The following is a 57,671-nucleotide window of genomic DNA, read 5'->3' on the forward strand; positions in this document are numbered from 1 at the left end:
TCTGCTTAGGCAGCATGACATGGGGAAAACAAAACAATCAAGAAGACGCCAATCAGCAAATTGACTACGCACTTAGCCAAGGTATTAATTTCATTGATACGGCTGAGATGTATGCCGTGCCTCCCTCGCCTGATACCTACGGAAAAACTGAAACCATTATTGGTAATTGGTTAGCTGCAAATCCTGAACGACGTAAAGAGATTATCTTAGCCTCTAAAATCGCAGGTCCGGGATTACCTTGGGTTCGTGAAGGTTCGCCAATTACAGGTGAAGCCGTTATTGCTGCAGTAGATGCATCACTTGCTCGTTTACAAACTGATTATATTGATCTTTACCAGTTGCATTGGCCGAACCGTACTTCTCCACATTTTGGTAAGCATTTTCCGAACCAATTCAAATTCAGTAATTTTGATGCAAAGAAAGAAGAAGCAGATATGCTTGAAATCTTACAAGCATTAGATACTTGCATTAAAGCAGGTAAGATCCGTCATATCGGGTTATCAGACGACACGCCTTGGGGTATTAACACTTACCTTAAACTAAGTGCTAAATACGATTTACCAAAAATGGTATCAATTCAAAATGAATTCAGCTTATTACACGCTAAAGATTGGCCATATTTAATTGAGAATTGTGTTCATGAAGATATTGCATACTTACCTTGGTCACCGCTAGCGGGCGGTATGTTAAGTGGTAAATATTTAGATGGGAAAATGCCAGAGGGCAGCCGTTGGACCTTCTCACAACGTAATGGTATTTTCCGAGATACACCTGCTGCAAATGAAGCCGTACGCGCCTACATGCAAGTGGCAGAAAAACACGGTTATACGCCTTGTCAGCTTGCATTAGCGTGGTGTGACCAAGTAGATGGCGTTACATCAACCATTATTGGTGCTACTTCTCTAGAGCAATTAAAAGAAGACATTGACGCTTTTTCAAAACCATTAAGTGACGAAGCTATTTCAGATATTAATCTAGTCTTTAAAAAGTACCCAATGCCGTTCTAAAAAATAGACTACATAACAAATAAAAATGGCGACCAGATTTATTTGGTCGCCATTTTTCTATCTCACTGAATCAATCCCAGTAGCTATTGAGGTTACTTAGCTTCAAGTGTTAGCAATACGCTACTCGTATCTTGCTCAATATCAAATCGGCTATCGAGTAAAAACACACGAGATGCATCGACTTTAACGATATCAACCAAATAGGCTTTTACTGCTTGAGCACGTTGTTGCGCCAGTTGACCTAATTCACCTTTTGCGATTTCTTGCTTATTGAGCACTAAATTATACAATGCAATATGCCAGCGCTGATCTAACTCTTCATCGGTTAGCTCTACACCCTTTTCATTTTCATCTTGATCATCTTCAATTTTATCTTCTACTTTACTCGCTTTTTCACCAAATTCGGCTTTATAAAGCTTTTGTAATCCATCAGATAATTTCCCAGAAGTTGGCATTGTACTCGCACTTAAATTCGCAGGTAATTCGGCAACGGTCATTTGCGCGCTCTCGGCAAGTTTCTCATTAAATTGCGCAAGGGCTAACGCTTTACTGTCTTCTGGTGCATTAACAGCCCCATCAACCGTTAATTTTAGTTTCGGACGAGTTTCTAAGGCTGCACCTAACGTTTTTAATTTCTCTTGCTCTTCACTTGTTAACGTATTCGCACCAAAATCAAACGCAATCACATTCAATTCTTCATCTGAGTCTGCAAGGCCTGCAATAAACGAGAATGGCGCAGTTACTGCTTTAGTTATAATGTTTGAAATAGTGCTCCAAATCACCGCACCAAGGCTAAACTCAGGATCATTTACATCTCCAGTTACTTCAACCCCTAAATCAATCACTCCATCGTTATCTTGCAATAAAGCGATCGCTAACTCTAACGGTAGTGACGTTGCTAAATCACTGTCACTGGCTTTACCTAGCTGTAGTTGGTCGATAATTACGTGATTCTCACCCTTTAATTGGTTGTTTTCTAATTTATAGTTAAGCGCTAACGTTAATTGGCCTTTATCAATGTAATGACCTGCATACGTGCCTGAATAAGGGTTAACCGTGGTTAGCTCTACACTTTGGAATATGACATCGAGATCCAAATAAGGCTGCTTAAGTAATGGATTTATTTCACCTTTTACTTTTACCGGTGCGTACTTTTCAATATTACCGCTAATATCAACCGTTGCTTTTGTGCCTGGAATACTCGATACATGGCCGATATTGCCTTTTAATTGCTCAATGCCTGAAGAGAAATTCGGCGTAAGGGAGTTATCTGCAAAGAATGCTGAACCATTATTGAACGCAATTTTTCTAACTCTTAAATCAAACGGTTTTGTATCCTTTTTCTTGGCTATTGTTTTCGATTTTTTAGCTTTCGGCTGTGCCACCATTAAGTCGCCAATATTGGTGGTACGATCTTCATTGATCACCACTCGCGCATAAGGCTGGCTTAAACTTAACGTATCGACTGCTAATTTATTTTTTTGTAAATCAAAATCAAACTGATTGACCGCTAATGAACGCCATTTTACGAACGGTTTTCTTAACTTATTATCACGAATTGAAAGATGATTTACTTGAACCCCACCGCTAACCTCAACATTACCTTTTGCATTGGCGTTTAACTTAGCTTGCGTACTCACTTCCCCTTTGGTTAAGGTTGCATTTACGGCCGTAGCTAAATAAGGTTGGAATTGCTCTAACTTCAATGACTTAACATCAACATCAGCCAATACGGCTTGTTGTTTGGCATTGGCTTGACCTTTAACGCTGATATCACCTTTACCATTAACCGACGTAAAGAAATCAAAATCTATTGGCTTAGATAGATCACTTACAATCTGACTTGTCGTTAAGTTAATTGGAGATATCTGCCATTGATTGGCTTTTTTGGTAATGACTTTCTCTTCGACGTTTAACTGGTAGTCTTTAATTTCTACGCCACCCAGTGTCACTAACCATGAAGGCGCATCAGCAGTAGGTTTAGTCTCTTTTTCTACAGGTTCTTCTTTCTTTTCTTTTGACTCTTCTGTAATAAATTTAGGGGTAAATAAGGTAACAAGATCGGCCCCTTTATCGTCTATTTTTGTCGACACATTTAAACCATGAGAAGTAACAGAAACAATCTTAACGGTTTGTTTCTCTACATTCGTCGCTATGCCATTCACAGAAAAATCAGGCAAAGAAATAATCGATTTATCTTCTGCATTAAAATTTAGATTATGGATGGAGAATAGGCCATTGTCGCTAGTGATGCTCATCGTATCGTCGCTTTCGATATCACCGATGGTTTGAGCCAGATGATAGTTCGATGAAAAATTCACATTACCCGAAGTTAATTTGGCAATAATGTCTTTTTCAATGAATCCCCATAAGCGTGGTAATTGAACCTGCTGAACATTAATATCACCAACCACTTCTAGTGGTTTTAATTGCACTTGGCCTTTCAGTTCTACCTTGCCAGAATCTGCATCGGTAATTTTCACATTGTAGTTATTCTTTTGCTCTGCATCCGTTAATAGGCTTTGAGTAGAAAACGCACCTAACGTGAAATTGATATCGGGATACGCTAATTCTGTTGCTGTAACACCATCAACGAAGCGTACATTACCTTGCGTTAAAGTAGTTTGTTTAATCAGTACAGGGAATAGTGCCTTATGGCGATCTCTAGGCTCTTGTATCTTGGGTTCAAGCTTTTCTTCTGAAGCCAAATTACGATTTACGGCATCTAAAATATCACTGAAATTAAATACCAGCTGCTCTGTATTATTTAAGCGCTTAATATCAATATAAGGTTTATCTAGTGCTATATATTCAATTGAGATTGCTGCATTGAAAATGGATTCCCAAAAATTAACCTGAACACGAGCATCTTCAAAGCTAATAAAAGGCGTCGATTCTTCTAAAATAGCAAATTGATGAACATCTAACTGAAGAGTAAAGGGGTTGATAGTGATATCTGTTAATGTCACCGGTCTTTCAATCAATTTAGACACTTGCTCAGGGATCTGCTGTTTAGCAATATAAGGGATTAACAAACCAAGCAGTGCCGCATAACAGAAATAACTGGTTATTGCATAAGTACTCCAGCGAATACGTCGAGGAAAAGCACGAAACGTTGCAATTGCTGTTTTAAATTTGTTCGACATTATGACTCTATACTCCTACGTCTATATCGACAAGGATCAGATACTCATCTGGATATTCTTTAACACTAAAACTTATCCAGATACGCATCTTTCCCTGATTAACTAAAAAGCCATCAATGGCATAATGACAAGAATAATTACTTATTCCTATGATACCTAAGTAAAGCACCAAAATTTTATCCCTAGTGTTTGTTGATGTCTACCAATCTCCTTGTATCGATCATTAAAATTCGACAAAAGTAACTTTGAAGGGAGATCACTATTTGTAAATGAGGCGATATTTACTCTAAATCCCTAAATAAATACTGCTATAGTCCTGTTATGCATTTATTATCAACACATAAAATAATTCACACAGTTCATGGTTAGGTACTCTAAAAAATGAAAGTCATCTCTATAATAAGTGCAGTTGCTATGACTGTTTTCTCCTCCCCACTTTGGGCTAACGTAACTCCACTTAGTTCATCTCAATGCCAAGCCATGATCGGCAAAGGCGTTATGTCGACTAAAGCACCCGTTCAATGTGACCGTTTACGTAACGTCACCTTTAAGCATTACACGTTTGATGGGAAAACAGCGACAGGTAAACTTGTTGTCTTAGATGCAGTGGCACCTCACGTTGAACGTATTTTTGATGAGTTGTATCAGCAAGGCTTTCCAATTGCTCAAGCAAAGCCTATTGAGTATTACGCGGGCAATGATGTTAAATCTATGGATGCTAATAACACCTCAGCATTTAACTATCGACCGATTGCAGGAAAATCATCCCTCTCTTTACACGCTTATGGCGTTGCTATTGATATTAACCCGTTACAAAATCCATTTGTTGAATTTACCTCCTGGGGAACCGCTACATTCAAACCATTAAAAGGCCATGAATATTCAAACCGAATGTTGCAGCGCTTAGGGAAGGAAGACAGAAAGGGATTTGCAGAAGAAGTGATTAATCTTTTTGCTAAAAACGGATTCATTTATTGGGGCGGATATTGGGATACACCCATTGATTTTCAGCACTTTCAAACCAGCCGAGATATGGCGTATTTAATGACGGCGATGCCAACCAAAGATGCCTCAATATTTTTTAACCATTATGTTGATTGGGTTCAGTCATGCCAACAAAGTTACGGTTCTAAGCAGATGAATACATTCAAAGATTACACGTCATATTTGCAAACAGAATTAAAAACAGCGACGTCTTTAAATCGTTTATATAAAGCCAATCCTAACGCGGTTATGCAAGCGATAAACAAGAAAGCACAAGTTTCACAATCTCGCTGTTTTAAATAAAAATCCTGAATCCTGAAAAGCATAAACCCGCTGAACTCTCATTCAGCGGGTTTATATATCTTACTTAGCTTTTATAATGCTTATTTGTTTAAACGATTCGCAGTCCAAACATACAACAACTCTAAAGCAATCGTCGCACCAGCCAATGCTGTAATATCACTTTGGTCATACGCAGGTGATACTTCTACCACATCCATACCAACCATGTTGATACCTTGCAAACCACGGATGATTTTTAAGATCTTATCTGAGTTTAAGCCACCACATACCGGTGTACCTGTACCCGGAGCAAAGGCAGGATCAAGACAATCAATATCAAACGTTAGGTAGACTGGTTTGTCGCCAACAATACCTTTTACTTGTTCGATAATGGCATCAACACTCATGTCATTGGCTTGCATTGCGTTAATCACATTAAAGCCGTGATCTTCTTTTTCATACTCAGTACGAATACCAATCTGAACAGAGTGCTCTGGTGAAATTAGCCCTTCATTTGGTGCATGATAGAACATAGTACCGTGATCATAACGACTACCATGGCTATAAGTATCCGTGTGAGCATCAAAATGAATTAATGCCATTTCACCGTATTTTTTACCATAAGCACGTAGCAAAGGCAGAGTAATAAAGTGATCACCACCTAAACCTAATAGCGTTTTACCACTATTTAGAATCGCATCAGCCGCAGCTTCAAGACGTACCGTTAAATCTTCTGCATCGCCTGTATCAAAAACAAGGTCGCCTGAATCAATAACTTTTGTATGATCAAATACATTGAAATCCCATGGGAATTTTTTACCTTCCCACGCTAGATTTACCGATGCACGACGAATCGCATCTGGACCTAAACGCGCACCAGGTCGACCTGAGGTTGCCATATCTAATGGCGCACCTAATACCACGATGTCAGCATCGTTATCAATTGGGTTTTGTACCAATGGACGACGCATAAATGTCATTGCATTTGAGTACAATGAATAGTCTTTTTTGGTGAATAAATCGTTCATTAAAAATCTTCCAAATAGGTGTAACCCATTAAGCCTTGCTCTAACTCTTCAAGCACGCTTTGTTGTTCTTCTTCTGCAACTTTCGCTGTTACCATGTCTTTGTAGTTTTGACGGATCAAATCCACATCGATATGCACATAACGCATCATATCTTCAACGGTATCGCCTTCATTGATGTAATCAATATTCGCTTCGCCGTTTTCATCAACATTCACAACAACGCTGTGAGTATCACCAAATAGGTTATGCATATCACCCAAGATCTCTTGGTATGCCCCTACTAAGAAGAAGCCCATCAAATAAGGCTCATCAGGGTTCCAAGCCGGTACTGGCAGTGTGGTTTCAATACCTTGACCATCAACATATTGGTCAATAGTACCGTCTGAGTCACACGTAATATCCAGTACAACTGCGCGATGTTCATCCGCATTATCAAGACCACTTAATGGCATTACAGGGAAAACCTGATCAATACCCCATGCATCTGGTAATGATTGGAACAGAGAGAAGTTCACAAAGAATTTATCCGCTAAACGCTCGCTCAATTCATCTAGAATTGGGCGGTGGTAACGGTTCTTAGTGCTCATTTTTACGCTTAATTCATAATTAATGCGTAATGATATTTGCTCTGCCCATGCACGGTGTTGCAGGTTAATCATGCCTGTCGCAAACTGATTATGCGCTTCTGCTACGTCACATTGAGTATCGTTATAAATCTCAATTAATGCGCGATCATCACCGCCATTTTCTAACTGCTCTAAGTTACGCCACATATTGTGTAGTAACAAAGGATCATCACCACAAGGCGCTTCTATTGCTTCTGGTGTGTAGCTTTCTGTACCAATAACGTTAGTAATTAACACTGCGTGATGCGCTGTTAACGAACGCCCAGATTCAGAAATGATCACTGGCATTGGTTGTGAGTAAAGCTGACAAATGTCACCGATTGTCATCACGATATTACGCGCGTATTCCGCCAAACCATAGTTCATCGAGTTAGATGATTGGCTACGAGTACCATCGTAATCCACCGCCAAACCACCGCCCACATCGAGGTATTTTAGTTTTGCGCCAATATCACGTAATTCACAGTAAAAACGAGCCGCTTCACTCACACCATTACGAACATCACGAATGTTTGCCATTTGTGAGCCAAGGTGGAAATGCACAAGTTCTAAAATATCTAGTTGGTCTTCTGCTTTCAGACGGTTAATTACCGTCAATACTTGAGAGGCAGACAAACCAAATTTCGATTTTTCACCACCACTGGCTTGCCATTTTCCTGCACCTTGAGAGGCAAGACGAATACGCAAACCAAGGCGTGGTTTAACACCTAATGCTTTTGCTTCAGATAGAACTAAATCTAATTCTGATAATTTTTCTAGAACGATAAAAACACTGTGACCAAGTTTCTCACCAATCAGCGCTAAGCGTACGTACTCGCGGTCTTTATAACCGTTACATACGATAACTGAACTCGCTTTTTGAGCTAGCGCTAGTACGGCCAATAGCTCAGGCTTACTGCCCGCCTCTAGACCTAATTGCTTTTGCTCTAATTGCGCCTGACTTGCAAGAATTTCATCAACCACTTCTTTTTGTTGGTTTACTTTAATTGGGTAAACAAGAAGATAATGGTTTTCATATTGGTATTCATCAATCGCTTGGTTAAATGCATTACAAATATTATGTACGCGCTGATGAACGATTTGAGGAAAACGAACCAAAGCAGGCAATCCGATATTTCGCTGCTCTAATTGATTCACAATATGACTTAATGGGATTTGATGATCAGATTCACTACGTGGTGAAACATACACTTCACCATTATCATCAATACCGTAAAAACCTTGGCTCCAGTGCTTTACATTATACTCAGCACGGATACGATCCAAATTAACCGAATGTTCCAAATCTCGACCTCACATAAATAGGGCCATCAAAAGAAAATACTTCGTTGGAATATCGAAGCATAACCTAGGGCGTGTTATCCCTAACAATCCTTGTAATCTAACAAGTTGTCGACGGCATTAACTAACATTATCTAAACGTAGTCCAATAATGAATATTTATCGTAAGAATCGAAAATATTTGTCGTTATCTTAGTTCAAAATTGAGAGGTAAAACTGTAACGCTTTTTGTCATTATCCTTGTTTATCTGATACGAAACAGTAGAATCTCCTTCAACATTTGCTGTAATTAATATGTTCTTATGCCAAAACTGAATCTGCATCGCCGCGACTACGTATCAATCTTAGGGGGCGATATCTCTGCAGATAAATTAGAGCAATCGCTCAACCCTCACTTTGAAAGACCAATAAATAAAATTACCCCTAGCCCTTATCTAACAGAAAAAAACCTAACTCGCCGTTGGGATAAGCTAGCCAAACCTGAGCTGCAATCAGAATTACTCGACCCGCACACCCAGGCCCAAAGCCATGTGTACGAGAAAAATATCGAGCATTTTATTGGTACGGTTAAACTGCCAGTTGGTCTTGCAGGCCCATTACGTGTGAATGGCTTATTTGCCAATGATGATTACTTAGTGCCTCTTGCAACCACAGAAGCGGCTTTAGTGGCCTCTTATAATCGCGGGGCACAACTGCTAACGGCAAGTGGTGGCGCAAGTGCCATGCTATTAAATGAAGGGGTAACTCGCACCCCTGCGTTTGCTTTTTTTGGTTTAGCTGAAGCTGGACAATTTGTGGCATGGGCGGTGACTCAATACGACACGTTCAAACAACTGGCAGAATCCACCACATCACATGGGAAACTCAGCGACATTAATATCAGTATCGAAGGCAATCATGTTTATCTGGTCTTTGAGTTTTTAACTGGTGATGCTTCTGGACAAAATATGGTAACCATTGCGACCAATGCCGTGTTTAGCTACATCATGGAAAACTCCCCTATCACGCCTGAAAATGCCTATTTAGATGGCAATTTATCAGGAGATAAAAAAGCAAGCAGCCAAACTTTGCGCAGTGTTCGCGGCAAAAAAGTCACTGCCGAAGCGCATATTCCTGCTGAGTTAGTGAAAAAATACCTACACACCACCCCTGAGAAAATGATGCAATTTACTCAAATGAGTACAGTTGGTGCGACACTCAGCGGAACTATAGGTATTAATGCTCATTATGCCAATGCCCTTGCTGCTCTTTATATTGCGTGTGGTCAAGATGCTGCGTGTGTAGCTGAATCTGCTATTGGTATGACACGTATTGAAGTGGATAAAAACGGAGATTTGTATGCGAGTGTCACCCTACCAAACTTAATGCTGGGTACGGTTGGTGGTGGAACTGGATTACCAAGCCAAAAAGCCTGTTTAGAATTAATGGGATTACATGGCGCAGGTAAATCTCAAGCTCTGGCTGAAGTATGTGCTGCATTATGTTTGGCGGGTGAATTATCTATTGTTGGGGCATTTTGTGCGGGACACTTTTCACGAGCGCATCATAAATTAGCGCGCTAGTTAATAGATTGGAATATCCAATATTCGTTAACTAACGCGACAATTAATTATTGCTCAACAAAGATAAGTTCATTTGTTTTAAAACCAAGTGATTGAGCCATTGATACAAAATGCTCAATCACTTCTTGGTCAACCTCTTTTGTTCGAGAGAGTAACCATAAGTAATCAAGATCAGGACCTGATACAAACGCATATTGGTAATTTTCTTTATCTAATTCAAACACCACGTATGAACCGTAGAAAGGGCCAAAGAACGAGACTTTCAAATACCCTTGGTCTTCTGCCCCAATGAATTTCGCTTTCCCTTCTGCTTGACTCCACTCTTTATCTTCTTTTGAATAGCCTCGGTTAATGACCTTAACGCTTCCATCTTCATTAATGCTGTATTCTGCACTGACTTTACTTAACCCTTCTTCAAAAGAATGATTTAATCGCGCCACTTCATACCATTTACCTAAATAGCGATTTAACTCAAAGCCTGATACGGGTTCAACGCCCTTTGGCATCCCTAAGCAGCCGCTTAGCATGAATAATAATGTTCCTATGAAACCCATTTTTGTTATACGTTTTATCATCATCGTTAGCTCCATTAACTTTATCTTTTTAATATTACGGCAGATTAGCGTAAAAAGATCACTTAGTTAATCAGTACATACATAAAAAAGCGAGCTAACTTCACTCAATGAAATTAACTCGCCTTCTTTAACATTGTGTTGCTCTACATTATATAACTACAAAGCTTGTAGATAAGATTTTGCAGCCGTTAGTCTTACCGTCGCTCCACCGATAATATCCATAAACCCTAAAATTGAATGTGGCTTCTCGGCACTTATCCATGCAGAGCCTGTCGCTCCAATTGGTAGCATATCCATCGTTTCTTGGTCTATTTCAAGAATCACCGTTCGCCCGACTGGTGCCGAACCACGTTGAATATGACGAGATACAAGCTGCTCTTGAGGTAATAAGCTACCTTGCGCTTCGCCAGTCGCATTGACTACACTGTGTACTTTTGCTCTAAAGATTTCCCCCGGATACGCCGTTACAAAAAACTCACTAAATTGCCCCGGCTGAATATTTTTATACGATTGATCTGGAATACGCATTTCAACAAACTTCTTACTGGTATCCCATAAGTGAAGTGAACCGATCCGAGAACCGTCAGCAATAAATACGTGTGTCACCATGCCATCAAAAGGCGCGGTGATCGTTAAACGATCCAATTCAAAATTTAAATTCGTAAGTTGTGCTTTTAAGCCTAAATCTTTGGCTTCTAACACATGAATTTCAGCGATTAACATTTCAACCAAGTCTTGTGATTCTTCCGTATCACGCACTGATACATGTTCTTTCATTCCTAGGTTTCGCTGATGATTACGTTCTGCTTGCTGTAAAGCGACCTTCTTTGCTTCAATGCTTTTTTCTACTTCTAATTGAGCAGACTCAACCTCGATTATCGCAGAAGTAATTTTGTCATCTTTAAGCAGATAAAGTACATCGTCTTTCTTAACATGCTGGTTATGATCAATGTAGATCTCATCAATATGCTGACCAACGGATGGAGACAGCACAGCATGAGGGGCTTTAACTGTCGTAGAGTTGGTTAAATCCGCTGGCGAATAGAATCGATGTCCAAAAAATAGTGCTAGTGCTAAAATTACACCCACAAAAGTGGTGACAAAGTAATTCCCCGCAGTTCGCTTTAATACATTAAATTTAAACAATAACCACACGATTAAAATATACGGCAACATTATCTCTTTCATGATTGTGCCCCTTTAAACCATGCTTGAACTTTATCCCAATCGGTGACAATAGCCAGAACTGCCAGCACCCATAGTGGTTTCCACACTAGACCTAAAATACACATCCAAAAAATCAATTTAGCCTGCGCTAAGCCTTTTTCTTTCGCCAAATGCTTTGGAATAGAATGAATATGCCAAATCTTAGCCGCTACCCATGAAATAATGGCAACCGTAACTAAAACAATAAACCACATAAATATAATGGAATCGAGAAGTGCATAAACACTAGGGAGGTTTTCAAACTCTAAACTGGTAGGATGTATCTGCATTGGAACACCTATTGTCGTTATTCTATTTATCCTTAAATTTAAAAGCCCTCTTATTCCTTAAAATGGCACATCTAAATTCGATGTAATGAAAGTAACGAATATGGAGGGCTCTACCAATGGCATACACGTATTGCTGATATAACAGATTTGATATTTCTAATGAATGACGTTAGTTTATAGTTAATCGATAGCTATCAATAAGGGCATAAAATGGATTTAGCCAAATTTGATCTTAATCTACTTAAAACTCTCTTAGTGCTACTGCAAGAAAAAAACACCAATAAAGCAGCTGAGCGACTTAATACTAGCCAACCCGCAGTAAGCCGTACTCTAGCCAAGATCCGAGAAGAATTTGATGACCCTTTATTTATCCGACAATCACGCGGATTAAAACTCACACCAAAAGCTGAAGAGTTGGCGATCAGTCTACCTAAGATCTTCGAAGCGCTTGAAGGTACTCTACAAAACGACAGCTTCTCGCCAAAACAACTAACAGGACAAATCAAGATCGCAATGAATGGGTTTGTGATTGAAACTCATGGGTATCAGATCTGCCAAGCAATTAAAAAAGATGCGCCTAATGTCAGTATTGAACTGCACAGTTTTACTCAAACCACTGCGGATGATTTAATTAACGGCGAGCTTGATTTTGCCCTTAACTATTATCCTATTGATGTCTCCAAAGAGTTACGACAAGTACCAGTCGGTTTATTTACTTATGCTGGGGTCTGTAATATTAACCACCCAATGGCAAATCAGACTATCGACCTTCAAGAAGTCTTTAACTACCCACTGGCAGGATTAATCGTCCCTGAATTTAACTTTAAAACCATGTTAGCGCCTCAATATTCAAATAAAGACATCAGCCATCAACCTGAATTTCGTTGTCAGCAAGTTAATCCTATTTTAAAGGCTCTTGAAGAATCAGATATGCTTTTCATCGCTCCACAGAGCTTAATGGAAGTGCTTGATCCAGCAAAATACGCTCTTGTGAAAGTTAAAGATAAATTAAAACGCCATGAGATGAAGATAGGCCTCATCTACAATACTAAGCACATGAATTCAGAGAAATTTAATTGGATAGAACGCTTAGTGGATAATATTTTACCACCGAAGATGACTAAGCATTAATACCATGTTTGTTGTCATTAGATTTTCATACTGAAACACCGTACAATCGGCGGAAAAATACAAACAACATAGGTAAATTAGTTTGCATACATTAGCGCAGTTACAATCCGGTGAATTACAAGGCATTACTCGATTACAATTAAGTGAAGGGTTAACAGAGTTTCCACTTGAGATTTTATCTCTTGCTGATTCATTAGAAATCTTAGATTTATCGAATAATCAACTAACTACGCTACCGATTGAGATTGCTCAATTACCTAAATTGAAGATTTTCTTTGCATCAAACAATCCATTTACTGTATTCCCTGATGTTCTGGCTCAGTGTCAACATCTTGAGATGATTGGATTCAAATCGTGTCAAATTCAGCATGTTCCTGAAGATGCCTTTCCACCAAAATTACGCTGGTTGATCTTAACCGATAACCAAGTTGAAGCATTACCTAACTCATTGGGTGATTGCCACTTAATGCAAAAACTGGCATTAGCAGGCAACAAACTGACTGAACTGCCAAACAACTTGTCTCAACTGCATAACTTGGAGTTACTGCGTATTTCAGCAAACCAATTGACCACGTGCCCAGATCAATTACTTAATTTGCCTAAACTGGCATGGTTTGCGTTTGCGGGTAATCCATTCTGTAAATCCGATGTGAAGGTGAAATCCGTTCCTAGTATCGCCTCATCAGACTACACTTTAGAAGAGGTATTAGGCCAAGGCGCATCAGGTGTTATTTCTAAAGCTCGTTGGAATAAAGCGCAAACGGATTTCCCACAAGAAATTGCCGTTAAAGTATTTAAAGGTGAAGTTACCAGTGATGGTTACCCTGAAGATGAGTTGCAAGCGTGTTTAAAAGTAGGCAATCACCCAAGTTTAGTGCAATCATTAGCACAGGTGAATGAAGACAATCATCTGGCATTGATCATGAACTTGATCCCTGCGGATTACAAAAATTTAGGCTTACCACCAAGCTTAGAAAGCTGCACCCGTGATACCTTCCCAGAAGGGTTTACCTTATCGTTAGAGCACATCAATAAAATGACCGCTGAAATGCGTAATGTGTTTGATCACCTACACGATAACCAAGTGTGTCATGGTGATTTGTATGCGCATAACACCTTATTTGATGCAGACGCGAATATTATCTTTGGTGACTTTGGTGCCGCGAGTATGTACCACATGCTAAGTGACTCTCAGCAGCTAAAAATTAGAACTATTGAAGAGCGTGCACTGAATCACTTTGTTGATGATTTAATGAGCGTGCTTCACTCAAAAGCGTAATTAAGCGAAAGCGCATTTTAAATTGAATTAAATAATTTGCGCTTCTCGTTAATTGAGTATAGTTTCTTTAAATACCTTATAAGCAATTGATATTACTTTAAGCTATGACGATCCCCTGATTAGGCGATAAGTAAACAATCAATGTCAGGAGATTTAAAGATGAAACAGCTATTCTTAGGATTCTTATGTATCGCACTATTACAAGGTTGTGGCTCAGACAAAGGAGATGAAGCATTAGGAACCTTAGAGCGAGACCGGGTCACTTTCTCCGCGACTTCAAATGAAATTATCCGAGCTTTACCTATCAAAGAAGGCAGTGAAGTCAAAGTCGGTGACGTATTGGTCCAATTGGACACAAAAAATCAAAACGCCATCCTTGCCCATGCCATTGCAAACGCCGCGAAAGCCCAAGCCTATTTATTACGCTTAACCAATGGTGAACGTCCAGAAGATATTGCATCAGCCAAAGCCAAAGTAGACCAAGCAAAAGCACAACTTATTGATGCTGAAAAAAATTACCGTCGAATGGTTGAGCTAGTAAAGAAAAAACTCACCAGCCAATCCAATAAAGATACTGCCCTCGCCTCCCGAGACTCTGCGCGCGCTACATTAAACTCAGCTAATGAAAAATTCTCAAAATTAACCGCAGGAGCAAGACCAGAAGATATAGACCAAGCAAAAGCTGAACTTGATGCGATGGATGCTGAAGTGGTATTGCAGCAACAGAAACTGGATGAATTAACCATCGTCGCCACTCGTGACGGCATTTTAGATAATCCTCCGTATAACCTTGGCGAGCGTGTTCCTGTAAATGGTTTTGTTGCTGTTATTCAAGCCAATCGTATCCCTTACGCTCGTGTTTACGTTCCTGCCTCTTATCGTGTTGGATTCCTCCCAGGGAAAACATTTTCAGTGACTGTGGATGGTGTTAGCTCTCCATTTAAAGGAACCGTTCGTTGGGTTTCCTCTGAACCGTCATTTACGCCATATTACGCCTTAACAGAAGAAGACCGATCTCATTTAATGTATTTAGCGGAAGTGGATTTACCTGAATCTGCGGCCTCTTTACCTTCTGGCGTACCTGCCCAAGTGCTCTTAGAAAAGGACAACGCAAATGACTGAGTTTGCTATTCAAGCTACTGATGTTGTGAAAAAATTTGGGGATTTTACCGCTATTGATGGCATTAACTTATCCGTACCTAAAGGCTGTATTTATGGCTTTTTAGGCCCTAACGGTTGTGGTAAATCTACTACCATTCGTACCTTAACCGGCCTATTAAGCCCTACCTCTGGTCAGGTGAATGTCCTTGGTTTAAGTATCCCTAAAGAATCAGAAGCTCTGCGTTTAAAAATTGGTTATATGACGCAAAAATTCTCTTTGTATGATGATTTGAGTGTAGAAGAAAACCTCGAATTCATTGGCCAAATTTTTGGTATGGAAAAACAAACGTTACTCCAACGTATAACGGAGCAACTCTCTACCTATGGGCTTGATCAATTACGAAAACAACGAGTATCAGGCATGAGTGGAGGTCAAAAACAGCGCCTTTCATTAGCAGCTGCAACCATGCATAAGCCTGAACTATTGTTTTTAGATGAACCGACCTCTGCGGTTGATCCTGAGAATCGTCGAGATTTCTGGGAGCAATTGTTTGATTTATCAGACAAAGGAACCACCATCCTTATCACAACCCATTACATGGATGAAGCTGAACGTTGTCATCGATTGGCGATAATGGAATCAGGCGTTATCCGTGCCGATGGAGAGCCAGAGACATTAATGGCCAACATGGGGGTTAATATCGTTGAAGTGAAAACAGATAATTTACGCGCATTAAAAAACACATTAATTCAACGTAATGAAATCAGATCTGCAGCCCAAATAGGTATTCGATTACGAGTACTTATTCATCAAGATATTAGTGACCCCATTTCATGGTTAAGATCTGAATTCCCTGAATTAAAAGATGCCGAAATGAATATTGCGCGTCCAAGTTTAGAAGATGTCTTTGTTACTGTAACTGGGAAGGGTCGTCAATGAAGTCACTCAATCGAATGAAAGCCATCATGGTCAAAGAAATTCGTCAATTATCACGAGATAAGTTGACCTTTGGTATGGTTATTATGATCCCTTTAATACAATTGTTATTATTTGGATACGCTATTAATACTGATATTAGAGATATACCCATTGCGGTTGTTGACCAAAGTGAGAGTACTTTTGGCCGACTCATTACTGAGTCAGTGAAAGTCACGCAAGTCGTCAGTGTTAAACAACATTATCCAACAGTAAAAGAAGCCGAAAAAGCAATTCAGCAAGGCGTTGTGCGTGCTGCTCTGATATTACCCAAAGACATTACACAACGTATGGTACAAGGCAGAGAGCTAGGACAATGGATTGTGGATGGCTCAGACACTATGATAAGTGCAGCCATTCTTGGATTGCAAAGCATGCCATTAAGCGATTTGGATTTTGATATTCGCAATAATGCCCATGCTAAAACATTTGAGGTGACGCTATTTTATAACCCTAGCCGACAATCCGCAGTGAATATTGTACCGGGACTATTAGGCGTTATCTTAACCATGACAATGATACTCTTCACCAGCTCAGCCATTGTACGAGAACGTGAAAGAGGAAACTTAGAATTACTTATTACTACCCCTATTCACTCTTTTGAACTAATGGTTGCTAAAATCATCCCTTATATCTTTGTCGGTTTAATTCAAGTATTCATTATTCTTGGGTTAGGGTATTTCATTTTTGACGTTCCGATTAATGGCTCATTAAGCCAAATTTTGCTCGGGACTTTACTATTTATCTCTGCCAGTCTTACTCTAGGGTTAGTTATTTCAACCATCGCTAAAACACAGCTTCAAGCGATGCAAATGACGATATTCATTCTATTGCCATCGATTTTATTATCAGGCTTTATGTTCCCCTATGAAGGAATGCCCGTCGTTGCTCAGTGGATAGCAGAAGTCCTACCTGCAACACACTTTATGAGATTAATTCGAGGCATTGTTTTGCGCGGAGCTGATTTAATTGATTTATGGCGAGATACTGTCTGGATGATCATTTTTACCATCATTGGTTTATTTGTTGCCTCAAAACGATTTAAAAAATCATTAGATTAAACAGAAATATTAGCTGTAAACCACCGTATAACGACGATTTACAATGTAAAAGATAAAAGCCAGAGCTCTCACTCTGGCTTCTTTTTAGCGGTTCAATTTATCTTTGGAATGGATAAACAGAGCCTAACTGCATGATTTGTGTTAACTCATCCAACGCTGCTCGTGATTCTAATAACAATTGAGGATCCGCAAGATCTTTGTCTTCAATACGATCTCGATAATGCTTATCAGCCCACAGATTTAACGTTGTAAACAGCTGCTCGTTCATCAAGGTATGTTGATTGACGGCTTTTTGCTCTGCTTCATTTAATACAACACGTAGACGTAAACACGCTGGCCCACCGCCATTTTGCATACTCTGTTTTAAATCAAAGGTATGCAACTCATCAATGCCGCGTTTTTGTTCTACTAGCTCATTTAGATACGCCCATACTCTTGGGTTCTCACGACAATGTTGTGGAAGAATGATCAAGGTAGTCCCATCCGGTTTAGTGATTAGCTGACTGTTAAACAGGTAAGTTTCAACTGCATCTTGCACCGACACTTTATCTGTTGGCACCTCAATAACATTAAAGCCAGAACCATAAGAAGCACTTAGATCTAACTTCACTTGTTCTTGATTCAAAAATGCTTGTTGATGGCAAAATAAGGTATTTTTATTACCAACAGCAATAACATCATTATGGAATACCCCTTGGTCAATAACATCAGGGTTCTGTTGTGCAAACACCGTAAATTGCTCGCGTAAACCATGCGTTCGTGCAATTGCTTCACTCGCTTCTAACGTCTGGCGTGCTGGGTATTTTTTCGGAGCAAGGTAGCTTTCATCAAACGCACTTTTACCAAAAACAAAGAACTCAACGCCTTGTTCGCCATATTCATTACAAAAACGAGTGTGATTTGCTGCACCTTCATCACCAAAGTAATCACTGTGTGGCAACGCTTCATGGTGAGCAAAGTGTTTTTCATCTGCAAATGTTGCTTTTAAAATATTGCCAGTGACTTCATCTTCAATTGAACGATGAAACTTATTAATTAAGTTAGCAGGAGTAAAATGGACTTTGCCATCAGAGGTATCGGCACTTGGAGAAACCGTACCTGCGTTTGCTGTCCACATACTTGACGCTGAGCTACATGCAGCAAGCAATTGAGGTGAATATTGATGAGATTTCTGTAGCACCTCAGCGTCTGAACCGGAAAAACCTAAACGGCGTAGAGTATGAATATCTGGACGCTCTTGTGGTGCTAATACTCCTTGAACAAAGCCCATATCATGTAGAGCTTTCATCTTTTCTAGGCCTTGCTTTACGGCTTGTTTTGGGTTCGATGCACCAGATTTATTATTTTTAGAGGCAATATTCCCTACCGATAAACCACTGTAGTTATGCGTTGGTCCAACAAGACCATCAAAATTCGCTTCAACTGCTTTCATATATTCCCTCATGACTGTATCACTTTTAACTGTATAAAAGTTATTGCTTAGTAAGCTCTCTGGCCCACTCTAGTAGCCGATACTATCAAATTTCTTGATTTCGTCAGCATTTGATCTCACCAAACAAGCGCACAATCACAACTTTTGCTTAACATTTGATAGCTTTTAATTAACTATTCTCTGTTATCAAATAAGTATGCAGACTTTTATGCTAATCAATCTGTTTCCATAAAATTAATTTATCCATCGGTAAAAACTATTGAAATGATAGTTGATAATAATTCTCATTTACATATACTGATAATCATTCGCATTTACTGATGGCTTTATTATTATGATGACTACTCATTCATTTTCACAATCACTCTCGCTTTCGCAGTTTTCACTGCAACACAAGCGTCTATTATTGCCTATTACTTTATTAGCTTTAGTAGGTGCAGAGACAACACGGGAAATCACCGTCACAACGTTATCTGATGCTTTTTGGGCGGTATCTACCTACGTAGCTTTCACATTGGTTATTTATCATTACCTATCGAATATAATGGGTAAAACCAACCGTATTACTGCGCTTTATAATAAATCTCGTACCAATCAAGTCATCTTCTCTTCATTACTTGGTGCCTTACCGGGTTGTGGCGGTGCGATAGTGGTGACCACTCAATACATCAGCGGTAAAGTAGGTTTTGGCTCAGTCGTCGCAGTATTAACCGCTACCATGGGTGATGCCGCTTTCTTATTAATTGCAGCACAACCTAAAGTAGGATTTGGCGTAATGGCTCTAGGTGTTGTGGTTGGCGCCATCTCAGGTATGGTTGTAAATGCATTACATAAAGACGATTTTTTACGTCCTGAGACCCAAGATAAACAACAAGATCAGAAAGCTGAAAATTCAGAGAAAAACACGTCATGCTTACAAGTAAAGGCGATCAACTTACAGGGTGTATTTTGGAAATGGGTATTAATTCCTGCAACAGTGATTGCCCTACTCGGTTCGTTCCAAGTAGATATCAATCAACTGTTTCATTTACCACAACACACGATTGAATGGATTGGCGCAATATTAGCGATTGGCAGCATGATGTTATGGTCGTTAACCAAAGAGATCAGTGATTATCAATCAACGGTTTCAGAAGATAATAAGTGTGTAAGTTCTCATCCAATGCAAAAGGCGGCACAAGACACCAATTTTGTCTCTGCTTGGGTAATTGTCGCTTTCTTAATTTTTGAACTATCAACCTACTTCTCTGGCATCGATTTACACACGGTATTTTTAGGTTATGGAATGTGGATGCCACTGATTGGCTTGGCAATTGGTTTACTTCCGGGCTGTGGTCCTCAGATTTTAGTGACGAGCCTATATTTATCCGGTGCGATGCCAATGTCAGCACAGCTTTCAAATGCAATTTCAAATGATGGTGACGCCCTATTTCCAGCAATTGCATTAGCACCAAAAGCGGCAATGGTTGCGACCTTCTACTCAGCAGTTCCTGCCTTTGTAGTTGGCTATGGTTATTACTTCTTGTTTGAGATGTAATACTTCCTAGATCCCAAGAATAACCGATACACTTTGGTATAGATAAGAGAATCAGTTGCCTATAAGCTTCAAGCTCTCACACAATAAGCCTGGTAACCACATGGGAAACCAATATAAGCAACTGACACTAGCCGAAAGATACCAGAGCGAAGCTTGGAATTCACTCAGTATTTCAGCTCGTGAAATAGGAAAAATGCTTCAGCGAGGTAATAAATCAATTTCAATTGAATTATTACGCTGCCCTATAGGCAGCTATGGTGCAGATCAAGCACATAGGCACACTTTTCAAAAACGGACATTTGCAAAAAATACACTAAATGCAGTCAAAAGCGCAAAGATATAATAAAGCCTCCTCTTGGAATAGATTGGTGTCCTAAGCAAATAGCTGGAAAGATGAAGCAAAGTATATAAAATACAATATCTTGCTGTACTATTTACAACCTAAAGAAATAAGAGTACTGGAAAACTCTTCTACCTCGAAAAGAAAAAACCTATAAGCAACGTAAAGACACGGAAGCAGGGGAAAAACTAATTCCTAATCGTATAAATATATCTCAACGTCCATCTATTTTTAATGAAAATGCTGAGTTTGGTCATTGGGAAGGTGATACCTTATATGGCCCAAATGGGTATTTAGTGACTATGGTTGAGCGTGTATCTAAGCTATTAGTTACGCAGTAAATCGGCGTTGTTGATTAAAAAACTTTCCACAACTACCATCTAGCCTTCACTAGCTAGATAAACTAAACCTGAAAATGCGAATAGATGAAACAACAAAGGCGACAGTGTTATCCATCGCCTTTTGTATTAAAACGTAAAAAAATCAGTTACTTTATAAAACCAAAAAAGTTCATCTTATAATACTAATAATGGAAAGCTGAACGCCTCCAAGTAGTAATATCTAAATTAACAAACTTAGTATTAATTAGAGCTTCTTTTAACTTTGTTAAGTCAATATATTTAGTAAACTCATCAATATCTCTATTTACTGATTCGTTTCTTGAAAATTTACGTTTAAATAACTCCTCGACACTAATGTCTGTAATTTCATCTAAAAAAAGGCAACCATTTATCATTTCCAACAAAGTAGAAAAAACAAAACGGTATGTATTATCATCTATTTCTCCATAATCCAGATTACTATCATCTATTTATAAATCATGAAGTTCACTACCCTTTAGAATAAAAATAATATTCTTAGATTTAATTACACCAATAGATGGCTCATCAGAGCATACGACTTCTTCCCCTGAATTTTGTATAAATAAATTACCTTCAGGTCTGTTATCCATTAGTAGTATTTTTTTCCATGAATTTTTTGATTCTTTATTCCACTTTAGATCTACTCGTCTTTGGGAGGCTATTATCTTTATTTCGCTAACTCCAAAATTTTCAAGAAGTTGATTAAATACATAATCTGAAGATATATCATAAGATGGAAAGCATACAAGTTGATTAATATGATCTGTTTGAGCTGATTTAGCATTTCCATATATACTATTCATAATGGATAAAGCTGAGCGATTATCTTTTAGATTTTCAGTATCTCTTATAAGAGAGTCTGCTGATCGATAAGTACTACTATCTATCGTCCAAAATTCATTTGAATTTATAAGTTTATCAATTGATGTTAACTCTCTCTCTTCAAGTGTTTCCTTAAGAACTAGGTCAAGTTCATACAATGAATTATTAAAGAGTTCATCATTTTCAACTAATTGTTTATCATTTCTATTTACATAGCGTCGATTATTAAGTAATCCTTGTAATAATAAACCGGCTTCGCGTGATGCCCACGATATTGAAAAATTATTTTTGCATAAGCTATTAATTTCACTAGATATATGATTCCGATAAGAATCGTATACTTTTTTTAACATTTGATCTTTTTGCTCAGTTGCTTCTATTCTATCTCTAGCAACATTAGTCTTGGGAGAATTATATCCATAGCAATTAGCAATAGCTAAAATAGTTTGCGTATTAAACCCTGGCGTTTCATAAGCAACACGAATCCCTTCAATGCAAGTTCCTGATATATTTTGAAGATCACGAGTGTCAACAATCATAAACTCCCACTCCTTAAAAATCTTATTATAAATAAGACCATAAGACACATCGACACCATCTATATTTTGAGTCTCGACTTTATATTTTTCTCCATCTTTACCAATACTTTCTAAGTGAGAGCGAAGATAATCATCTGTATTTTTATAGCCAATAACTTCTTCATCTCCGTTATGATTAAATATTATTTTATGTTTAGGAACAAGTATCCATCGTTTTAAATTCTCTTTAATTTTTTTACAAGTATCAACAGCCGAAGAACGAGGGTAAATTATTATTTTTGTGCCAGATTTTTTTATTTCATTAGGTAATTCATGAAACGAAAGTTCTTTGAGCAAGTATTTACCATGAACCTTCCTTATCTTAATCAAAATACCATTATCTGACTCTTCTGTTTTTGTTATAATATCTAAATCATCCGCAATCATAAAACAAGTTAGTAAGCCAATTCCAAATCGACTTATAGCGGTAAACCCCTGATGGTTTTTTATAAACTCTTTATCTTGATATCTAGAAGAACCAACCGTTAATAAATAATTCTTTATAACATCAAGAGTCATACCAATTCCATTATCTGTAATTGATATATTTTTAAAATCTGATTCAGCTTCTATCTTAATATTTGCTTTATAAGCATGGGAATTATTCTTTTTATTTACAAAGGATTTTAAGCTACAAGCATCTAATGAATTTTGAATTAATTCACGAACAACAACTGACGAGTCATTATATAAAGTATGACCAATCAAAAGATCTAATATCTTAGTTTGATCTAATGTAAATAATAATTGTTCTCGGCTAAATCCATTAGTTTCAATAGAGCTATCATCAATATCAACCCAAGGAAATTCAAAATCAACAGAATATACCGTATTAGTTTTTTTACATATATTATGGCTTTGTTTTAATTGAGACTTTGTATACTCTAAATATGACATTAAACTGAAGAAACCATCATCACTTTCAAATAAAGCACTGACTTCAAAAGTATCAGGTTGAATTGAGTTATCTATATTTCCATGTATATTTACTTTAGACTTCGCTCTTATAACATTTATTGAGTTATGCTTTAACCATTCTCGCTTACTAATCGCATTCTTTGGTGAGATTAATCTCATTTCTAAAGTCGGTGCTCTATCATTTGTTATATTAAGAAGATCACATGTTCTCAAAACTATAGCACAATATTGAACATTTACTTTTGAGCAGTCTACTTGAGAGTATTGGGCATCAGGTTTATATTTACTGACATCTTTAATATCGTCTAAATTATGACTTTCACATATTAATGCTAAATCTCTCTTAAATGCTTGTGGTATATTTCTCAGCATTTCTGCTATTATTTGAGAAGAAACATTACCATGCTCACCAAGTTTATTGCTTTCATAAATCCAATTTTTAACTCGTTTGGCGTGATTAGCACGAATAAACTCTTGAAAAATATAATCATCTTTTTTATCTGAGCTAATTGTATTTACAATATCTATATTGTCATTTTCAAAGCGACCTTTAAATTCTAAATATTCATGATTTGTATTCCTACTATTATATTCTTCTGACGTCACTAACATTCCTATATCATGGAAATATATAGAAAGAGTAATCATCAAACACTCAGCAGAAGTTAACCTATCAAAAGTGGATGAAGGAACAATAATATCAACTAAAGAAAGCATACTATTTACATGGGTTATGTCATGTTTTGTATATTCACTAAACACACCTTCTCGTCCGATGTGATTAAGCATAGTCTCAATATTACTTTTAATATCCTTCAATGATATACTTTGAAATGCTGGTAAATCTAAAGCTTTTAATGCCTTTTTTTCTACTTTTGAAGATAATGTCATATAAGTATTCTCTTTATCTAAATTTAACTATATCAAAATAAGTTAGTAATAATTTTCGGATACATAAATATAATTACTCCTAATAAACACAGCGTAATAAGTAAAGCTATGAATTGAATTTCGTTCCATCTCCAAGAAATGTCACTTGATGGTAACTTTCTTTCAACTTTCGTATCAATTGTACTTAAAAAATCAACCTCTTCTATACGATAATCTCGCCAAGAACTTAGAATTGCACAACTCATTGCAAAGAAAAATAAACAAGTGAAAATTAATATCATTCCAGCAGCTTGAACTGAAAATTCAACAGTAGCAGGTTTAATCTTTTCTTCAATTCCTGAAAAAATCACAATGATAATAAAAGATATTAATGCCGTTAGAACTTTATAGATGACTGCAAAATGAATTTGATGTAAGGAATCTAGATACTTGATTTTTTCTAAAATAAACTTATACCTTTCTACTGCAATCAGATCATCTTTACTTACTTTTTTCGTCATAAAATTACACCTAATAAATTTTTAATGCTTTGATTTTACATGTTTCTTCAAAAATCTAAAGTCTTACGTATAGCTTATTTATAACTACTAACAATAACGTTTTCTTGGCTGATTTCCTTAAATCAGATAACCAAATTATCAACCCACGATCTGAGCCACTAAGTTCATCCAAATACTTAGAGCAATGCCTCAGCCTCGCTATAAAATAACTAACTGGAAGCAAGGTAACCGAGGAAGGTCTCATTTGTTTAGTTACTTAACGATTACGACGGCTCTTATTGTCAAACGGACATTATCAATACCTTAAGAAGTATTCAAAAATTTATTAACTCTGTTTTCAAGCTTACTCAACTACCGTTGTTATGTCCCCATTATTCATGCATTAACAATGCGAGCCAAAACTAGAAGAGCTATTCAGCATTTAGCCAGATGCTAAAAGTCTATGGTGAGGGCAAGTGAAAAGTAAAAAAGTAAAAAAGTAAAAAAGTAAAAAAGTAAAAAAGTATGATACTGACGGGAAGCGCCGAGTCTGGCTACAAGTTACATTTCGCCTTCGATACCAATATTCATTAAATTATTGCCACAGAGTTGAGTTTATCTAAAAAAGCGATATTGAAATGCTTCCAAATTTGCTTACACAGATCCATCGAAGAATCATAGATATATCTAGCAGTAGTGCTTATGACGCAAGGTCGTGATTAACATCAAACAAGCGGTTCCGTTTCACCTCATTCTTCCGAGGAAGCACAGCTTTCAAATGCAATTTCAAATGATGGTGACGCACTATTTCCAGCAATTGCATTAGCGCCAAAAGCGGCAATGCTAGCAACCTTCTACTCAGCAGTTCCTGCCTTTGTGGTTGGTTATGGTTATTACTTCTTGTTTGAGATGTAACTTATTGCTAGATCGTAACAATAACCAAACCAAAATAAGTTAATGATCAGATAAATGCGAATAAAAAAGGCGACAGTATTATGCTGTCGCCTTTGTTTGATCTGCATTACGTAACAGTGATTATTTTGGTTTCTTGCTTAATACCATATCAATATCCGCGGCACTATGGCGCTCTGGTACTTGCTCCCACTCTTCGCCCCACCCACGATTGACAATTTTACCGCGCTGCACTGCTTCTCTGGCTTCAAGCATTTTTGCCCAGCGCACTACGTTGGTGTAAGAGTCTACTTGCAAAAACTCCGCAGCATCATACAAATTACCTAATACTAGGTTGCCATACCACGGCCAAATCGCCATATCAGCAATGCTGTACTCTTCGCCTGCAACATAAGTATTTTTAGCAAGTTGCTTATCAAGTACGTCTAGTTGGCGTTTTGCTTCCATTGAAAAGCGGTTAATTGGGTATTCTTGTTTTTCATCAGCATACGCATAGAAATGACCAAAACCACCACCTAAGAATGGTGCAGAGCCTTGAGCCCAAAATAGCCAATTAAACGTTTGTACTCTCGCACTGCCTTCTTTTGGTAAAAACTGACCAAATTTCTCAGCCAAATGAACCAAGATAGAAGCCGATTCAAAAACATGAACTTCAGGATCGACAGAGTGATCAACCAAAGCAGGGATTTTTGAATTTGGATTAACATCCACAAAGCCTGATGAGAATTGATCACTCTCACCAATATTGATTAAGTAGGCATCGTATTCAGCCTCTTTAATGCCTAGCGCCAATAACTCTTCTAACAGAATCGTTACCTTCTGACCATTGGGCGTCGCAAGTGAATACAGTTGCAAAGCGTGCTCGCCAATCGGAAGCTCTCTCTCATACCTTGCACCAGATTCAGGACTGTTAATGTTCGCCCATTTATTACCGCCATCAGTGTCATTAACCCAAATTTTTGGTGGTGTGTATTCAACTGTCATTGATAGATCCTTATCCATTCGGAGTAAAATGCATTAATTACTTATTAATATAGACGACTTTTTAACAGTGCAACGGTCCCTTCTGATTTTTCGTAATCAATAGGGAACTCAATCAACTCATCCTCTGTTTTAAAAAATAAAGAGGGGAAACCGCTTCGACCAATTGAGCGAGAAAATGCAATTTCATCTAACAATGCTTGGTGCGTCTCTGGAGATAATAAATCCAACTCAAATTTCACCATATCTAAACCAATGTCTCTCGCACAGCCGAGCAATACGTCATTGTCACTCGGGTTCATCGCTTTTAAATAATAAGCGGTTTGAATTGCCTCAAGCATTGCTAATTCAGCACCTTGAGCTCGCGCAGCAAGAATGGCACGACAAGACGGATACGTTGAGCGACGAGGGGTATTCTTCTCCCAAAAGTCATGATTAAAAGAAGTGCCTAAGTAGTTTTCTATTTTTTGCCAATATGACGCAATTTGAACCTGCATCTCTTGCGACATAGGCTCTTCGGAGTCAGGCGCTAACCCACCAAGAACATAAACAATATCGACGTCGCTAGAAACGGCTTGTTTAACCTTATTCCATACTGGTTTATAGCCCCAACACCATGAGCACATTGGGTCGTAAACGTAATAAAGTATCGCTTTTTCCTCTGACATAATTTAATTCCTTTTAAATAATTACTTTCATCATATGGGATGCATTACTTAATAGCAAAACATCAAAGAAGGGCATAGAATCGACACCATTCAGATAGCGCACTACTGTCGTGTTGATGTAGATTATTAAAAGGTTCGTTATGTATACATTTTTTGGGGCTTTGGCTTTTATTATATGGGGATTAGTTCCTGTTTACTTCCATCAACTGGAAGGCTTCAGCCCTGCATTAATTTTATCTAATCGTATCTTTTGGTCGGCGGTGATTCTAATTACTGTTTTTTGCTTTAAGCCCAACTTAATAAACAAAAAACAATGTACGGCTAGAAATATTTCTATTGCGTTTATGGCAGGGATCATGATGAATTTATCGTGGTTAGGATTTGTATACGCAACCATCACCAATAACATAATGGCAGCGTCATTAGCCTTTTATATTACGCCTGTTTTTGTGTTTTTTATGGGTTTTGTCTTTTTTAAAGAAGAGCTAAAATCACCACAAAAAATTGCCCTATTTCTGATGGTATTAGCCATTGTGAGTTATGTGTATTTAGACCAACAATTGCCTGTGTTAAGTTTGGCTATTTCACTCTCATTTGCGAGCTATATTGCCATCAAAAAACTAATAAAATTAAATACCTTTGGTGCTGTTTTCTTTGAGCACATTCTTTTTGCACCTATCGCTTTGTGGTACATCATCACTCACTCTGATGGACTTTCTGCACTTAACTGGGCGACCTTAATTGGAGCTGCACCATTGCAACTTATCCCTATTTTATTATTGAGTATTTCCATTCTCAAAACACCATTAAGCAAGATAAGCTTACTTCAATATATTGAACCGACTTTGCATCTCGCCTTAGCAATATGGATTTATCATGAGCCTATTTCTAGCGGTCAAAAGTGCGCGTTGATATTGGTCATTTTCTCTATCATGATTGCTAACATAAAAATGAAGAAGCCAAATAAACCGAATCTTACTAATAAAAGCTAATTGGAAGATAAAAATCCAATTCAAATTCTTCGGTTTCATTTAAAAAGTGGTTTTTGTGGTAACGCACATACGCCGGTGTCGATCTTAATTTAAAGCCTGACGCCGGCAACCATTTCTCTAATACCGTACTGATTTGTGGCAGTAATTGCCCATAAACACCATGAAGTCGAAACACCGCATGTAACCCACCAGGGATCACCATTTGATTTACCACACCACGGTATTTCAATGGTTTATCAATCGCAATACACGCTACATAACGACACTTATTAAGCTCAACCCATGCAGGATTTGAATGGTGTAAACCAAATTGAGTAGAGAAATCTCGATTCTCGGTATTTGCCCACGCTTTTAATACCAACCACGCATTTCGGATAGAGCGGTTATAGCCATCATGCCTCACATAAGCCGCCAACAGCTCTGGTACCTCTGTAATTTTTGGTTGAGGCAACACTCTATCAGCCACGCTTAAATACCCTGCCGCAACTTCAGGATCTTTCAAATACGGTTTATCTGATATCTGTAAATCATGCTTGCGCCATTCCCCCGGAGACATATCAAAAGTCGACTTAAATGCACGACTAAAAGAAGAGAGCGAACTAAAGCCACAGGTATTAGCAATGTCTAATACGGTTGATTTTGTATCAAACATAAGCTGATTCGCTGCATATTCCATGCGAGTTCGGCGAATATACTGATGAATAGACTCTCCCACCACTTGTTTAAAGATACGATGAAAATGCTGCTCTGAATACGCAGCTACCTCAGAAAGCTCTTTTGCCGTAAGCTCTTTGCTGATGTCTTTATGTATATAAAACAGAACATCATTGATTCTTGATATGTGTTGTTGGCTCATAAACTCAAAATAGCATAAATGGACATATTTATAAGCATAAACGGACAAACATAGTTGTGCAACGCCTTGTACTATCAAAGGATAAAATAAATAAGATAATGATGGGAACACATATGGAAATAGCTCACTCACTGCAACAGATCCAATCTTCTTATATCAGAGAGATCTTAGCGGCAGCAACGGACAAGAATGTTATCTCTCTCGCAGGTGGATTACCTGATGAGAAAACGTTCCCAATTGATTTAATGAAGCCAACATTAGAAAGCCTGTCTGATATGCCAGAAGTCTTTCAATACGGTGCAACCGCAGGTTACGGCCCTCTGTTAGAGCTACTGACAGAAATGTACCAATTACCAGAAACGCATATGCCAATGATCTGTACTGGCTCTCAGCAAGGGTTAGATCTTATTGCGCGAGCTTACATTAACCCAAATGATACCGTAGTAATGGAAGCGCCGAGCTACCTTGGTGCTATGCAAGTATTTGGTTTGGTTCAAGCCAATATTGCAACCGTATCTCAAACAGATTTTGGTCCTAATCTTGAAGAACTAGAGCAATGCTTTATTCAAGATTCACCAAAAATGTTCTATGCCGTGCCTGATTTCCACAACCCTACAGGCGTATGTTGGTCATTAGAAACACGCAAAAAAGTGGCTGAGTTGTGCATTAAATACAAAGTCGCTTTCATTGAAGATGCGCCATATCGTGAACTGCGCTTTACCGGTGAAGCGCTGCCAATGGTTTCCACTTTTTGCCCTGACGATTCTATCGTGCTACGTTCATTCTCAAAAATTGCTTCTCCGGGTTTACGTATTGGCGCAGTAACAGGCAAGAAAAGCTATTTAGAACCTCTGATTAAAGTAAAACAAGGCGCAGATCTACATTCAAGCGTACCAATGCAAGCTCTACTGGTTGGTTTATTAAAACACGCTGATTTTGGTCTGCACATGGAACAAATTCAAGCGCTGTATAAAACGCGTTATGATGTGTTATTCGCAGAACTGAAAAAACAATTACCTGAAACTTGCGTGCTAAACCCTGTTGATGGCGGCATGTTTATTTGGTTATCTCTACCTGATTGCGACACTTTCGCTCTGGCTAAAACGTTAATTGCTAACGGTGTTGCTGTAGTACCAAGCCCTGTATTTTATCCAAAACCAGAAGGCGCCCCCTCTGCACTGCGTTTAAACTTTACTAATGCAAACCCAGAAGAGTTAGTTGAAGCCGTTGGTCGTCTAACGAAAGTATTGAATGAAGCGTTAAGCTAATTCTGTAAAGCGATAACGATAATCATCATAAAATTTATAATTTAAGTGGTATATAAATGAAAATATTCAGTAATTTTGAAAGTGGTAACATTCATGTCGTTGCAGCGAATACGCCTGATGATATTCAGTTAACTATTCCTGCAGATAACCAAACTGAGATCTCTCAATGGTTTCACTTTCGTTTAGAAAGCCAACCTCAACAGCAGCATTCATTTAAAATTTTAGGGTTGGCTAAATCTGCTTATCCTGAAGGTTGGCAAGATTACGATGTGGTTGCTTCTTATGACCGTGAAGAATGGTTCCGTATTCCAACTGAATTTGATGGCGATACGCTTAGCTTTAATGTAATACCAGAGTACCGTTCAATGTATTTCGCTTACTTTGCACCTTACTCGTACGACCGTCACCAAGACCTACTTCACGGTGCACAGACGCACCACAGCTGCCAGTTAGAAACGCTTGGTGTGACATTAGATAACAATGACATCAGTATTCTAACGATTGGTGAGCCTGCGGAAGGTAAGAAAAACATCTGGATCACTGGTCGTCAGCACCCGGGTGAGACAATGGCAGAATGGTTCATTGAAGGCTTATTATTACGCCTATTAGATGAAACCGATACGGTTGGCCGTGCCCTACTTGATACCGCTGTTTTCCATATTGTCCCTAACATGAACCCTGATGGCAGTATCCGTGGTCATTTACGTACCAATGCGATTGGCGTGAACTTAAACCGTGAATGGCAAACACCATCAATGGAAAGATCCCCTGAAGTATTCCTTGTTCGTGAGCGTATGCTAGCAACCGGCGTTGATATGTTCTTAGACATTCACGGCGATGAGGCCATTCCATACAACTTTGTTGCAGGCAGTGAAGGCCTTCCTTCTTACAATGAGCGCATTGCTGAGTTAGAGAATACCTTTAAACAAGCGCTACTAACGATTACTCCTGAGTTTCAAGACGAGATTGGCTACGACAAAGATGAGCCAGGTACTGCAAACTTAACCGTTGGTTCTAACTGGGTTGGTGAGCAATTCAAATGTCTATCTTATACTGTTGAGATGCCATTTAAAGATCACATTAGCCACGCTGATGAGCTGTATGGTTGGTCTCCAGAGCGAAGCATCGCCTTTGGTCAAGACACGCTATCTGCAATCTGGGCTACCGTTGGTAAGCTGTAAATTTATATAACTAAAGCCGAGCATATGATCGGCTTTTTATTACATCAGCGTTTATGTTCACAAATCTGAATTAATCGACATTGATATTACGATCTCGTTTATCGTACATGTCAGGCGTAGTATGGAAATTGCCCGCATAACCTGCTTTTTGAAGCTTCTCTCGTACCGTTTTTACATCTTCTGTCGTCACCACCTCAGTTCGGTCTCCAAGGTAATCTCGAATAAACGAAATCAATTCAGACAACTGTGTATCCGTTAATATATTTTGGAAGCTCACCATTGGCATAAAATTTCTGTCTTCATTAAGGTAGCTTGGTTCTAACCCTCGAATGACCACCGCAATGGTATTGTATGGGTCTCGGTGCATGATAATACCGTTATTTAACAACGTCGGAGCAATAGGGTCTCGCCCTTTACCGTCTTCACCATGGCATGCGCCACAGGTTGATACAAATAAAGAATACATATCAGATTGTTTGGCTTCTTCTGTGAATCCTGTCGGTTGCAACTGCTTCGTATTTGGCGGAATGGTATTATTTTCATCCCCCACCAATAGATACGTCGCCATTGCTTCCACATCTTCACGCGTCATAAAGCTTGTGCTGTTCTTAATCACATCAGCCATACCACCAAAAGCAGAACCCTTATCTGAATGCCCTGTATGTAAGAAATCAGTCAGTGATTTAATATCCCAGCGGTCTTGATATAACTCACGAGATGAAATATCTGGCGCATTCCAACCATCAATAATATTACCTTGGAAGATCTTATCCGTTTCTAATGCCTGAGCAATATTACGTGGCGTATGACACTCCGAACAATGCCCAAGCCCCGCGACTAAATACTTACCACGAGCCCAAATATCCGCCTCTTCTTTTGTGGACCCTTCTGGTATGTTGCTGGTTAAATCAAGAGGGTCCCTGTCCATAAATACGATATTCCAACCTAACAACCCTAATCGAATATTTGACGGGAACATCATGCTATTTTCATCATTACGACGTGAAACCGCAGGTATTGATTGCAAATAATCCCACAGTATTTTTACATCTTCTTCTGTCACATATTGATAAGACGTATAAGGCATTGCAGGGTACAGGTAGCCATGTTTTCCTTTACCATCATAAAGGGCCGCTTTGAATTCTTCATAACTGTAATCACCAATCCCTTCTGTGTAATGAGGCGTAATATTGGTTGAATACACAGTTCCAAATGGGGTAACAAAAGGCAACCCACCTGCAAATGGCTCACCTCCTTCAGCACTATGACAAGCCACACAATCCCCTGCATAAGCAAGGTATTCGCCTTGTGTTAATTCCTCTTGTGGAATAGCGGCCATTTTTTCATCATAAGCCACACGTTGAGCAGTAATAAAAGCCCCTAACGCTAGGATATCGTTATCACTGAGTTGCTCTTCAAACGCAGGCATGATGTTATTCAAACCATAATTAATGGTGTGCTGTATTTCTTCAATGCTTCCTCCATGCAACCACACATTATCAGATAAATTTGGTGCCCCAATCGCTTGGTTTCCTTTTGCATCCACTCCATGACACGCAATGCAACTTTTCATAAAGGCTGTTTTACCAAGATCTATCTTTAATGAAGGGGCATTAAGTGGGCGCTGCTGTAAAGAAGCCAGATAATAAGAGATGTTTTGAATATCCTCTTTAGGAAGAATATTTATCCACCCGGCCATTGCTCCATAACGCCCCTTTTGAATCGAATGCAAAATGGCATCATCAGAACCGCCATATAACCACACATTATCAATTAAATTAGGGAAGTGCTTTTGACCTTGTCCATTCGCTCGGTGACACGCCGCACAATGAGTTTGAAATAGCCCTTTACCGGAAGCCACAATGTTTGGTTCGGCAGCGAGTACCGTTAAATCAGCCTCACCTAATTGAGCTATTTGTTCATCCAAAGACTTATTGTGATCCTGAACCGTATCATCACTTTGCTGCCACTCTAACAGCCCTTGCCAGTTACCCAGCCCCGGATATAAAACGAGGAAAACCAAAGAGCAAGCAAAAGCGACAAAGTAGCCCACAAACATAATGCGTGGCGGTGGTCCGTCGTTTTCATCAATATCATCAAATGAATCAATCGTTTTGTCTTTATCGGCAAGGTGATTGGTACGCCAATATTTAATCACCACATAGACCATTAGCGCTAAGAAGATAACAGTAAGACTAATGACCCATACGTTCCAAAATCCAGTCATAATTATTCTCCCTGATCTTGCATGGTATCAACACCCAAGCTCTGCAAGTAACGGATCAACGCTTCACCTTGAGTTTTCCCAATGACTTGAAGTCGAGCTCCATCAATGTCTGCGTCCGTATAAGGTACACCAAGCGTACGTAACGCTCGCATTTTGTCAGAAATGGCCTCTCCATCGAGTGTTTGTTCAAACAACCATGGATAGCTTGGCATGATAGAGGTTGGCACCACATTACGAGGGTCCATTAAATGAATCACATGCCATTGATCGGAATACTTACGTCCCATGTTCGTCAAATCAGGACCGGTACGTTTTGAGCCCCATAAATTTGGAAACTCATAAATATCATCAGCTTCTTTATTGGCACGGCCATTACGCAGTATTTCTGCTTCTAACGGACGCACCATTTGAGTATGACAAACATGACACCCTTCACTGATATAAATATCTCGTCCTGCAAGTTCAATCGCCGTCAGTGGTTTAGCCAAGGATATTTTCTTTAAATCAGAAGCCATAAATACATTAGGCACAACCCAAACTAATAGCGAAAAAGACGCAACAATAACCGTTGAAAGAATTAAAATGAACACCGATTGGGTAAAGTCTTTACTTAAGATCATGATTTACCCTCCATTGCTGTTGTGGGAACCGAATTTGAGGTAACCGTTTTATACAGATTAAAGACCATCATTAATAAACCGACGACAAAGAACACACCACCAAGGAATCGAACAAACAACCACGGCGCTTTAAAGTCCATCGCTTCCACAAAACTGTAAGCGAGTGAGCCATTATCTAGCTGGGTAAGCCACATGTACCCTTCACCGATCCCTGCAACCCAAAGGGCTATCGCATAAAGAGCAACCCCAATATGAGCGAACCAGAAATGCCATTTTAGTAGACGGAGTGACCACAAATCTTCTTTTCCCCATAAACGAGGAATAAAGTAATAAAATACAGCAATGGCAGACATACCAACCCACCCTAAGGCAGCAGAATGTACATGACCAATGATCCATTCGGTATTATGAGCAACCATGTTAAACCAACGAATCGCCAATAATGGCCCCTCAAACGTCGCGAGACAGTAATAAAGAATGGCCGAGAAAAAGAACAACATAATGTAGTCTTTTTTCAGTTTTGCTTTGTTAGAAAGTAAGGTCATCGCACTATTAAATGCGCCTGCCCATGATGGGATCCACAAAATCAGCGACATCACGATACCAATATTTTGCACCCACTCTGGTACTGAGGAATAGATCAGATGATGCGTTCCTGCCCATGTATAAAAGCCCACTAATCCCCAAAAATGAATGATAGATAAACGGTAGGAATAAATAGGACGTTCTGACACTTTAGGAATGAAGTAGTAGTTCATGGCAATAATGCCCGCTGTTAACAAGAAACCTACTGCATTGTGACCCCACCACCACTGAACAATGGCATCTTGCGCACCTGCATAGACAGAATAAGATTTCCACATCGACACGGGTAATGCCAAATTATTAATAATGAAAATCATCGCGATAACGAGAATAAATGCCCCGAAAAACCAATTGGCGACAAAGATATGGCTGACGGTTCGTTTCGCAATAGTACCGAAGAACAGGACCGCATAAAGCACCCAAACTAAGGCGATTAATATATCAATTGGCCACTCTAACTCTGCGTATTCTTTCGTCGTTGTATATCCTAATGGCAGGGTTATCAAGGCGAGAATTAAAATAAACTGCCATCCCCAGAACACCATCCAAGACAGGCTTTTATTAAATAACTCAATCTTACTTGTTCGTTGAACAATATACAGCGAGGTCCCCATTAATATATTGACGACGAAACCAAAAATAACCCCCGAGGTATGCAGTGGTCTCAACCGTCCAAACTGAAAATATTGTGAATCAAAATTGAGTGATGGCCAATAAAGCTGGGCGGCGAGCATGACACCAACGCTCATGCCAATAACCGCCCAAATAACCGCGGCAATAATAAAATAGCGTACAACTTTTGTATCGTAATCCCTGATATCTGTCATCGCCTTTACTCCATTTTATCTTGAGACTCAGAACCTAACATCGAGTAATAGTAGGCAATATCTTTCATATCTTGATTGGATAAAGTATCTGCTTGCTGCTGCATTAGAATCGCTAACCCACTCGTTCTCTCGCGGGATTTATAATCTTTTAGTGCAGACACAAGGTAAGAAGCACGCTGGCCTCGTAGGTTTGGGTAGGGATCAATCAATGCAATGCCATCAGCACCATGACAAGTCATGCATACTTTGGCTTTTTGTTTTCCAATCTCAAACTGATTTGACTCTTCAGCAGAAAGAAAACCACTAAATAAAAAAGCAAAATAAACGACAACCCACTTATTCATATTTAAAACCCTTATGAATCAACAATAACAATAAGCGTAGGTTATTTATTTTAAGAGTGCTTAATTTTCAATCGTATTAATAGTAAACATAAACGTTAAATGTGACTTACTCACTATTCAGGGTAAGATTGCGAAGCTCCTTGTTATAGGTTGGTCAATTATCTAATATCAAACGCTCATACTAAACAATCCAAAATGAAATCAATTAAATCAAGAAGCCCCATACAATCTTAGTTATATGCTTTATAAGAGATTACTCCTTCACAGAAATAACACTATGATAGAGATACTTTTCACATATCTGTGGGCTTACTCTTCTTACCAAACTAGAAATTACCGAAATCACTACAACAGAAAACACCAAACGGCCCCAAAAAATAGTATTAAAATCAGCACCAATAAGTAAGATCAACAAGGTATCTTCTATCAAACTATGAAGCAAATTGAGTAGCATAATGGCAGTAAAAACATCTCTTGCTGGTATGTGCCCTGTTTTAGCCTCATTAATCAATAGCCCACCACCAAATGATAATCCTAATGTAATACCAATAATGGTTAAATTGGTCGCCTCTTTGCTGACCCCAAGAATTTTCAAGAAAGGCTTAAGTAAAATTGCCATCAGCTTTTCAATTCCTAATAATTTTAGGATTTTTAATGTAAATAACAATGCTGATATGACGCCAAACATAACCATAAAGCTTTTAAGCTGACTCACTCCCCAAGCAAGATAACTCGTATCCATCACGGCTTCTGGTTGCCACAGCGTCACCGCCGGTTGGTTAAGGTAATCTCCTGTTTGATAGGTTTGATGAAGCAACCACGCAAGCACAAAACTCCCACCAACTCTAATTAATAACGTAACGGATAAGTTTACTCCTGCTTTTTTCGCTATCGCTGCTTCAATTGGTAATGAATGCGCTAAGAGCATCATACTGCCTAATATGGAGACTTGAGCAACACTCAATGGCATATCTGTATTAATAAAAACAATTAGCCCGCCATAGATATTAGTTAGTAAAGTTGTTGCCCACACCAATCCCATTTCTTTTGGTAGACCTACGGTTTCCATTAATGGACTTAGCACGTTACTAAGGATAATAATGCCTCCCATCTCCTCTACAACTTTAATTATAAGAATAATTGGGATCATGATTTTAAATAACGTTAAAGTTACATTAATAATCTCTCGAAAAAGCTCTGCAAAAAAGTGTCGTACTATTGTCATGTCACATTCCATATGTTGCCAAAAAGTCATTCCACTATTCTACCCTTATAAACGTGAACAGGATTTCAAAAAGACACCAAATAGCTACCTTATATTTCTTATTTACTCTAATATGGAAAATATAAGACATGTATAAAATGGATTTAAGAAATTATGGAACTAGATAGGATTGACCGTCATATTTTAATGCAGTTACAAAAGAATAATCGAACACCAAACATAGAACTTGCTGATATTGTTGGATTATCAGCTCCTGCCTGTTTAAAACGAATTAAAAGATTACGAGATAATAATGTGATCATTGGCGATGTAGCAATCATCAATCCAGAGCTTGCAGGAAATAAATTAACACTCGTCGTATCAGTTGAAATGGAAAGAGACAGGGCCGATATATACAACATTTTCCGCCAATCGATACTTAAAGCATCCGAAGTAACTCAATGCTATCAAATTTCAGGAAGTTATGATTTTATGCTAATCATTGTGGTTAAAGATATCCCAGCCTATGAACACTTTGTTGAAAGAGTACTTCACACTGATTTAAATATTCGAAAATTCCACACATCAGTCTCTTTAAGAACAGTAAAGTTCTCCACTGAAATTGAAATGAAGCAATAAAAATAACCCCCAATATTATATTTCAACGATTGGAGGTTATTCGTTTTGACGTATTTGATTCAATCATCAAGATCTACTGCTGAACTTTAGATTGAATCTCTGTTCCCGCTTCTCTCAATAAATTAAACGGCGACATTATTACCCCTTTTACGGCACCTTGAGCCGCTTGCTGAGAAAGATCTTCTGTCTTATCGATAATTTGATCGGCTTTTGCCATGATTGGTGGCACTTCTTTTCGCAATCTCTCTGACTCTTTAATCACAGCAGGAATGGTTGTTACTCGGTACCCTTTACTTTCAACAAAAGCTTTAGGGAAAACTTGTTGACGATAATTCTTCAACTCAACCAAAGTATTAGGCACAGTTTCTTTATTAACCGCATTCATTACTGTGATCACTTCAGGTAATGATTCTGTACGAATGGACTTAACTTCATCAAGAATAAGTGGAATTTTATTATCAACAGAAGCAACGGTCTGATTTACATCCTTTACCGTATCTTTCACTTCGCTGACTAAGGTTAAAATTTGAGGAGTGAGATCTTCAATGTGCTGAGCCAATAATAGCCATTGATCAATTTCCAATTTATCAGCCGTTTTATTTACCTCAGTCATTAATTCAGGATACCTATCGACAATGGTATTTACTGAGTTAGTAAACGAGTAAATAGTGTACCCCAAATAAAAAATTGAGATTGCTAATATCGCCTGTATTGCTATTCCTAATCGAGCCAACATAATCATACCTATTGTATATTTTCTTAACGATAACCTAAGTTTAGATAAGAATACACAATAACGAGAATAGATTATCAAACCAGAGCCAATAACACCCCACCTACAGTTAATGCTGCTGACAAGTATTGCCCAGCGGAATAAGAAGAGTCATTTTCTTCTTCGATTTTATCTGGATGATCCATCCCTAAAGCACCATGAGCAAAAGACTCAACGTCGTCCCCCATGTCTTTGTTTAAATCACGGTTTAGTTGGCTTTCTTTTTCTATATCTTGAAGCGCATACAATAAGGCCTTTCCTTCACTTGATAAGCTGACTTGGTTATCACTTACCGATATCGTATTTCCCATTGAAGATACCTTCACACTTGGGTTAGCAGTCATGACAGTAGAAGGCACAGCTTTACTGTATGTCATTGCATTTTGATATGAAGAAACACCACTTATCATTGCTCTTTCATTTGATGAATAATTAACCGCCTATAAATTATATCGGTCACTAAGTAGAAAACTTGTGAATGTTTATTGTCTATTGATTTGATTTTTTGATGCGCTTCACTCTTTTTTTGCTGCCTTTACTTATTGTTTATTTTCCATAAGTCGAATTCAGGGCTTGATCTCTTTCTTATCTCCGCCTATAGTTAATCGCAATTCGACGATTAATCTTCATAGCAGTAAAAAGGTAAGATAATAACGATGACTTGTAACGTAAATGATGTTTGTACTTTTAGCTCAACAGAGCAAGATCTTCAAAAAGAGAAAGAATTTGCACTATTAGCAAAAGCCCTTTCACATCCTGCACGTGTGCGAATTTTACATATTCTATCTGCTCTAGAAAAAGCAGGAGGCTGCCTAAACAGCGATCTAGTCTCTGAATTAGGCTTGGCGCAATCAACCGTTTCTGAGCATTTACGTATTTTAAAATTAGCTGGGTTTATTACTGCTGAGTCAATACCACCCAAAATGTGCTATCGCATAAACCGAGAGTGCATTCGTCAATTTGAAAACCTGACGCAAAGTATTTTAGATTAAAAAAACGCGAATATTAGCGACACACTGTCACGAATGCTTAATGACCTAACTATTAAATGAACTGGTCACTTTAAACTTTGTAATAAAGAAGCTTCGTGATAATTTTTAATTATACCAATCGAATTTCGACGATGTACGATTAATTTATTTGAAATTTACACCATTAATTAAGGCGAGATTATGCAACCTAAACTGGGCTTTCTAGATAGATATTTAACACTGTGGATTTTTATCGCCATGGCTATAGGCGTATTACTTGGGGTTCAGTTCCCTCAGGTTGCACAATGGAATGAATCCATGTCGGTCGGTACAACCAATATTCCATTAGCTATCGGTCTGATCTTAATGATGTATCCACCGTTAGCAAAAGTGAATTACAACTTACTTGGCACGGTCGTAAAAGACAAACAAGCCATTACGCTCTCTCTTATAATGAACTGGATTGTTGGCCCTATTCTTATGTTTATTCTGGCATTGACCTTTTTAGGTGATCACCCAGGATATATGGTTGGAATTATCTTAATCGGTTTAGCTCGCTGTATTGCCATGGTATTAGTTTGGAATGATATTGGTGGCGGTAATAAAGAGTATGGTGCGGCTTTAGTTGCAATTAACTCTGCGTTTCAAATCGTAACATACAGCTTTATGGCGTGGTTATTCATTAGTGTGCTTCCTCCGGTATTTGGTTATGAAAGCATGGTGGTTGATATCTCTATGCTGGACATTGCTGAAAGTGTTCTGATTTATCTTGGTATCCCATTCTTAGCTGGATTTTTAAGCCGTAAAATCTTGGTCTCTCAAAAAGGCGAAGAGTGGTACAACACGGTTTTCATCCCTAAAATCTCACCAATCACCTTGATTGCGCTACTAGGTACAATTGTTCTTATGTTTAGCTTAAAAGGAGAGATGATCCTTGAGCTTCCAATGGACGTGGTTCGCATTGCTATTCCACTGGCTATCTATTTTGTCCTAATGTTCTTCACTAGTTTCTTTATCGGTAAGAAGATGGGGATCCCTTATGACAAGAACGCCTCTATCGCTTTTACAGCAACGGGAAATAACTTTGAACTAGCGATTGCGGTTTCTATTGCGGTATTTGGTTTGAACTCTGACCAAGCTTTTGCAGGGGTTATTGGGCCTCTGCTCGAAGTGCCAGTCTTAATCGCTTTAGTTAATGTTGCTTTGAGGATGAAAGGGAAATATAACGTTTCTTCTTACCGTTCAAGCTCAGATTAAAAACTGTGTTATAGTCATGCGATGTAAATTTAACATCGCATGATACAAAAAGGCATTATGAAACCTTCTATCGAAAAAGTCTTACTTCAAATCGCATTGGATCTTAGCTCTAATTTATCAAGTGATTTACATTACCAACGTTTGATCTCTTCTATTCATCAAGTATTTCCCTGTGATGCTAGTGCATTGTTTGTATTAGACCATGATGGGATCTTAAAACCCGTTGCTGTTCAAGGCTTATCTGCCGCTGTGTTAGGCCGTAGCTTTCCACCAAAAGTACATCCGAGATTACAAGCAATTCTAGAGAGTAAACATCCTGTTCGATTCGAATCAAACTCAGACTTACCAGACCCCTTTGATGGCTTATTATTGGTTGATGAACATGTCAATATTGAAGTGCATGACTGCTTAGGTTGTAGTTTATATGTCGAAGATACTTTAGTTGGTTTACTAACCCTAGATGCATTAGAGGTTGGTGCCTTTAAAAAGATAGATAACATAACCATTGAAACTTTCGCAGCATTAGCGGCAGCAACCTTACATAATAAAGCTTTAATTGAGACACTAAAAAACAGTAACCAACAACAGAAATCGATAAACCAAGCCTTAATCCAACAAGCCCGAAATCAAAAAGGTGAATTGATTGGGATTAGTCCTCAAATTGAACGATTACGTAATAATATCAAGATGGTGGCACATTCTAATTATGCAGTACTAATCAGTGGTGAAACGGGTTCGGGTAAGGAATTAGTTGCGCACTCAGTCCATGAGCAATCTTCTCGGAGTGACCAAGCAATGATTTATGTAAACTGTGCAGCATTACCAGAGTCTCTCGCAGAAAGTGAATTATTTGGCCATGTCAAAGGCGCGTTTACTGGTGCAAATAACCATCGAGCGGGCAAGTTTGAATTAGCGGATAACGGTACGATCTTCTTAGATGAAATCGGTGAATTACCTTTATTAATTCAAGCCAAATTATTACGTGTTATTCAACAAGGTGAAGTTCAGCGTGTTGGCTCCGATAAAAACGTAATGGTGAATGTGCGTATCATCGCCGCAACTAACCGAAATTTAGAGCAAGAAGTAGAAGCAGGACGCTTTAGAGCTGACTTATTTCATCGTTTAAATGTATTCCCTATAAATGTGCCTCCATTGCGTGATCGTGACGGGGATATTTCTGTTTTAGCGGGCTATTTATTAGATAAAGTTCGTACCCAATTTAACGTACCTAACCTTCATATTCATCCACGTACATTAACTCATTTAGAGAATAGTCCGTGGTTAGGTAATGTACGAGAACTTGAACATACATTAATGCGAGCAGGGCTTCGTGCAATACAAGAAAACGATACGAGCATTACTCTAGCTCACTTTTTAGGAGATGTTGAACACTCTGACGATGTAAAAACGACAACAACCTTACTACCCAAAGAAAGCAAACCAATGCGTGAGTTGGTAGAAAGCTATCAAAAACAGTTAATTGAGCACGCTTTATCTGAATCGAACGGAACTTGGTCAAAAGCCGCCGAATTTTTACAAATGGATAGAGGGAATTTATACCGAATGGGAAAAAAATTCGGGATATCTAATTCATAAAATATGACCCGTTGATGTATTTATTACAGCAAACTCGATGTGATAAATACATCAAACCCACTTCAAAAACAAATTAACACTAACAAAATCAACAACTTAAAACTGGCACACCCTGTGCAATAGAGAGCTCATCAATGTCGATTCAAATCGAGATAAGTTCAGCAATCTATTCCACAAGGGTAGAACGTACTGAACTGACGTGATTTGAACAATATGTATTCAATGACTGGAGTTCCAACTATGTTCTGTATCCAATGTGAACAAACAATTCAAACACCAACAACGAAAGGCTGTTCTTTTGCACAAGGTATGTGTGGTAAAACAGCTGAAGTATCTGACTTACAAGATATTTTAGTTTACGCATTACAGGGTGTTTCTTTCTGGGCAGAGCAAGGCCGTAAAGTAAACGTTGTGATTGATGAGATCGATCAATGGGCGCCAAAAGCCTTCTTCGCAACACTGACTAACGTTAACTTCGACCCTGAGCGTGTTATCGAATTCGCACTGCAAGCACACGCTTACAAAAAGCAATTAGAAGAACAAGTTCGCGCTGCGGCTCTTCTTAGCAATACCGAATTATCAGAGCTTTCTCCTGCCGCATTATTTGATTTACCAACCAATGCAGAAGAGCTTATCGCATTAGCACCACAAGCTGCGGTTAACCGTGGTCACGAATCGCAACATGAAGATGTCATTGGTTTACGTTTACTTTGTCTTTACGGCTTAAAAGGCGCAGCCGCTTACATGGAGCACGCACGTGTTCTTGGTCAAACTGACGATGCTGTATTTGCTGAATATCATGAAATTATGGCGTGGTTAGGTACTGATCCTAGCGATCTTGGTGAGTTATTAGATTGTTCAATGAAGATTGGTCTAATGAACTACCGTATCATGGAGATGTTAGATACGGGTGAAACAAAAACATTTGGTCATCCAGAGCCTTCACAAGTAAACGTAAAAACTATTGAAGGTAAATGTATCTTGGTTTCTGGCCACGATTTACATGACTTAGAAAAAATCCTACAACAAACTGAAGGCAAAGGCATCAACGTTTATACTAACGGTGAAATGCTTCCTGCTCACTCTTACCCTGAGCTTAAAAAATACCCTCACCTTGTAGGTAACTACGGCAGCGCATGGCAGAACCAGCAAAAAGAATTTGCTAACTTCCCTGGTGCTATAGTAATGACATCAAACTGTCTATTAAACCCAAATGTAGGTCAATACGCAGACCGTCTATTTACTCGTAGCATCGTAGGCTGGCCTGGTGTTGCTCATTTAGAAGGTGATGATTTCACAGCAGTTGTTGATTGTGCACTAGCGCAAGAAGGTTTTAAACATAACGAAATCGAACAAATGATCACAGTTGGATTTGGTCGTAATGCACTAATGGCTGCGGCGCCTGCCGTTGTTGAACAAGTGAAAGAAGGCAACATCAGCCATTTCTTCCTTGTTGGTGGTTGTGATGGTGACAAATCAGAACGCAGCTACTACACAGATTTCACAGCTCAAGCACCTGAAGATTCAGTTATCTTGACGCTTGCATGTGGTAAATACCGTTTCAACAAAAACCAATTTGGCGATATTAATGGTATCCCGCGTTTATTGGATGTTGGTCAATGTAATGATGCTTACTCAGCTATTCAACTCGCACTTGCACTAGCAAAAGAGTTTGATTGTGGCATTAACGAACTTCCATTAACGCTGGTACTTTCTTGGTTTGAACAAAAAGCGATTGTTATCCTATTAACACTATTCGCTCTTGGTGTTAAAGGCATTTATACAGGCCCGACAGCGCCTGCGTTCTTAACTGATAACCTGCTTGCTATCATTCAAGATAAATTTGATATGCGTAGCATCACGACAGTTGAAGAAGATCTAAAAACGATCTTAGCTGCGTAATCGGCGCTTATTAGCCCTAATCTATGCCTCAGTTTATCTGGGGCATTTTTCGCTATAAAGCGAGCAATAGCATTTGACCAATAACTTCTAAGTAATAGAGAACAAACATGACACAATTTATTTGGCCAACAATCCCTGTTCAACTTCGCTGTAATAAAAAATGGTTTGAAACAACTGATACCATTAGCTTACAACTAATAAGCCAAAACCAAGAAAGCTTTGATTTTAAACCGGGTCAATTTATTAGTGTCGGTATTGAAATTAAAGGAAAGATGGAATACCGCGCCTACTCTATTAGCTCAATGCCAAATCAAGATTTTCTACAATTAACCATTAAACGTGTTGAAGGTGGCAAAATATCAAACTACCTAATTGATCAACTAAGTGAAGGGGACGAGGTTGCTGTTTTAGCCCCGACAGGTCCATTCAACTCAATCGATTGCAAGCCAAGAAAAAAAGTCGCGTTATTAAGTGCTGGCTGTGGCATTACCCCGGTTATGTCGATGGCGAAAACTTGGATAGCTCAAAATATTGAGATCGATATTACCTTTATCCATATGACAAAAAACAAAGAACAGACCATCTTTTTTGAAGAATTAGAATTGTTGCATGAAACTCACGCCAACTTTCATTTAAAGCTGTTATTAAAAGATAATGCAGAGACGAGTTACCCACAAGGGCGTCTAGATCAAGAATGGCTAAACACCCTGTGCCCCGACTTAACAGAGCGCACTGTTTATTTATGTGGTCCTAACTTATTTATGCAAGACATGAAAGCCAATGTAGAAAACCTTGGTTTAGATATGGCGCACTTCTTCCAAGAAAGCTTTACCCCGATTGAAGCCGAAGTAACAGAAGCAACAGAAAACTCAGGCGTAGTGCAATTTGAAGTGCCTGCCTTTGGTGTATCAAAAGAGATTGATAAAGGTGCAACCTTAGCGGATGTTTTAGAAGAAAGTGGTGTTCCAATTATTATCGCTTGTCGCAGTGGTATGTGTGGCTCATGTAAATGTAAAGTAGAGAAAGGCGAAGTAAGCCGAACCAGTACTGAAACCTTAAGCGAAGAAGACATTGCCCAAGGGTATACGCTGGCGTGTTCAAGCCAAGTGCAGAGCGATGTTGAAGTGAGTTTGGTTTAATTAACTAAATTAATTTAACTCTAAAAAAACCGATGATTACTCGCTTTTATTAAGACAAAGTATTCATCGGGTTTTTGTACTTACTATTTTTATAGTATCAATATGAATTAATGATACAGTTTTTCTGATTCAACTTTCTCAGCCATTTCGACCGAATTTAATGTCTTCTGTTGCTTTAAAAGCTCTAATGCAATACATGGTAATACAGGGACGCTATATAAAAATCCTTGATGTAGATAACCATTAATATTTTCAAGGCTCTCTTTTAAATCTTTATTCTCAACCCCTTCAAAAATGATACGTGCATTTTTTAATGCAGCCAATTGTTTTGCATTTTCAATTAACCCTAAAACATCTACATTATCTTTAAAAGACCAGGTTAAGTTTTTGTCAATTTTTATTTCATTAATTGGCATACTGGCAATACGCTCAAGATCTGATGCACCAATACCAAAATCATCAATAGAAATCTCAAACCCTCTCAGTCTTAATCGAAGTGTATTTGCTAATAACTCCGTTTTAGATGCCATATGTAAATTCTTTTCTGTAATTTCAATGACAACTTTATGCTCAACACCAGAAGCATATATATCAATTAATCTTTCTACTATATCTTCATTAGTGAGTAAGTTAGGATCAACATTAATAGCAAAACGGATAGATTTATCGGTATCGTAAAAATACTGATGGTAATCTTCAATAAAATTCTTTATAACAATTTCAGTGAATATTTTTTGCTTATTCAATTTTTCAATCATTGGAAGAAAAAAGCTTGGTGGTAACAAAGAACCATCAATATCAGCCCATCTAGATAAAACTTCAAAAGCAACAATATGATTAAGATCAGATATAACTTGAGATTGATACATTAAGGTAATAGGATAATCATCACTACCTAATGTGGTTAATTGATTATTTTCTAAAGATGCATCCGATTCATTTTCATATAAAGCAGTTTCAACAAGTTTTTTCATTTGCTCTACAATAATTGGCTTCTCAAGAGAAGCTACGATATTTAAAGAATAAAGCTTACCCAGCAAACTAATTGAACTTATTATACTTTTATCTAGGCTAGAAATGATAATTATTTTACTGCTTATTTTCTGATCCGAAATCATTCTTAATAACTCAAAGCCATCCCCATCAGGCATCATTACATCCATAATAATTAAATCATAACTCTGTATAGTGATTTTATCCATTGCATTATATGCATTGATTGCTGTATGTACATCAATCATATTATCTATATTAGATATTGAATTTTTTAAAATCTCACGTGACAATTCAACATCATCAACAATTAATATTGTTTTATTCATATTTTCCACCTTTATAATTTGAAAGTATTTCCATCCAAACTCGTTTGGATTTCAATGTTTCATTATCGATAGTCATAATTTTATAATTTTTACCTTTTAGATTTTCAGTTCGATAATCAAAATCCAAATTAAATAAAATATCAAACACCCTCTTGTTTTCTACAAATATACATAATTTTCTATTTGGATTTAAGCTTTGTAAATATTTATATACTTCCTTACCAATCGTTGGAATTAATGCTGATATATCAGTCACATTAAAACTTAATATTAGATGACAATTAATCCAATCAAAATCAGTGCTTAATAGCTTGGATGCGATATTTGTGATTAAAGAGCTTACAGAAAACAAATGTCCAATCAAATGACCATTAATAAAAACTAAGACTAACTCTCCAGAATATTGATTTATCATTTTTTCAAACATAGCTTGATAAGTTAATTCATTTTTTAACAAATCAAATATTAAATTCATTTCAAAATTAAATATTAACTTAACCTCATCAATATAATTAGAAATTAAATATGAATTACTTGAGTTTATTGTAACTACTTTCATACTATGATCTGCATCTGTATTTAAATAACCGCAACAATTAATTCTATTAATTATAACTTTCAGTGATTTTTCAAGGCTTATGGTCTCTTTCTCTTTATCCCAAAGCGAAAATATATCAATTCCAAGAATTCCTAATAGTTCATTTTGACGATTCAAATGAGGCTTAGTTACACCTCTTTCCCAGCGACTTAATGTCACTGCATCTAAATTATCAAAGTTTTGACTGCTCTTTTGCAGCATATCAACGAACATATTTTGTGACAAGCCATTATCAATTCGAAAAGATCTTATTATTTCACTAAACATTTAAAAACCAAATAATTAACAGTTAGCTTATTCTATTTTTTTTTTTACAAAAGCTAAGGGCATTTTAAATAATAAAAAACATAAAATGCCACTGATGGTTTTTTACATATCTAAAGCGCAACATAAACCAGATAAAATCTGATGTTTATCAATAGGTTTCGTTATGTAATAATCAAAAAAATCATTCATTTTTGATTCTTCTTGCACAGTCGCACGAGCGGTAACCGCGATAATTGGTGTATGAATATTCATACTTTTTAATGTTTTTGAAAGTTCAACACCATCCATTATAGGCATTGAAATATCAGTAAAGATGATATCAAAATCACTAATTTCAATTGCACTTATCGCTTCTATTCCAGATTCAGCAAGAGTACACTTAATATCAAATGACTCTAATTGAAATTGAAGTATTTCACGGTTAAATTCAACATCATCAACAACTAATGCTCTCAAGTTACTAAAATCTTTTTTCGCACATCTTTTTTCTTCTATATTAAAAAGAGGATAAGAAATATCATTTACAACAGTCTCTTTAGGTAGTTCAATAGTAAATATACTTCCTTGATCTAATTTACTTTCAACAAATAAATTTCCTTTCATTAAGGTTAAAATCGTATTTGTAATTGCAAGACCTAAGCCAAAGCCTTCCTGCTGGTCCTCTACATTTACTTGTTCACGATTCTTAAAAATATTTAATAGTTGATGTTCAGGAATACCAATACCAGTGTCTATTACTTTAAATAAAACCGAATCACTTTGGTTAATATCCACTTCTAATTTAACATAACCAGTATAGGTAAATTTAATTGCATTACTTATAAGATTACTAAGAGCTTGTTTAAAACGAAGTTCATCAATAATAATATCTAGAGAATTAGGCACATCATCAGTATTTATAGTCAATAACAATCCTTTCTCTATTGATAAAGGCAAAAAAATGCTCTCAATATCTTTTAAAATCTTGATTAACTTTACTTTTTTATATTTTAATTCATAGTTATCTGTTTTGATTCGCTCTAAATCTAAAAGATCATTTACAAGAGATAAAATGGTATGACTTGCATTGGAGATCCCATTAAAGTAGCGATTATTTTTATTGCCTATCCCATTATTTTCTTTAAGAATTTCAGTATAGCCAATAATTGCATTCAGTGGTGTCCTTATTTCATGTGACACATTTGAAAGGAAAATCGTTTTTTTCTTATTTGCTTCATTTGCCTTCTGACTGACTTTTTCTAACTGCAAAGTCCTCTCTTCAACTTTTTTTTCTAAGTCTTCAATCAGCGTCTTTATTGTACTACTAGCTTCACTAAAAACATAAGATAATCCTTCTATTTCATCGCCTTTGTTTTCAATCTTTATCATGGCCTTATCATATTTTTGATCTCTCAATGCCCTTGCTTGAAGGATTAATTTATTCATTGGTGATATTAGGTTCTTCATGACCATTGAGTTAATAAAAAGAAAAACAAATAATAGAGTTAATATTAACAATATAAAGTAATTTATTAATTTATCATCTGATGACAATAAATATGATTTAATTGATGAATAACTTGAATTTATAACCGATTCTGGAGTGACTAAAAAAACATACCAACCAGTTTTATAATTAACATTAAATGTTAAATTATATAAACACTCATTAATTTCAATAGAAATAACACCCGTTTTTTTATCCTTTATTTTCTCTTTAATATCTTCATTTAAATTGTATAAATAATTATTCATAACTTTATTGTCAGAAAATTCCTCTGGATTAGATGTTATCAGATTTATATTTTCATCCATTAAAAAATAAGTAAAATCGAAGTTATCATCTAAATTTTGAATGCCTAAAGACTCTATAAATTGATTTAACTCAATGTCAATTGCAATAACTCCTTGCTTTATATTTGTTAATTGCTCATAAAAGTAGACTCGTTTAATATTATGAGAATTATCATCTCTAACGACATATAATTTCTGTTTTTCCAAAAAATTACTTCTTATAAATTTAAATGGATTCGTTTTATAGCCATTATCATCAAACCTATGTATTATATCGGAACTAATATCTATATACTCAATAGCTTTTATATATTTAGGTCTATTCTCAAAGACCTCACTTAATGTATCTGATATCCATACATTATTTGTTTTAACTTTCTTCATAGAAACATGTTCAAACGTATACGCTAGATATTTTGCTTCTATATTTATCAATTTAATCTCTTTACTTAAATTTGAATTTTGAGATTGAATAAATGTCGTTAACAGTTTCTTATTATAGCTTACAATGCTCTCTTTAATGCTTAAAAATTGACTTTCCGAATGTTCTTTAATCACATTAAGTGACATTAACATAATTAAAGTAACAAATAAAATTAACACCAAAGCGTTATACATTAATATTCTATTTTTAAATAACATTAAATGACCTCTATATTTGATTTTAAAGCCATTAGCATTAATACAATTAGTTCATCAAGCGTTTTGATTAAGATGTTGGGCTTAATAATGTCACCATAACCTTCTAGCTTTTTACATAAGCATTCAGCTTCTATAAAGCCACAAGATGAAGCAATTCCTTTCAGTTTATGTATTAATGGTGAATGTTCAATTACCTCTCCTATTTCTTCTTTGATTGATTCTAAATTTCGGATCGCAATACTACAAAACTTAATACCGAGCAGTGAACGGAATTCAACACCTGTTGTTGAATAAAATGCTTTTTCATTTATGTGACAAGAGATCATTTCAATTATACCTATTAGATATTGTTTAATTGTTAATACTTAGATCACCATAATGGCAACATACCCTCAATATGCGCCTTGTATCTTTTATAAGTTTTTATTTTACAATGTGCCTATAGCGGGGGATAGTTGGCATATCAAAAACAAACAATCAAAAGGTGCCTACTGTGAAAAATTTAGCTCTATTAATCGTACTTTTTACAATGAGTCATCTTGCGTCTGCCGCATCTGCTACTATCATATGGACGGGTAAAGTGCCAACTATGGGTTGTTCAGACAAACAAATATCAAACCAAACAACGTTGATCACCATCAAGACCCAGTGCCATAGCGATGTAGTTATTATTAAAGATAACATCAAAAAAAATAAAGCACAGGTAACCTTTAACCTTTAACAGGCAGATACAACAAAATAAATTATAATCTGTTATTTCTATTTATAATTAAGAAAAATATAATTAACTATGTTTAACTTAATTACGAATAAAAATGGAAATTAAATTACATCAATCTGCTTTACTTATTGAGTTTAGTGATAAATCAGCTGGTTTTACTCATCAGATAGATCTAACAAGAAGTGAATACTTTATATTATCTGAACTATTTGACGCTGAGGGAAAACATTTAGATAAAAGTACACTTAAAAATGCAGGTTGGCCAGACTCTTATGTTTGTGACAATGCGTTGACTGTGTCTATTATGAACTTACGAAAAAAATTAAAAGAATATGATAGAGTGGTAAAGATAAAAACAATACAACGAGTTGGATATAGCCTTTATCACCCATCTAACGATATTATAATTAAACTTTAATAAACTTCTTTCTTACTCTCTCTATTGCCAAATAGTGATTGACCTAAAAATACGATATTATGCTCACAGGTTTTTCCAATGAAGGACTTGTGAATAGCCCACTTTACATTAAGTTGATTAAAATCTTGTTTCACTGTTTTTATCCCTCGTCTTAATGCGCCTTTTTTGTCTGCTAACAACAAAATATCATCCATATAACGAAAATAATGCTGGCTTTCTCTTTGTTCAAATTTACTATCAAGTTCATGCAAATAAAAATTTCCTATCACATGTGATAGCGGACTTCCTCTCGGCACACCTATTTCACGGTTATGATTTTTTAATGCATTATAAATTACACGCCATAATTTATTGTCTTGTATATGTGAGGACAACATTTTGCATAATTGATGATGATCTATGGTCGCATAATAATCTGCGACATCAGTTTTAGTAAAGAAACGGGATTTCTCAGTGTCGTTGATCTCCTTTAATGTTTTAGTTACACCACCATGTCCCTTCCACGAATAACACAAGGCTGACTTAGGTAATACTTTATTTAGCGCTAATGCGAGTGCTTTTAATACCAACATATCTTGAGTACGAAAAGTGTGTAAATATTTATTGGGTTTATATTCCACAATACGGCAAGGAGAAAACACAAAAGTGCCTGTAATTAGCTGTTCACATAATTCAGCTTTAATCCTTGGCCAATGGTAACGAATGTGCCAAATATCATCAGAGTAATGGGCTTTTGCCTTTTTCTTAATTAAATACAGTAAAGCATCATCCAAATAAACTAAAACGTTATCAATGTTCATGATTAACCGTAGATTTAAGGTAAAAAGAAGGGCATCATGAAGATGCCCTATGCTTTATGAGTGATGGTTGGGTTTGTTACAACATTTCCCTAACACATACCGTTTCAACTAAGTTTACTTGATTATTTGTTGTTTTTTCCAACAGGAAATCATCACCGCTTACATTAATCCTGTTCAACCCCTCGACGTCTGTTATCGATTTTACATCACCCTTGTAAATGCCCATGTTCGCGTTGCCATTCAAGGTGTACGACTCTGCATATCTGACAATTTGTATTCTATAGTAACTGTCACTTATCACTCTCCTTACGGTCGGCATCCACAACATCTCGTTATTCGTAATACTCACTATCTGGTTTGTATATTGACTTATGTACGCATCCCACAGTGGATCCCCTAATTCTAAACTTTCTGATCCGTTAACATACGCAATATACTCTTGAATCTCCCCAGACGTTAACTCTCTATACCCCCCACTGACGGTAGTGCAATCAAGTGTTCTATCATTTCGTGCTGTTATCAACACCTCTAAAGGTGTATTCCAATTCCACCCCCCCCAGGTTGTTTCTAGTGTAATCTTAGATTCATTCTGTAACGAGTTGATGTGAGTCACTTCAATTTCAGTAACATCTACAATGTCGATCTCTGTATTCGTCACGTCTATGGTCGCTATCCCTAGGTCATTTGTTACTGCTGTGTTGTTTAGCAATGTTAGACTTGACGCGTCATTCGCGTCACTTACTTTCGTAGCCTTCGTTAACACGCCGCTTATTGGATTCTCATACGCGTCCCGTACTTTTATTTCTAACTGATATTGCGTTGCGTCGTTTGCTACCCACCCTGCTGTATCTATTGCCGCCTGTTTCACTTCCGCTGTATCAGTGTCTCCTATGAAACTCACAGTAACACATGATGTTGATGTTCCTACTTCTCCACACACTTCAACCTCTTCTGCTTTCGTGTTGGTGACGTGTACAACCGCGTTACCATCAGCGTCAGTAAACACCGACGCTGCCGTTTGGGCAGTGGCGCTATCGGTTGTTATTGTGATCAGCTGGTTTTCGACAGCCACAATCTCTGCTGTATTACCTGCTTGCTCTGTATAATTAAACCTTATTTCTGCACTGTCTGTCATATTGGCTACGGCGTCAGTCTTAACTACTTCTGCCGTTACCCCTGTAATGATAATACAAGTGATGAGATATTCAGAACCTATTGGACTTGCCACTTCGCCTGTTGTCATATCGATCGTTTTGGCCATGCCGCCATCATCTGCCCAATATAGAGTCGTTGTGGGCCAATTATACGTAACTCTAATATTTGTACTCTGTAATGCTTGCATCTCACTAACTGTAGCGAGTCTACCTACTTGACTACACTGATCCGTCTGGAGCCATCTATATAGGGAAAGTGTCACTGGGGGAGTATAAGATAAGTCTTCGATATACCCTGCTCGATCAAGATCATTATTCATTGACTCTGTCGTCGTTAACGGTTTTAAATAAGCTACATTGTCATACTTAATACTATCCCACTGCCCCACATTTGAACTATCATATGCGGGGACCTGCATCATACCCGTGGCGTAAGCGCCTTTATGGTCAGTTACAGCAAACGATACATAATGATATTTCATCTCTGAAGTAATGAACGTAAACGATGTATTACTTACATCTAGTGGGTCAGCGACTTCAGTTGCAGCGTTATAGGCATTAACATAGACCAGCTGAAAGTCATCGCCATCGAATGAAGTGACATAGGGTGAGACATCTATCGTCTCTAATGAATTAAGCGGTACAGGATCATGATATATATGGCTTTGCACCTCTAAGCCTTGGTTTGCTTGATAGGTTACTGCAATATCTAATGCACCTAATAACACATCTCCCGTAATATCATCGATATAGCTGTAAAGAATGCGCTCAATGCCTTCAAAACCCGCGGGGGGGGTATAATCAATGGTGTTAGTTCCTGGGTCAGCTGTTGCGCTTGCAGAGCTGTATGGCAAAGTCAAATCCGTACTTAACGTGAAATCCGGACTCAATGTATAGCCTGTTTGACGTTGTAATTCTTGGCTAACATTTACAACAACGCTTTGCTCGATGAGTGTGGTAGCACTAATTGCGGTTAATTCTACACTACCTTCTTCTTCTGCCATTCGGCTTACTGCAATACGTGTGATAGCGCTATCACTTAACGGCTCAGCCATACGAGCGATTGAAACATCGTTATCAGATTGGCTGACTTGTTGGTTATCACTAAGAACGACTTCATATTTATAATCACAGGCTTTACTTATATTTGCTGAAATAGTAAAACCGGTTTGAGTCATTGACTGAACTTGACATTCAGGTGATGTAGACAAGGCTTCAACATTTGAAACAGCAAAACCATCAGAGCCAGAAAACGTAACATTATCACTAAGATCTACTTCATAACTGTCACTGTATACCGTTGAATAAATCGCATTTTGTGCCGATATTCTCGCTTGCTCATCTACTGAGTGACTATCCAATTGATTTGTATTATCACAACCAGAAACAAATATAAATGCTCCAAGCATGATTATTCTGTTTAAGTTATACTTATGAGTGAGCATATGACCTCAAATAATAAGTTCGTAATTAATGTGGTGTATCATATTAAAACGAACACCAATAACAGAGGGCACCTCAATATCCTATAAATCAAAGATGCCTGTATTTATTTAATTGCAGATATAATAATTTAAATTAATGACTTCATCAGGGTATACCAAATCTTTATTTTTCCTTTTAACAAGATCTTCATTTAGTTCTAATAAATCTTTAAATGACATATTATTTTTTCGTGCAATTTTATAAAGATAATCCCCTTCTTTTAATTGGTAATCTTTCGTTTTAACAGTACAGACTTCTTCTTTTTGTATCGGCTCAACTACAACAACCTTAGGCTTAGGCGCAACTACTTCAGACTTAGCTACAAAAGTTACCTTATCCTCTTTGACTGGTTTTGGTCTTTCTGCTTTTTGTTCTTCTTTAAATACTTTCTCTTCCGGTTTATAAATACTCGGCGTATAAGATGCTAGTACTGGTTTATAAATAACAGACACAAGCAAAGACGTTACTGTACTATCATTCTGTTCGACTTGAAAAATACTTTGATAACCTACATCAAGACCCCAGTTTTTTGATACTTTATATTTTACCCCTCCACTTAATACTGGTGAACTGATTTCTTTATCCACGGCAACACCTGCACCAAGATACAGTGATGCATAATCACTTACTGGTAGCATACCTTTTAAGCGAGTAATCCAAGGTGTTACATTCATATTGGTAAATTGATAATCCGCATAAGCTGTTTCCAAGAGAACGTTTTCATTAAATTGGTAACCAAGTGATAACTCATAACCTAAAGATTCATTTTCTCTGATATCATCATTTATAGAAGAAACCGCTGCCCCAAAACCAAATTGAAAAGGGGAAAGTAATTCATCTGAATATGCATTGAACGATAATAACCCGGTCAATATTAATAATTTTACAAATTTCATCTTAAATTCCAGGTTCTATCGTAATAATAATTGAGTCGTTATAATCACCAGAGATTAATGTTTCACCATTGACTTCATAATCAAAATTTAACATAAAGTTCAAACTGGTTTGCACTCCAGAATTCGCACCTATTGTTACTTCTGAATTTATTAACGCTCCATTATTAACCAAATTAGTATGGCTACATTGAGAGCAATTAATACTATATGGAATGGATATATTACTATCCGATACATTTAATAGTTCATAATCTTCACCTGCAGGTAAAGTCAGTACTAATCCATTATTGAAATAACCATTTACCGTAATATCATAATCCGTTGTAGAAGAAACACTGAGGTTTGTCGTATCATAAATTGGCTCCATAACACCATCACCAGAAACGATAATATCGTTAATTTGAACAGGTACATAATTAATAGTAATTAACAGCGTTTCGTTAATAGTTCGGTAAGATAGTATTCCACCAGCTTCTTCATAATAATAGCGTATAGCGATAGGTACCACACCACTGTAAACGCCTTCTGGCAACCCATTTAATGCTGAAGTGATGCTAGCATCATCAATAAAAAATATTGGTCGAAAAAAAATGAATGGGCTCGTTGCTATTCCAGATGTTAATTTTGTTGTTGATATACAATTGCTGCCTTGAACACTGATTATAGGCTGAGCAATATTATCCATTGAACAACTTGCTCCTAACCCACTCGATTCTTCATTGTAACTAATACCAGAGGTATTATACTGCATACCTTTAATATCGATAGCTATCGGGGTCGATGTTTCCCCTGCTCCTCCGGTAAGTATTACCTCAGTCGCAGGTACTGAATTAAATGTTGCTGGAATAAACGCTTTTGTCGCTTGAAGACTAGGTGGTGTCTCCCACATACTAGGAAGCATATCCCCCCCATTCACTACAACGTTATCCCAAGTAACACTTGATGGATCGGCATCTGCATTGATTCTAAATGAAGCAGAAGCAGAAAAAGAGCTAATCGACAGTGCAATAATAAAAATATGAGAGACTAAACGAAATATCATAAATTACCTTTTAACAATAATTTTTTCTTATATTTACGGTCATGAGAAGTCACTGTGATGTCTAAATCATTATTTGCAACCGCGTCAGGTAAAGAAAATGATTTTTCTCTCCCAGCAACAACAATATATTTTTGCTTACAGCTCGCCTTACTTGCGCCAGTATTACAACCATTAACCAATACATTAATTATTGTATTACTTTTATTTCTAATGATAATTTCGCTTTCCGTTCTATTTATATCATAGTCATAGACTGGATTATCTGTAGGTATTATATAAACAGGTGAGAATCCAAAGTTAATATCCATACCACTCCCTTCAACGCCATCAGGACGGTAAGGACTTGGTAAAAAAGGTAACGAAAACATTAAATCATGACTATTATCACAACTTGTATTATGACATAAACTTCTAATCCCAATATCTTTTGACTCACCAGGTTTTAATATTAACTTTTGATGTGTTAACGAAATTTTCCAATCAGACAGGTTCTCACGACCATATTCTTTTTTGTTTATTACTTTATAGTTTTCAATATTTATCTCTTCTATTTTTGCATTTATAAAAAGAGGCACTTTTTCATCATTGGTTAATGTAATAATCCCATTACCTTTTTCATCAGAAATAATTACCATTTTATCAACAATAAATGCATTTGAATGGCTAGAAAATAAAAGCAACATAGTGAATATCTTTGTTCTAAGTTTATTAAACTTCA

At 37.3% G+C, this 57,671-nt stretch carries 48 protein-coding genes and 3 pseudogenes (2 of these 51 cut by a window edge); 23 read left to right on the plus strand and 28 right to left on the minus strand.

The genetic code is table 11. The features are described from left to right. Window positions 1–1,007 carry the 3' portion of an aldo/keto reductase gene (locus PVK70_RS00425; protein WP_130048381.1) on the plus strand. The gene continues 46 nt to the left of window position 1, outside the view, so only the last 1,007 of its 1,053 coding nucleotides appear in the window; its start codon lies off the left edge, out of view; it ends in the stop codon at window positions 1,005–1,007. A gap of 92 nt (window positions 1,008–1,099) precedes the next feature. Here the strand turns inward: PVK70_RS00425 and PVK70_RS00430 are convergent, their stop codons facing one another. Then, window positions 1,100–4,153 carry a DUF748 domain-containing protein gene (locus PVK70_RS00430; RefSeq protein ID WP_130048382.1) on the minus strand — a complete coding sequence of 1,018 codons (3,054 nt, stop codon included), beginning with the start codon at window positions 4,151–4,153 and terminating at the stop codon, window positions 1,100–1,102. A gap of 381 nt (window positions 4,154–4,534) precedes the next feature. On the opposite strand from PVK70_RS00430, the gene PVK70_RS00435 reads away from it, so the two are divergent. After that, on the plus strand, window positions 4,535–5,440 hold the full coding sequence (locus tag PVK70_RS00435; RefSeq protein ID WP_130048383.1) for a M15 family metallopeptidase: 906 nt from the start codon (window positions 4,535–4,537) through the stop codon (window positions 5,438–5,440). 80 nt (window positions 5,441–5,520) lie between these two features. Here the strand turns inward: PVK70_RS00435 and speB are convergent, their stop codons facing one another. Together speB and speA are read right to left on the minus strand one after the other, a co-directional pair. Continuing rightward, window positions 5,521–6,447: an agmatinase gene (speB, locus tag PVK70_RS00440; protein WP_130043625.1), complete on the minus strand. Its 927-nt coding sequence runs from the start codon at window positions 6,445–6,447 to the stop codon at window positions 5,521–5,523. Then, window positions 6,447–8,339: an arginine decarboxylase gene (speA, locus tag PVK70_RS00445; protein WP_422836540.1), complete on the minus strand. Its 1,893-nt coding sequence runs from the start codon at window positions 8,337–8,339 to the stop codon at window positions 6,447–6,449. The genes speB and speA overlap by 1 nt, the downstream gene beginning before the upstream one ends. A gap of 317 nt (window positions 8,340–8,656) precedes the next feature. Between speA and PVK70_RS00450 the strand changes: the two genes are divergently transcribed. Then, a complete protein-coding gene (locus tag PVK70_RS00450) occupies window positions 8,657–9,916 on the plus strand; it encodes a hydroxymethylglutaryl-CoA reductase (RefSeq protein ID WP_130048385.1) in 1,260 nt (419 codons plus the stop codon). 47 nt (window positions 9,917–9,963) lie between these two features. On the opposite strand, the gene PVK70_RS00455 is transcribed toward PVK70_RS00450, so the two are convergent. The 3 genes from PVK70_RS00455 to PVK70_RS00465 form a co-directional block, all read right to left on the minus strand. Continuing rightward, complete coding sequence (locus PVK70_RS00455) at window positions 9,964–10,491, minus strand: lipocalin family protein (RefSeq protein ID WP_130048399.1); 528 nt, start codon at window positions 10,489–10,491, stop codon at window positions 9,964–9,966. Window positions 10,492–10,647: 156 nt separating this feature from the next. Further along, window positions 10,648–11,679, minus strand: a complete 1,032-nt coding sequence (locus PVK70_RS00460; RefSeq protein ID WP_130048386.1) for an HlyD family secretion protein — start codon at window positions 11,677–11,679, stop codon at window positions 10,648–10,650. Beyond that, window positions 11,676–11,987, minus strand: a complete 312-nt coding sequence (locus tag PVK70_RS00465) for an Mg2+ and Co2+ transporter (RefSeq protein WP_069594506.1) — start codon at window positions 11,985–11,987, stop codon at window positions 11,676–11,678. Before PVK70_RS00465 ends, PVK70_RS00460 begins: the two co-directional genes overlap by 4 nt. Before the next feature lie 210 nt (window positions 11,988–12,197). Between PVK70_RS00465 and PVK70_RS00470 the strand changes: the two genes are divergently transcribed. From PVK70_RS00470 to PVK70_RS00490, 5 genes are all read left to right on the plus strand, one after another. Next, window positions 12,198–13,118, plus strand: coding sequence for a LysR family transcriptional regulator (locus PVK70_RS00470; RefSeq protein WP_130048387.1), 921 nt, complete (start codon window positions 12,198–12,200; stop codon window positions 13,116–13,118). An 82-nt stretch (window positions 13,119–13,200) separates the two neighbouring features. Further along, entirely contained in the window at window positions 13,201–14,397 is a 1,197-nt protein-coding gene (locus PVK70_RS00475; RefSeq protein WP_130048388.1) for a leucine-rich repeat-containing protein kinase family protein, read from the plus strand. Between the two features lie 159 nt (window positions 14,398–14,556). Then, entirely contained in the window at window positions 14,557–15,519 is a 963-nt protein-coding gene (locus tag PVK70_RS00480; RefSeq protein WP_130048389.1) for an HlyD family secretion protein, read from the plus strand. Continuing rightward, window positions 15,512–16,438 (plus strand): ABC transporter ATP-binding protein, encoded by a 927-nt coding sequence (locus PVK70_RS00485; protein WP_130048390.1) that lies wholly within the window; start codon window positions 15,512–15,514, stop codon window positions 16,436–16,438. The genes PVK70_RS00480 and PVK70_RS00485 overlap by 8 nt, the downstream gene beginning before the upstream one ends. Then, window positions 16,435–17,535 carry an ABC transporter permease gene (locus tag PVK70_RS00490; RefSeq protein ID WP_130048391.1) on the plus strand — a complete coding sequence of 367 codons (1,101 nt, stop codon included), beginning with the start codon at window positions 16,435–16,437 and terminating at the stop codon, window positions 17,533–17,535. The genes PVK70_RS00485 and PVK70_RS00490 overlap by 4 nt, the downstream gene beginning before the upstream one ends. Before the next feature lie 97 nt (window positions 17,536–17,632). Here PVK70_RS00490 and astB read toward each other — a convergent pair whose 3' ends face one another. Then, complete coding sequence (astB, locus tag PVK70_RS00495; RefSeq protein WP_130048392.1) at window positions 17,633–18,967, minus strand: N-succinylarginine dihydrolase; 1,335 nt, start codon at window positions 18,965–18,967, stop codon at window positions 17,633–17,635. 334 nt (window positions 18,968–19,301) lie between these two features. Here astB and PVK70_RS00500 point away from each other — a divergent pair, with 334 nt between their 5' ends. Both PVK70_RS00500 and PVK70_RS00505 read left to right on the plus strand, forming a co-directional pair. Beyond that, window positions 19,302–20,504, plus strand: a complete 1,203-nt coding sequence (locus PVK70_RS00500) for a putative manganese transporter (RefSeq protein ID WP_130048393.1) — start codon at window positions 19,302–19,304, stop codon at window positions 20,502–20,504. Between the two features lie 100 nt (window positions 20,505–20,604). Continuing rightward, window positions 20,605–21,179 (plus strand): annotated as a pseudogene (locus tag PVK70_RS00505) (IS30 family transposase); the annotation flags it as partial. Window positions 21,180–21,655: 476 nt separating this feature from the next. Here PVK70_RS00505 and PVK70_RS00510 read toward each other — a convergent pair. Next, window positions 21,656–24,415 carry an HD domain-containing protein gene (locus PVK70_RS00510; RefSeq protein ID WP_130048395.1) on the minus strand — a complete coding sequence of 920 codons (2,760 nt, stop codon included), beginning with the start codon at window positions 24,413–24,415 and terminating at the stop codon, window positions 21,656–21,658. Window positions 24,416–24,447: 32 nt separating this feature from the next. Then, the gene (locus PVK70_RS00515) at window positions 24,448–24,915 is read right to left on the minus strand and encodes a hypothetical protein (RefSeq protein WP_130048396.1); all 468 of its coding nucleotides are present in this window, start codon (window positions 24,913–24,915) and stop codon (window positions 24,448–24,450) included. 184 nt (window positions 24,916–25,099) lie between these two features. Between PVK70_RS00515 and PVK70_RS00520 the strand changes: the two are divergent. Both PVK70_RS00520 and PVK70_RS00525 read left to right on the plus strand, forming a co-directional pair. Then, a pseudogene (locus PVK70_RS00520) lies at window positions 25,100–25,607 on the plus strand (transposase); the annotation flags it as partial. Window positions 25,608–25,659: 52 nt separating this feature from the next. Beyond that, window positions 25,660–25,809: pseudogene (locus PVK70_RS00525) on the plus strand (putative manganese transporter); the annotation flags it as partial. Between the two features lie 120 nt (window positions 25,810–25,929). Here the strand turns inward: PVK70_RS00525 and yghU are convergent. Both yghU and PVK70_RS00535 read right to left on the minus strand, forming a co-directional pair. Further along, complete coding sequence (gene yghU, locus PVK70_RS00530) at window positions 25,930–26,790, minus strand: glutathione-dependent disulfide-bond oxidoreductase (protein WP_130046643.1); 861 nt, start codon at window positions 26,788–26,790, stop codon at window positions 25,930–25,932. 44 nt (window positions 26,791–26,834) lie between these two features. Next, window positions 26,835–27,455, minus strand: coding sequence for a DsbA family protein (locus PVK70_RS00535; protein WP_130046644.1), 621 nt, complete (start codon window positions 27,453–27,455; stop codon window positions 26,835–26,837). Window positions 27,456–27,595: 140 nt separating this feature from the next. Here PVK70_RS00535 and PVK70_RS00540 point away from each other — a divergent pair, with 140 nt between their 5' ends. Further along, window positions 27,596–28,447, plus strand: coding sequence for an EamA family transporter (locus tag PVK70_RS00540; RefSeq protein WP_130046645.1), 852 nt, complete (start codon window positions 27,596–27,598; stop codon window positions 28,445–28,447). On the opposite strand, the gene PVK70_RS00545 is transcribed toward PVK70_RS00540, so the two are convergent. Continuing rightward, window positions 28,434–29,303, minus strand: a complete 870-nt coding sequence (locus PVK70_RS00545; protein ID WP_130046646.1) for an AraC family transcriptional regulator — start codon at window positions 29,301–29,303, stop codon at window positions 28,434–28,436. The genes PVK70_RS00540 and PVK70_RS00545 overlap by 14 nt on opposite strands. 113 nt (window positions 29,304–29,416) lie before the next feature. Here PVK70_RS00545 and PVK70_RS00550 point away from each other — a divergent pair, with 113 nt between their 5' ends. Then, entirely contained in the window at window positions 29,417–30,571 is a 1,155-nt protein-coding gene (locus tag PVK70_RS00550; RefSeq protein ID WP_130046647.1) for an aminotransferase-like domain-containing protein, read from the plus strand. A gap of 56 nt (window positions 30,572–30,627) precedes the next feature. Further along, on the plus strand, window positions 30,628–31,752 hold the full coding sequence (locus PVK70_RS00555) for a M14 family metallopeptidase (protein ID WP_130046648.1): 1,125 nt from the start codon (window positions 30,628–30,630) through the stop codon (window positions 31,750–31,752). Between the two features lie 70 nt (window positions 31,753–31,822). Here the strand turns inward: PVK70_RS00555 and PVK70_RS00560 are convergent, their stop codons facing one another. The 5 genes from PVK70_RS00560 to PVK70_RS00580 form a co-directional block, all read right to left on the minus strand. Beyond that, the gene (locus PVK70_RS00560) at window positions 31,823–33,979 is read right to left on the minus strand and encodes a c-type cytochrome (protein ID WP_130046649.1); all 2,157 of its coding nucleotides are present in this window, start codon (window positions 33,977–33,979) and stop codon (window positions 31,823–31,825) included. A gap of 2 nt (window positions 33,980–33,981) precedes the next feature. After that, complete coding sequence (gene ccoO, locus PVK70_RS00565; protein WP_130046809.1) at window positions 33,982–34,596, minus strand: cytochrome-c oxidase, cbb3-type subunit II; 615 nt, start codon at window positions 34,594–34,596, stop codon at window positions 33,982–33,984. Next, a complete protein-coding gene (gene ccoN, locus PVK70_RS00570) occupies window positions 34,596–36,011 on the minus strand; it encodes a cytochrome-c oxidase, cbb3-type subunit I (RefSeq protein ID WP_065592749.1) in 1,416 nt (471 codons plus the stop codon). Before ccoN ends, ccoO begins: the two co-directional genes overlap by 1 nt. Before the next feature lie 5 nt (window positions 36,012–36,016). Next, window positions 36,017–36,355, minus strand: coding sequence for a c-type cytochrome (locus PVK70_RS00575; RefSeq protein WP_130046651.1), 339 nt, complete (start codon window positions 36,353–36,355; stop codon window positions 36,017–36,019). A 253-nt stretch (window positions 36,356–36,608) separates the two neighbouring features. Further along, window positions 36,609–37,580: a hypothetical protein gene (locus PVK70_RS00580; RefSeq protein ID WP_130046652.1), complete on the minus strand. Its 972-nt coding sequence runs from the start codon at window positions 37,578–37,580 to the stop codon at window positions 36,609–36,611. A 153-nt stretch (window positions 37,581–37,733) separates the two neighbouring features. Here PVK70_RS00580 and PVK70_RS00585 point away from each other — a divergent pair, with 153 nt between their 5' ends. Next, complete coding sequence (locus PVK70_RS00585) at window positions 37,734–38,198, plus strand: Lrp/AsnC family transcriptional regulator (RefSeq protein WP_130046653.1); 465 nt, start codon at window positions 37,734–37,736, stop codon at window positions 38,196–38,198. 73 nt (window positions 38,199–38,271) lie between these two features. Here PVK70_RS00585 and PVK70_RS00590 read toward each other — a convergent pair whose 3' ends face one another. Beyond that, window positions 38,272–38,934, minus strand: a complete 663-nt coding sequence (locus PVK70_RS00590; protein WP_207216385.1) for a hypothetical protein — start codon at window positions 38,932–38,934, stop codon at window positions 38,272–38,274. 74 nt (window positions 38,935–39,008) lie between these two features. Beyond that, complete coding sequence (locus PVK70_RS00595) at window positions 39,009–39,314, minus strand: hypothetical protein (RefSeq protein ID WP_242504726.1); 306 nt, start codon at window positions 39,312–39,314, stop codon at window positions 39,009–39,011. Between the two features lie 312 nt (window positions 39,315–39,626). Between PVK70_RS00595 and PVK70_RS00600 the strand changes: the two genes are divergently transcribed. The 5 genes from PVK70_RS00600 (at window position 39,627) to PVK70_RS00620 (ending at window position 45,835) form a co-directional block, all read left to right on the plus strand. Further along, entirely contained in the window at window positions 39,627–39,962 is a 336-nt protein-coding gene (locus PVK70_RS00600; protein ID WP_130046655.1) for an ArsR/SmtB family transcription factor, read from the plus strand. Window positions 39,963–40,142: 180 nt separating this feature from the next. Beyond that, on the plus strand, window positions 40,143–41,198 hold the full coding sequence (gene arsB, locus PVK70_RS00605) for an ACR3 family arsenite efflux transporter (RefSeq protein WP_130066342.1): 1,056 nt from the start codon (window positions 40,143–40,145) through the stop codon (window positions 41,196–41,198). A gap of 57 nt (window positions 41,199–41,255) precedes the next feature. Beyond that, entirely contained in the window at window positions 41,256–42,794 is a 1,539-nt protein-coding gene (norR, locus tag PVK70_RS00610; RefSeq protein ID WP_130046657.1) for a nitric oxide reductase transcriptional regulator NorR, read from the plus strand. Window positions 42,795–43,034: 240 nt separating this feature from the next. After that, the gene (gene hcp / locus PVK70_RS00615; protein ID WP_130046658.1) at window positions 43,035–44,696 is read left to right on the plus strand and encodes a hydroxylamine reductase; all 1,662 of its coding nucleotides are present in this window, start codon (window positions 43,035–43,037) and stop codon (window positions 44,694–44,696) included. Between the two features lie 107 nt (window positions 44,697–44,803). Continuing rightward, entirely contained in the window at window positions 44,804–45,835 is a 1,032-nt protein-coding gene (locus PVK70_RS00620) for a hybrid-cluster NAD(P)-dependent oxidoreductase (RefSeq protein ID WP_130046659.1), read from the plus strand. 107 nt (window positions 45,836–45,942) lie between these two features. Here PVK70_RS00620 and PVK70_RS00625 read toward each other — a convergent pair whose 3' ends face one another. From PVK70_RS00625 to PVK70_RS00640, 4 genes are all read right to left on the minus strand, one after another. Then, complete coding sequence (locus PVK70_RS00625) at window positions 45,943–47,157, minus strand: EAL domain-containing response regulator (protein WP_130046660.1); 1,215 nt, start codon at window positions 47,155–47,157, stop codon at window positions 45,943–45,945. After that, on the minus strand, window positions 47,150–48,022 hold the full coding sequence (locus PVK70_RS00630; RefSeq protein ID WP_130046661.1) for a helix-turn-helix domain-containing protein: 873 nt from the start codon (window positions 48,020–48,022) through the stop codon (window positions 47,150–47,152). Before PVK70_RS00630 ends, PVK70_RS00625 begins: the two co-directional genes overlap by 8 nt. A gap of 102 nt (window positions 48,023–48,124) precedes the next feature. After that, complete coding sequence (locus PVK70_RS00635; RefSeq protein WP_130046662.1) at window positions 48,125–50,437, minus strand: ATP-binding protein; 2,313 nt, start codon at window positions 50,435–50,437, stop codon at window positions 48,125–48,127. After that, the gene (locus tag PVK70_RS00640; RefSeq protein ID WP_130046663.1) at window positions 50,437–50,763 is read right to left on the minus strand and encodes a hypothetical protein; all 327 of its coding nucleotides are present in this window, start codon (window positions 50,761–50,763) and stop codon (window positions 50,437–50,439) included. Before PVK70_RS00640 ends, PVK70_RS00635 begins: the two co-directional genes overlap by 1 nt. Before the next feature lie 167 nt (window positions 50,764–50,930). Here PVK70_RS00640 and PVK70_RS00645 point away from each other — a divergent pair, with 167 nt between their 5' ends. Beyond that, window positions 50,931–51,158, plus strand: a complete 228-nt coding sequence (locus PVK70_RS00645; protein WP_130046664.1) for a hypothetical protein — start codon at window positions 50,931–50,933, stop codon at window positions 51,156–51,158. 94 nt (window positions 51,159–51,252) lie between these two features. Next, entirely contained in the window at window positions 51,253–51,576 is a 324-nt protein-coding gene (locus tag PVK70_RS00650) for a helix-turn-helix domain-containing protein (protein WP_130046665.1), read from the plus strand. Here the strand turns inward: PVK70_RS00650 and PVK70_RS00655 are convergent. The 5 genes from PVK70_RS00655 to PVK70_RS00675 form a co-directional block, all read right to left on the minus strand. Continuing rightward, window positions 51,573–52,376, minus strand: a complete 804-nt coding sequence (locus PVK70_RS00655) for a reverse transcriptase domain-containing protein (protein WP_130046666.1) — start codon at window positions 52,374–52,376, stop codon at window positions 51,573–51,575. The two genes, PVK70_RS00650 and PVK70_RS00655, sit on opposite strands and share 4 nt — an antisense overlap. 76 nt (window positions 52,377–52,452) lie before the next feature. Further along, complete coding sequence (locus PVK70_RS00660; protein ID WP_130046667.1) at window positions 52,453–54,939, minus strand: Ig-like domain-containing protein; 2,487 nt, start codon at window positions 54,937–54,939, stop codon at window positions 52,453–52,455. 144 nt (window positions 54,940–55,083) lie between these two features. Then, a complete protein-coding gene (locus tag PVK70_RS00665) occupies window positions 55,084–55,911 on the minus strand; it encodes an outer membrane beta-barrel protein (protein ID WP_130046668.1) in 828 nt (275 codons plus the stop codon). Between the two features lies 1 nt (window position 55,912). Beyond that, on the minus strand, window positions 55,913–56,953 hold the full coding sequence (locus PVK70_RS00670; protein ID WP_130046669.1) for a hypothetical protein: 1,041 nt from the start codon (window positions 56,951–56,953) through the stop codon (window positions 55,913–55,915). Beyond that, window positions 56,950–57,671, minus strand: partial view of a hypothetical protein gene (locus tag PVK70_RS00675; RefSeq protein WP_130046670.1) — the 3' portion only. The gene runs 1 nt beyond the window's last position; the window shows 722 of its 723 coding nt (coding positions 2–723); the start codon is cut by the window's right edge — 2 of its three bases fall inside, at window positions 57,670–57,671; it ends in the stop codon at window positions 56,950–56,952. The genes PVK70_RS00670 and PVK70_RS00675 overlap by 4 nt, the downstream gene beginning before the upstream one ends.

This window comes from Aliivibrio sp. A6, assembly GCF_028765505.1.
GTDB lineage: Bacteria > Pseudomonadota > Gammaproteobacteria > Enterobacterales > Vibrionaceae > Aliivibrio > Aliivibrio finisterrensis_A.

Excerpts from the sequence above, each read along its gene's own strand:
- PVK70_RS00430 (WP_130048382.1), bottom strand. The coding sequence starts at position 4,153 with ATGTCGAACAAATTTAAAACAGCAATTGCAACGTTTCGTGCTTTTCCT.
- PVK70_RS00435 (WP_130048383.1), top strand. The coding sequence starts at position 4,535 with ATGAAAGTCATCTCTATAATAAGTGCAGTTGCTATGACTGTTTTCTCC.
- speB (WP_130043625.1), bottom strand. The coding sequence starts at position 6,447 with ATGAACGATTTATTCACCAAAAAAGACTATTCATTGTACTCAAATGCA.
- PVK70_RS00450 (WP_130048385.1), top strand. The coding sequence starts at position 8,657 with ATGCCAAAACTGAATCTGCATCGCCGCGACTACGTATCAATCTTAGGG.
- PVK70_RS00455 (WP_130048399.1), bottom strand. The coding sequence starts at position 10,491 with ATGATAAAACGTATAACAAAAATGGGTTTCATAGGAACATTATTATTC.
- PVK70_RS00460 (WP_130048386.1), bottom strand. The coding sequence starts at position 11,679 with ATGAAAGAGATAATGTTGCCGTATATTTTAATCGTGTGGTTATTGTTT.
- PVK70_RS00465 (WP_069594506.1), bottom strand. The coding sequence starts at position 11,987 with ATGCAGATACATCCTACCAGTTTAGAGTTTGAAAACCTCCCTAGTGTT.
- PVK70_RS00470 (WP_130048387.1), top strand. The coding sequence starts at position 12,198 with ATGGATTTAGCCAAATTTGATCTTAATCTACTTAAAACTCTCTTAGTG.
- PVK70_RS00480 (WP_130048389.1), top strand. The coding sequence starts at position 14,557 with ATGAAACAGCTATTCTTAGGATTCTTATGTATCGCACTATTACAAGGT.
- PVK70_RS00485 (WP_130048390.1), top strand. The coding sequence starts at position 15,512 with ATGACTGAGTTTGCTATTCAAGCTACTGATGTTGTGAAAAAATTTGGG.
- PVK70_RS00490 (WP_130048391.1), top strand. The coding sequence starts at position 16,435 with ATGAAGTCACTCAATCGAATGAAAGCCATCATGGTCAAAGAAATTCGT.
- astB (WP_130048392.1), bottom strand. The coding sequence starts at position 18,967 with ATGAAAGCAGTTGAAGCGAATTTTGATGGTCTTGTTGGACCAACGCAT.
- PVK70_RS00500 (WP_130048393.1), top strand. The coding sequence starts at position 19,302 with ATGATGACTACTCATTCATTTTCACAATCACTCTCGCTTTCGCAGTTT.
- PVK70_RS00510 (WP_130048395.1), bottom strand. The coding sequence starts at position 24,415 with ATGACATTATCTTCAAAAGTAGAAAAAAAGGCATTAAAAGCTTTAGAT.
- PVK70_RS00515 (WP_130048396.1), bottom strand. The coding sequence starts at position 24,915 with ATGACGAAAAAAGTAAGTAAAGATGATCTGATTGCAGTAGAAAGGTAT.
- yghU (WP_130046643.1), bottom strand. The coding sequence starts at position 26,790 with ATGACAGTTGAATACACACCACCAAAAATTTGGGTTAATGACACTGAT.
- PVK70_RS00535 (WP_130046644.1), bottom strand. The coding sequence starts at position 27,455 with ATGTCAGAGGAAAAAGCGATACTTTATTACGTTTACGACCCAATGTGC.
- PVK70_RS00540 (WP_130046645.1), top strand. The coding sequence starts at position 27,596 with ATGTATACATTTTTTGGGGCTTTGGCTTTTATTATATGGGGATTAGTT.
- PVK70_RS00545 (WP_130046646.1), bottom strand. The coding sequence starts at position 29,303 with ATGAGCCAACAACACATATCAAGAATCAATGATGTTCTGTTTTATATA.
- PVK70_RS00550 (WP_130046647.1), top strand. The coding sequence starts at position 29,417 with ATGGAAATAGCTCACTCACTGCAACAGATCCAATCTTCTTATATCAGA.
- PVK70_RS00555 (WP_130046648.1), top strand. The coding sequence starts at position 30,628 with ATGAAAATATTCAGTAATTTTGAAAGTGGTAACATTCATGTCGTTGCA.
- PVK70_RS00560 (WP_130046649.1), bottom strand. The coding sequence starts at position 33,979 with ATGACTGGATTTTGGAACGTATGGGTCATTAGTCTTACTGTTATCTTC.
- ccoN (WP_065592749.1), bottom strand. The coding sequence starts at position 36,011 with ATGACAGATATCAGGGATTACGATACAAAAGTTGTACGCTATTTTATT.
- PVK70_RS00575 (WP_130046651.1), bottom strand. The coding sequence starts at position 36,355 with ATGAATAAGTGGGTTGTCGTTTATTTTGCTTTTTTATTTAGTGGTTTT.
- PVK70_RS00580 (WP_130046652.1), bottom strand. The coding sequence starts at position 37,580 with ATGACAATAGTACGACACTTTTTTGCAGAGCTTTTTCGAGAGATTATT.
- PVK70_RS00585 (WP_130046653.1), top strand. The coding sequence starts at position 37,734 with ATGGAACTAGATAGGATTGACCGTCATATTTTAATGCAGTTACAAAAG.
- PVK70_RS00590 (WP_207216385.1), bottom strand. The coding sequence starts at position 38,934 with ATGTTGGCTCGATTAGGAATAGCAATACAGGCGATATTAGCAATCTCA.
- PVK70_RS00595 (WP_242504726.1), bottom strand. The coding sequence starts at position 39,314 with ATGACTGCTAACCCAAGTGTGAAGGTATCTTCAATGGGAAATACGATA.
- PVK70_RS00600 (WP_130046655.1), top strand. The coding sequence starts at position 39,627 with ATGACTTGTAACGTAAATGATGTTTGTACTTTTAGCTCAACAGAGCAA.
- arsB (WP_130066342.1), top strand. The coding sequence starts at position 40,143 with ATGCAACCTAAACTGGGCTTTCTAGATAGATATTTAACACTGTGGATT.
- norR (WP_130046657.1), top strand. The coding sequence starts at position 41,256 with ATGAAACCTTCTATCGAAAAAGTCTTACTTCAAATCGCATTGGATCTT.
- hcp (WP_130046658.1), top strand. The coding sequence starts at position 43,035 with ATGTTCTGTATCCAATGTGAACAAACAATTCAAACACCAACAACGAAA.
- PVK70_RS00620 (WP_130046659.1), top strand. The coding sequence starts at position 44,804 with ATGACACAATTTATTTGGCCAACAATCCCTGTTCAACTTCGCTGTAAT.
- PVK70_RS00625 (WP_130046660.1), bottom strand. The coding sequence starts at position 47,157 with ATGAATAAAACAATATTAATTGTTGATGATGTTGAATTGTCACGTGAG.
- PVK70_RS00630 (WP_130046661.1), bottom strand. The coding sequence starts at position 48,022 with ATGTTTAGTGAAATAATAAGATCTTTTCGAATTGATAATGGCTTGTCA.
- PVK70_RS00635 (WP_130046662.1), bottom strand. The coding sequence starts at position 50,437 with ATGTTATTTAAAAATAGAATATTAATGTATAACGCTTTGGTGTTAATT.
- PVK70_RS00640 (WP_130046663.1), bottom strand. The coding sequence starts at position 50,763 with ATGATCTCTTGTCACATAAATGAAAAAGCATTTTATTCAACAACAGGT.
- PVK70_RS00650 (WP_130046665.1), top strand. The coding sequence starts at position 51,253 with ATGGAAATTAAATTACATCAATCTGCTTTACTTATTGAGTTTAGTGAT.
- PVK70_RS00655 (WP_130046666.1), bottom strand. The coding sequence starts at position 52,376 with ATGAACATTGATAACGTTTTAGTTTATTTGGATGATGCTTTACTGTAT.
- PVK70_RS00660 (WP_130046667.1), bottom strand. The coding sequence starts at position 54,939 with ATGCTTGGAGCATTTATATTTGTTTCTGGTTGTGATAATACAAATCAA.
- PVK70_RS00665 (WP_130046668.1), bottom strand. The coding sequence starts at position 55,911 with ATGAAATTTGTAAAATTATTAATATTGACCGGGTTATTATCGTTCAAT.
- PVK70_RS00670 (WP_130046669.1), bottom strand. The coding sequence starts at position 56,953 with ATGATATTTCGTTTAGTCTCTCATATTTTTATTATTGCACTGTCGATT.